53 protein-coding genes and 1 tRNA gene (2 of these 54 running past the window's edge) are annotated in these 55,420 nt (G+C 74.0%); 25 read left to right on the forward strand and 29 right to left on the reverse strand.

Annotation, left to right across the window (positions count from 1 at the left end):
- The 5 genes from F593_RS0116400 to F593_RS0116420 form a co-directional block, all read right to left on the reverse strand.
- Positions 1–596, reverse strand: the 5' portion of a protein-coding gene (locus F593_RS0116400; RefSeq protein WP_022929838.1) for an endo alpha-1,4 polygalactosaminidase. It extends 325 nt beyond the left edge of the window; 596 of the gene's 921 nt are visible here — the first part of the coding sequence; the start codon lies at positions 594–596; the stop codon falls past the left edge of the window.
- A 6-nt stretch (positions 597–602) separates the two neighbouring features.
- The gene (locus F593_RS0116405) at positions 603–968 is read right to left on the reverse strand and encodes a DUF1330 domain-containing protein (RefSeq protein ID WP_022929839.1); all 366 of its coding nucleotides are present in this window, start codon (positions 966–968) and stop codon (positions 603–605) included.
- A gap of 272 nt (positions 969–1,240) precedes the next feature.
- Positions 1,241–1,708: a hypothetical protein gene (locus F593_RS0116410; RefSeq protein ID WP_022929840.1), complete on the reverse strand. Its 468-nt coding sequence runs from the start codon at positions 1,706–1,708 to the stop codon at positions 1,241–1,243.
- A 53-nt stretch (positions 1,709–1,761) separates the two neighbouring features.
- The gene (locus F593_RS0116415) at positions 1,762–3,870 is read right to left on the reverse strand and encodes a helix-turn-helix transcriptional regulator (RefSeq protein WP_022929841.1); all 2,109 of its coding nucleotides are present in this window, start codon (positions 3,868–3,870) and stop codon (positions 1,762–1,764) included.
- Between the two features lie 124 nt (positions 3,871–3,994).
- Positions 3,995–5,308, reverse strand: coding sequence for a 3'-5' exoribonuclease YhaM family protein (locus tag F593_RS0116420; RefSeq protein ID WP_022929842.1), 1,314 nt, complete (start codon positions 5,306–5,308; stop codon positions 3,995–3,997).
- Positions 5,309–5,484: 176 nt separating this feature from the next.
- Here F593_RS0116420 and F593_RS0116425 point away from each other — a divergent pair, with 176 nt between their 5' ends.
- Together F593_RS0116425 and F593_RS30640 are read left to right on the forward strand one after the other, a co-directional pair.
- A complete protein-coding gene (locus tag F593_RS0116425) occupies positions 5,485–6,396 on the forward strand; it encodes an alpha/beta fold hydrolase (protein ID WP_022929843.1) in 912 nt (303 codons plus the stop codon).
- A gap of 126 nt (positions 6,397–6,522) precedes the next feature.
- Positions 6,523–7,602 carry a L,D-transpeptidase family protein gene (locus tag F593_RS30640; RefSeq protein ID WP_022929844.1) on the forward strand — a complete coding sequence of 360 codons (1,080 nt, stop codon included), beginning with the start codon at positions 6,523–6,525 and terminating at the stop codon, positions 7,600–7,602.
- 65 nt (positions 7,603–7,667) lie between these two features.
- Here F593_RS30640 and F593_RS0116435 read toward each other — a convergent pair whose 3' ends face one another.
- Positions 7,668–7,886, reverse strand: a complete 219-nt coding sequence (locus F593_RS0116435) for a hypothetical protein (RefSeq protein WP_022929845.1) — start codon at positions 7,884–7,886, stop codon at positions 7,668–7,670.
- Between the two features lie 236 nt (positions 7,887–8,122).
- On the opposite strand from F593_RS0116435, the gene arfB reads away from it, so the two are divergent.
- Positions 8,123–8,533, forward strand: coding sequence for an alternative ribosome rescue aminoacyl-tRNA hydrolase ArfB (gene arfB, locus F593_RS0116440; RefSeq protein ID WP_022929846.1), 411 nt, complete (start codon positions 8,123–8,125; stop codon positions 8,531–8,533).
- An 82-nt stretch (positions 8,534–8,615) separates the two neighbouring features.
- Here the strand turns inward: arfB and crcB (F593_RS0116445) are convergent, their stop codons facing one another.
- Complete coding sequence (gene crcB, locus F593_RS0116445) at positions 8,616–8,984, reverse strand: fluoride efflux transporter CrcB (protein WP_022929847.1); 369 nt, start codon at positions 8,982–8,984, stop codon at positions 8,616–8,618.
- The gene (crcB, locus tag F593_RS26020) at positions 8,981–9,499 is read right to left on the reverse strand and encodes a fluoride efflux transporter CrcB (protein WP_022929848.1); all 519 of its coding nucleotides are present in this window, start codon (positions 9,497–9,499) and stop codon (positions 8,981–8,983) included. The genes crcB (F593_RS0116445) and crcB (F593_RS26020) overlap by 4 nt, the downstream gene beginning before the upstream one ends.
- 88 nt (positions 9,500–9,587) lie before the next feature.
- Here crcB (F593_RS26020) and F593_RS28675 point away from each other — a divergent pair, with 88 nt between their 5' ends.
- Together F593_RS28675 and F593_RS26025 are read left to right on the forward strand one after the other, a co-directional pair.
- On the forward strand, positions 9,588–9,860 hold the full coding sequence (locus F593_RS28675) for a hypothetical protein (protein WP_022929849.1): 273 nt from the start codon (positions 9,588–9,590) through the stop codon (positions 9,858–9,860).
- 134 nt (positions 9,861–9,994) lie between these two features.
- Entirely contained in the window at positions 9,995–10,864 is an 870-nt protein-coding gene (locus tag F593_RS26025) for a hypothetical protein (protein WP_022929850.1), read from the forward strand.
- Positions 10,865–10,921: 57 nt separating this feature from the next.
- On the opposite strand, the gene F593_RS0116465 is transcribed toward F593_RS26025, so the two are convergent.
- From F593_RS0116465 to F593_RS0116500, 8 genes are all read right to left on the reverse strand, one after another.
- On the reverse strand, positions 10,922–15,928 hold the full coding sequence (locus F593_RS0116465; RefSeq protein ID WP_022929851.1) for a hypothetical protein: 5,007 nt from the start codon (positions 15,926–15,928) through the stop codon (positions 10,922–10,924).
- On the reverse strand, positions 15,925–17,880 hold the full coding sequence (ftsH, locus tag F593_RS26030) for an ATP-dependent zinc metalloprotease FtsH (RefSeq protein ID WP_022929852.1): 1,956 nt from the start codon (positions 17,878–17,880) through the stop codon (positions 15,925–15,927). The genes F593_RS0116465 and ftsH overlap by 4 nt, the downstream gene beginning before the upstream one ends.
- Positions 17,881–18,078: 198 nt before the next feature.
- Positions 18,079–18,151 (reverse strand) — tRNA-Phe (locus F593_RS0116475).
- Positions 18,152–18,252: 101 nt separating this feature from the next.
- Positions 18,253–19,287 carry a M23 family metallopeptidase gene (locus tag F593_RS28680; RefSeq protein WP_169449211.1) on the reverse strand — a complete coding sequence of 345 codons (1,035 nt, stop codon included), beginning with the start codon at positions 19,285–19,287 and terminating at the stop codon, positions 18,253–18,255.
- A 280-nt stretch (positions 19,288–19,567) separates the two neighbouring features.
- The gene (locus F593_RS0116485; RefSeq protein WP_022929854.1) at positions 19,568–20,059 is read right to left on the reverse strand and encodes a DUF4395 domain-containing protein; all 492 of its coding nucleotides are present in this window, start codon (positions 20,057–20,059) and stop codon (positions 19,568–19,570) included.
- Between the two features lie 9 nt (positions 20,060–20,068).
- Positions 20,069–23,062 (reverse strand): DEAD/DEAH box helicase, encoded by a 2,994-nt coding sequence (locus tag F593_RS30920; protein ID WP_022929855.1) that lies wholly within the window; start codon positions 23,060–23,062, stop codon positions 20,069–20,071.
- A 115-nt stretch (positions 23,063–23,177) separates the two neighbouring features.
- Positions 23,178–23,786: a putative glycolipid-binding domain-containing protein gene (locus F593_RS0116495; RefSeq protein ID WP_022929856.1), complete on the reverse strand. Its 609-nt coding sequence runs from the start codon at positions 23,784–23,786 to the stop codon at positions 23,178–23,180.
- Between the two features lie 56 nt (positions 23,787–23,842).
- Positions 23,843–24,313, reverse strand: coding sequence for a nuclear transport factor 2 family protein (locus F593_RS0116500; protein ID WP_022929857.1), 471 nt, complete (start codon positions 24,311–24,313; stop codon positions 23,843–23,845).
- A gap of 88 nt (positions 24,314–24,401) precedes the next feature.
- Between F593_RS0116500 and F593_RS0116505 the strand changes: the two genes are divergently transcribed.
- Positions 24,402–25,424, forward strand: a complete 1,023-nt coding sequence (locus tag F593_RS0116505; protein ID WP_022929858.1) for an ABC transporter ATP-binding protein — start codon at positions 24,402–24,404, stop codon at positions 25,422–25,424.
- Positions 25,425–25,483: 59 nt separating this feature from the next.
- Here the strand turns inward: F593_RS0116505 and F593_RS0116510 are convergent, their stop codons facing one another.
- Positions 25,484–27,277: a hypothetical protein gene (locus F593_RS0116510; protein WP_022929859.1), complete on the reverse strand. Its 1,794-nt coding sequence runs from the start codon at positions 27,275–27,277 to the stop codon at positions 25,484–25,486.
- Between the two features lie 102 nt (positions 27,278–27,379).
- Between F593_RS0116510 and F593_RS0116515 the strand changes: the two genes are divergently transcribed.
- Positions 27,380–28,183: an ABC transporter permease gene (locus F593_RS0116515; RefSeq protein ID WP_022929860.1), complete on the forward strand. Its 804-nt coding sequence runs from the start codon at positions 27,380–27,382 to the stop codon at positions 28,181–28,183.
- Positions 28,184–28,225: 42 nt separating this feature from the next.
- Here F593_RS0116515 and F593_RS0116520 read toward each other — a convergent pair whose 3' ends face one another.
- From F593_RS0116520 to F593_RS0116545, 6 genes are all read right to left on the reverse strand, one after another.
- On the reverse strand, positions 28,226–28,630 hold the full coding sequence (locus tag F593_RS0116520; RefSeq protein ID WP_022929861.1) for a nuclear transport factor 2 family protein: 405 nt from the start codon (positions 28,628–28,630) through the stop codon (positions 28,226–28,228).
- A gap of 58 nt (positions 28,631–28,688) precedes the next feature.
- Positions 28,689–29,552: an MBL fold metallo-hydrolase gene (locus F593_RS0116525; protein ID WP_022929862.1), complete on the reverse strand. Its 864-nt coding sequence runs from the start codon at positions 29,550–29,552 to the stop codon at positions 28,689–28,691.
- Between the two features lie 140 nt (positions 29,553–29,692).
- Positions 29,693–30,382, reverse strand: coding sequence for an HAD family hydrolase (locus tag F593_RS0116530; RefSeq protein ID WP_022929863.1), 690 nt, complete (start codon positions 30,380–30,382; stop codon positions 29,693–29,695).
- A 138-nt stretch (positions 30,383–30,520) separates the two neighbouring features.
- On the reverse strand, positions 30,521–31,006 hold the full coding sequence (locus tag F593_RS0116535; RefSeq protein ID WP_022929864.1) for an ABATE domain-containing protein: 486 nt from the start codon (positions 31,004–31,006) through the stop codon (positions 30,521–30,523).
- Between the two features lie 40 nt (positions 31,007–31,046).
- A complete protein-coding gene (locus F593_RS0116540; RefSeq protein WP_022929865.1) occupies positions 31,047–31,820 on the reverse strand; it encodes an ABC transporter permease in 774 nt (257 codons plus the stop codon).
- Positions 31,817–32,794 carry a daunorubicin resistance protein DrrA family ABC transporter ATP-binding protein gene (locus tag F593_RS0116545; protein WP_022929866.1) on the reverse strand — a complete coding sequence of 326 codons (978 nt, stop codon included), beginning with the start codon at positions 32,792–32,794 and terminating at the stop codon, positions 31,817–31,819. Before F593_RS0116545 ends, F593_RS0116540 begins: the two co-directional genes overlap by 4 nt.
- 515 nt (positions 32,795–33,309) lie before the next feature.
- On the opposite strand from F593_RS0116545, the gene sucC reads away from it, so the two are divergent.
- The 9 genes from sucC to F593_RS0116590 all read left to right on the forward strand — a co-directional run bounded on the left by sucC (position 33,310) and on the right by F593_RS0116590 (position 41,003).
- The gene (gene sucC / locus F593_RS0116550; RefSeq protein ID WP_022929867.1) at positions 33,310–34,458 is read left to right on the forward strand and encodes an ADP-forming succinate--CoA ligase subunit beta; all 1,149 of its coding nucleotides are present in this window, start codon (positions 33,310–33,312) and stop codon (positions 34,456–34,458) included.
- Positions 34,458–35,336: a succinate--CoA ligase subunit alpha gene (sucD, locus tag F593_RS0116555; RefSeq protein WP_022929868.1), complete on the forward strand. Its 879-nt coding sequence runs from the start codon at positions 34,458–34,460 to the stop codon at positions 35,334–35,336. The genes sucC and sucD overlap by 1 nt, the downstream gene beginning before the upstream one ends.
- A 347-nt stretch (positions 35,337–35,683) precedes the next feature.
- Positions 35,684–36,382, forward strand: a complete 699-nt coding sequence (locus F593_RS30005; RefSeq protein ID WP_022929869.1) for a sce7726 family protein — start codon at positions 35,684–35,686, stop codon at positions 36,380–36,382.
- Positions 36,379–37,338, forward strand: a complete 960-nt coding sequence (locus tag F593_RS0116565; RefSeq protein WP_022929870.1) for a sce7725 family protein — start codon at positions 36,379–36,381, stop codon at positions 37,336–37,338. The genes F593_RS30005 and F593_RS0116565 overlap by 4 nt, the downstream gene beginning before the upstream one ends.
- A gap of 2 nt (positions 37,339–37,340) precedes the next feature.
- Entirely contained in the window at positions 37,341–38,375 is a 1,035-nt protein-coding gene (locus tag F593_RS0116570) for an RES family NAD+ phosphorylase (protein WP_022929871.1), read from the forward strand.
- 42 nt (positions 38,376–38,417) lie between these two features.
- Positions 38,418–38,888 (forward strand): 6,7-dimethyl-8-ribityllumazine synthase, encoded by a 471-nt coding sequence (locus tag F593_RS0116575; protein ID WP_022929872.1) that lies wholly within the window; start codon positions 38,418–38,420, stop codon positions 38,886–38,888.
- 91 nt (positions 38,889–38,979) lie between these two features.
- Positions 38,980–39,177 carry a hypothetical protein gene (locus F593_RS0116580; protein ID WP_022929873.1) on the forward strand — a complete coding sequence of 66 codons (198 nt, stop codon included), beginning with the start codon at positions 38,980–38,982 and terminating at the stop codon, positions 39,175–39,177.
- A 59-nt stretch (positions 39,178–39,236) separates the two neighbouring features.
- The gene (locus tag F593_RS0116585) at positions 39,237–40,349 is read left to right on the forward strand and encodes an aminotransferase-like domain-containing protein (RefSeq protein ID WP_022929874.1); all 1,113 of its coding nucleotides are present in this window, start codon (positions 39,237–39,239) and stop codon (positions 40,347–40,349) included.
- 237 nt (positions 40,350–40,586) lie between these two features.
- Positions 40,587–41,003 (forward strand): DoxX family protein, encoded by a 417-nt coding sequence (locus F593_RS0116590; RefSeq protein ID WP_022929875.1) that lies wholly within the window; start codon positions 40,587–40,589, stop codon positions 41,001–41,003.
- 220 nt (positions 41,004–41,223) lie between these two features.
- Here the strand turns inward: F593_RS0116590 and F593_RS0116595 are convergent, their stop codons facing one another.
- The gene (locus F593_RS0116595; RefSeq protein ID WP_022929876.1) at positions 41,224–41,937 is read right to left on the reverse strand and encodes a GntR family transcriptional regulator; all 714 of its coding nucleotides are present in this window, start codon (positions 41,935–41,937) and stop codon (positions 41,224–41,226) included.
- A gap of 200 nt (positions 41,938–42,137) precedes the next feature.
- Between F593_RS0116595 and F593_RS0116600 the strand changes: the two genes are divergently transcribed.
- From F593_RS0116600 to F593_RS26055, 4 genes are all read left to right on the forward strand, one after another.
- Positions 42,138–43,304 carry an NRAMP family divalent metal transporter gene (locus tag F593_RS0116600; protein ID WP_051160568.1) on the forward strand — a complete coding sequence of 389 codons (1,167 nt, stop codon included), beginning with the start codon at positions 42,138–42,140 and terminating at the stop codon, positions 43,302–43,304.
- Positions 43,305–43,387: 83 nt separating this feature from the next.
- Positions 43,388–44,119, forward strand: a complete 732-nt coding sequence (gene pxpA / locus F593_RS0116605; RefSeq protein ID WP_022929878.1) for a 5-oxoprolinase subunit PxpA — start codon at positions 43,388–43,390, stop codon at positions 44,117–44,119.
- Entirely contained in the window at positions 44,116–44,724 is a 609-nt protein-coding gene (locus F593_RS0116610) for a 5-oxoprolinase subunit B family protein (RefSeq protein WP_033207944.1), read from the forward strand. The genes pxpA and F593_RS0116610 overlap by 4 nt, the downstream gene beginning before the upstream one ends.
- Positions 44,721–45,599: a 5-oxoprolinase subunit C family protein gene (locus F593_RS26055; RefSeq protein WP_022929879.1), complete on the forward strand. Its 879-nt coding sequence runs from the start codon at positions 44,721–44,723 to the stop codon at positions 45,597–45,599. The genes F593_RS0116610 and F593_RS26055 overlap by 4 nt, the downstream gene beginning before the upstream one ends.
- A 110-nt stretch (positions 45,600–45,709) precedes the next feature.
- On the opposite strand, the gene F593_RS0116620 is transcribed toward F593_RS26055, so the two are convergent.
- Positions 45,710–46,420, reverse strand: a complete 711-nt coding sequence (locus tag F593_RS0116620; RefSeq protein WP_022929880.1) for a metal-dependent transcriptional regulator — start codon at positions 46,418–46,420, stop codon at positions 45,710–45,712.
- 150 nt (positions 46,421–46,570) lie between these two features.
- Here F593_RS0116620 and F593_RS0116625 point away from each other — a divergent pair, with 150 nt between their 5' ends.
- The 3 genes from F593_RS0116625 (at position 46,571) to pyk (ending at position 49,523) form a co-directional block, all read left to right on the forward strand.
- Positions 46,571–46,795: a hypothetical protein gene (locus F593_RS0116625; protein WP_022929881.1), complete on the forward strand. Its 225-nt coding sequence runs from the start codon at positions 46,571–46,573 to the stop codon at positions 46,793–46,795.
- A 59-nt stretch (positions 46,796–46,854) separates the two neighbouring features.
- A complete protein-coding gene (locus F593_RS26060) occupies positions 46,855–48,009 on the forward strand; it encodes an NAD(P)H-dependent glycerol-3-phosphate dehydrogenase (protein ID WP_022929882.1) in 1,155 nt (384 codons plus the stop codon).
- A gap of 92 nt (positions 48,010–48,101) precedes the next feature.
- Complete coding sequence (gene pyk / locus F593_RS0116635) at positions 48,102–49,523, forward strand: pyruvate kinase (RefSeq protein WP_022929883.1); 1,422 nt, start codon at positions 48,102–48,104, stop codon at positions 49,521–49,523.
- Positions 49,524–49,562: 39 nt separating this feature from the next.
- On the opposite strand, the gene F593_RS26065 is transcribed toward pyk, so the two are convergent.
- From F593_RS26065 to F593_RS30645, 4 genes are all read right to left on the reverse strand, one after another.
- Positions 49,563–50,639: a VOC family protein gene (locus F593_RS26065; protein WP_022929884.1), complete on the reverse strand. Its 1,077-nt coding sequence runs from the start codon at positions 50,637–50,639 to the stop codon at positions 49,563–49,565.
- 212 nt (positions 50,640–50,851) lie between these two features.
- Complete coding sequence (locus F593_RS0116645; RefSeq protein ID WP_022929885.1) at positions 50,852–51,511, reverse strand: response regulator transcription factor; 660 nt, start codon at positions 51,509–51,511, stop codon at positions 50,852–50,854.
- Complete coding sequence (locus tag F593_RS0116650; RefSeq protein ID WP_022929886.1) at positions 51,508–52,935, reverse strand: sensor histidine kinase; 1,428 nt, start codon at positions 52,933–52,935, stop codon at positions 51,508–51,510. The genes F593_RS0116645 and F593_RS0116650 overlap by 4 nt, the downstream gene beginning before the upstream one ends.
- Positions 52,928–53,545, reverse strand: a complete 618-nt coding sequence (locus F593_RS30645; RefSeq protein ID WP_022929887.1) for a hypothetical protein — start codon at positions 53,543–53,545, stop codon at positions 52,928–52,930. Before F593_RS30645 ends, F593_RS0116650 begins: the two co-directional genes overlap by 8 nt.
- 155 nt (positions 53,546–53,700) lie before the next feature.
- Here F593_RS30645 and F593_RS30010 point away from each other — a divergent pair, with 155 nt between their 5' ends.
- Complete coding sequence (locus F593_RS30010; protein ID WP_022929888.1) at positions 53,701–53,838, forward strand: hypothetical protein; 138 nt, start codon at positions 53,701–53,703, stop codon at positions 53,836–53,838.
- Positions 53,839–53,916: 78 nt separating this feature from the next.
- Positions 53,917–55,420: the 5' portion of an ABC transporter ATP-binding protein gene (locus tag F593_RS26070; protein WP_022929889.1), read on the forward strand. Its footprint extends 356 nt past the window's final position; 1,504 of the gene's 1,860 nt are visible here — the first part of the coding sequence; the start codon lies at positions 53,917–53,919; its stop codon lies beyond the right edge, outside the window.

Consider the following 55,420-nt stretch of genomic DNA (forward strand, 5'->3'; position numbering starts at 1 on the left):
TTGTCGGCCCGCCGTAGGCCGCCCCGCGAGCGCGTCCAGCTGTCGAGGTTGTCGGGCTCGACCGCGTCGAACCCGGCGGTGGCGCAGCCGTCCATCCATCCGCCGACGATCGTGGCGATCGCCTCCCGCTTCGCGGCCGTCGCGGTGTCGAGGAGGAACTCGTCGGGCCAGTCCTCGTCCGCAACGGGCCGCCCGTCCCGGCGCAGCAGCAGGTCCGGGTGCTCGGCCTTCCACCACGAGGCCTCGTCCGGCTGGGTCTGGAAGGCGTTGACGTAACAGACGCCGTAGCGGCCGCGAACGGGCGCGGCCCCGCGGTCACGGACGACGATCCGCACGCCCGACGGAGGGCGGTACGCGCCCCCGAGCTGGTAGTCGAAGGGCGCGTTCGCGGGCGGCAGCACGACGCGGGGGCCGGCGACCGCCGTGGCCGTCCCGCGGGTGGCGACGGCCATCCGGCCGGTCGCCGCGGCCGACCCACCGGTCGCGGGTGCCGTCTCGCCGGCCGCCACCGCGGTCCCACCGGTCGCCGCCGCAAGCCCACCCGCGGCCACGGCCAGCGCGACCACGGCGGCCGCGAGCCGCCCGCGCAGCGACACCGGCGCCTACCGTCCCCAGGGCGTCGTCGCCTGCAGCACGGCCTCGTCGAGCCCGGCCGTCCGCAGGCCCGTGATGCCCTGGTACTCCGGGTCGGCCACCATCGCACTGAACGCCTCGCGGCTCGGGTAGCGGACGAGCAGCACGGCGTCCCACGCCCAGCCGTCCGGGGCGACGAGCGCCGTGTCGCAGTTCCCGACGTAGACGACCTCGCCGCCGACCCTCTCGAGGAAGGGTCCGATCTTGCGCGTGTACTCCTGGTACGACGCGACGCCGCCCTCGGCGTAGCGGAGCAGGTTCAGCATCACGACGGGGCCGCCCGGGTCCTCCTCGAGGTAGCGCTTGAGGTCCTGGCCGGTGGGGTCGACGCTCATGCGCCGACCCTAGCCGGGTGGTTGGTTCGGCCGTCGCGTAAGCACCGCGGCGCAGCGCTCTGCAAACCGTCGAGTCACGCTGCACTGACGGCCGCCGAACCAACGTCGCGTTCAGCCCGGCGCTGCGGCAACCGCGGGGCGGACCCACGGGCCTTCCGGTACGGCACCCGTCTGCTCATCCGAGCCTAGACCCGATTCACCACGGAAGCGGTCCCGGCGGGGTGGGGCTCCGACACCCTCGAATGAGTCCCCCCCCCGAAGAGGCAACGATGTCAGACGTCGCAGACCACGCCGAGAATGATGAGGCCAACGGTCGCTGCGTAGATGAGGAGTGCTGCTGCCCCTGGGGAGAGTCGATCGGTTACAGCGGCATGTATCAGCAGGAACGTGGTCGCGCCAAGAACGGCGATGATTCCAACGGTCCCGAAGAGAGAGCCGGGAAACCCGTGGCGTTGGACCTTGAGAATGTCCGAGTGGCCGATTGCGCCTAGCGCTCCCACAGCCAGCATGACGCTCGCCACGCTCAGCCAGGGGGCACCTTCGTCGCGATACAGCCGCTTTAGGAGGTCTGCCAGCATCGCCGCCGCCGCCAGCATCGTGAGCATCCCGCCCCACGCACGCCGGGCGTCTTCGCCGATGTCGAAAAAGAACAGGTAGGCCGCCCCCGCGAGCCCTGCGCACGCCAGGAGCGCTTTGCCGCTTTGCAGTGACCGCGACTCTGTCTCCATCGGATCGCCCATGAGCGCGGGCATCCTACGCACGCCCGGCGCCACGTGCCTGGCCTCACGGCCCGTCAGTGCTCGAGCAGCCCGACGGCGAGCGTGCGGACGGCCTCGCGGGCGTCGCCCGGCTCGAGCACGACGAGGTCGCCGATCTCCGTCAGCACCTCGCGCACGAGCCAGTCCACGCCGGCGAAGGCGATCTCGGTGACGAGCGCGCCGTCCTCGAGCTCCTCGGCGATCACGCGGCGCTCGCGCTCCCAGCGGGCGCGCTCCGGGCTGACCCAGACGCGGGCGCTGCGCGACGCGGGCAGCTCGCCCGTGCGCGGCCACCCCGCGACCTCGGCGGCCGGGTCGACCTCGGGACGACGCTCGAACGTCTCCTCGAGCACGTGCGCCTCGCGGATGCGGTCGAGGCGGAAGTGGCGGACGTCGTCGCGGGCGGGGTCGAACGCGGCGAGGTACCAGCCCTCGCGGCCGTTGATGAGCGCGTACGGCTCGACCTTGCGGTGCGAGAACTGGTCCTCGTTGGGCTTGTAGTAGTCGAGCTCGATCATCCGGCGGTCGTGCGCCGCGCGGGAGATCAGGCGGGACAGGTCGCGGTCGTCGCCGCCGCCGTGCGCGACCTGCAGGCCGTGCTCGAGCGGGTCCTCGCCCAGCGCGTCGACGACCTTGCGGCGCACCTCGCCCAGCGTGCCGTCGGGGAAGTGGTCGCCGATCAGGTCGATGGCCGCCACGAGCGCCTTGGCCTCGACCGGCAGCAGCCGGGCGGGACGCGCGAAGTGGTCCGAGTACGGCTCGGGGTCGACGTCGACGTAGCCGTCGCTGGCGATCTCGGCGTAGAGGACGTAGCTGCCGCCGCCGAAGTTCACGACGTTCAGCACGTTGATGTCGTCGCGCAGCTCGGCCTCGGAGAGGTTCAGCCGGCCGAGCAGCTCCTGCAGCTCGAGCCGCTCCGTCGCGCGGCCCGCGTGGATGAGGATGGAGGCGAGGGTGACCAGGCGGGCGAACCGCTCGGGCCGGATGATCCCGTCGCGGGTCGGCGGCGCGTCGGCGTCGGGGTCGTCGACGGCCTCGAAGCGGCTGCCCGGGGCCGGAGCGAACGGGCCGGTGTGGCGGTCGCGCACGAGCTCGAGGCAGCGGCGGTACTCGTCGCGCAGCTCGGCCGGCTCGAGGATCTCGGCGTGCTCGCCGATCCGCATGATCCAGCCGAGCAGGGCGCGCGGCACCCCGTACTCCGTGGTGAAGACGACGTCGGCCGGGGCGGTCGCGGCCTGGCCGGTCCGCGGTCCCTGGGGAGCCGCAGCGGGGTCCGGGGCGTCCGGCGCCTCGAGCGTCTCGAACGTGCCCTGGCGGCCGTGGGCGCGCTGCACCTGCCAGGCGATGCGCCCCGCGATGCGGATCCGGGCGGTGCCGACCGTCTCGGACATCTGCCAATCGGCCCGGTCGCCGTAGGGGCGCGGGTCGAAGCCCTCCGGGCGGCGGAAGTCGTGCTCGGCCTTCGTGGCGTAGGCCACCTTGTCGCGGATCCGCGAGAGCCGGAAGACGCGCAGCTCGTCGCGGTCGTGGTCGCGGCCGAGCAGGTAGAACTGGCCGCCGCGGAAGAGCAGGTGGTACGGGTCGACCTTGCGCGGCTCGACCACGTCGCGGTGCAGCGAGTGGTACTCGAAGACGATCGTCTTGTTGCGGAAGATCGCCGACTCGACCTTCGCCAGCCGCTGCGAGGGGTCGCGGCCGGCGACGCCCGCGGTGATGCCGAGGCCGACGAGCCGGGCGGCCGGCTCCTCGAGCGGGCTCGGGCGGCCCCAGGAGAGCTGCTGCAGCGCCAGGCGCAGCGGCTCCGCGTAGGCGAACTCGCCGTCCAGCAGGCTCAGCGCGAGCTGCAGGCTCGCGAGCTCCTCGTCCGAGAACGCGATCGGCGGCAGGTGGAAGTTCTCGCTGCGCAGCGAGTAGTGCTCCTGCTCCGCGCTGCCGTCGCCGGGACGCTCGATCGTGAGCTGGATCCCGAGGGACTCGAGCTCCGCGCGGTCGGCGTAGAAGCGACGCGCGAAGGCGTCCTCGTTCATCCCGCTGTACCCCTCGACGTCGCGGCGGATCTCCAGCGCCGTGACCGGGCGGCGCTCCGCCATGAGGTACGAGATCAGCGAGAGCTGCCTGATCAGCTTCTCGGTGTCCTTCGCCATCGCCGAAGGACTGTACGGCCCGCGGGGGCTCGGCGCGGGCCCGACGGGGTTTGCGCTCCCCGCACCGGATGGGCGATCGGGTCGGCCGCCGACCGGACGGGCGACGGCCCGACGGCCGCCGGACTCAGGCGGCGTGCAGCCCGAGGCCCGAGGGCGCGTGGTCGATGAGCGACGTCTGGGCCGGCGGCTCCGGCGCGCGCGACGGGGCCTCGTCCGCCGGCGCCGGCTCGGCGTCGGGCTCGCGGGCGAGGGGCGCCGCCTCGGGCGCGGGCGCGTCGGGCACGGGCGCGTCGACCGCAGGCGCGTCCGCCACGGGCGCGTCGATCGGCGGCTCCCACTCCTCGACGGGACCGCCGGCCTCGGCGGACGCCGGCAGCGAGAGGTCCTCGGGGGCGTCGACGCCGCCCGCGAGCTCGGCCCCGACCGGCGGAGGCACGGGCGGGCCGGCCACGGGATCCGTCTCCGCGTGGCCGGGCGCCCCGGCGCCGCGGGCCGGGCCGAAGTAGGCCGGGCCCGAGAGCGCGCGGTCGTAGCCGCTCCACTCGTCGCCAGGCCCGAGGCCACGCTCGAGGCGGTCGAGGCTGCCCATCCGCGCGGCCAGGTCGTCGACGTGGTGGACGAGCACCGCCTCGCGGGTGGCGGGCACCACGGGGCTGCCGTAGTCGAGCTTGCCGTGGTGGCTCAGCACGATGTGGCGCAGGGAGCGCGCGGTCTCGGGCGGGAAGCCCGGCAGGTCGCCCACGACCCGGCGGACGATCTCGTACCCGATGACGATGTGGCCCTCGAGCCGCCCCAGGTCCGTCAGCTCGGGCGAGACCGGGTCCGTCGTGTAGGTGTGGGCCTTGCCGATGTCGTGCAGCAGGGCGCCGCAGACCGCGACGTCGCGGTCGACCGGGGCGAACAGCGGGGCCATCGCCTCGACGCCCTCGGCCACGCGGAGCGTGTGGTCCAGCAGCCCGTGCGGGTAGGCCTCGTGGAAGTGCTTCGCGGCCGGGGCCATCCGGAACCGCGGCCAGAACGCGCCGTCGCGGGCGAAGACCCGCTCCAGCAGGCGGCGGAGCCACACGTCCTGCGTGCGCTGCACCAGCGCGAAGAACCGCGCCTCGAGCGTAGCCACGGGCTCGGACGGGCCCTCCACGAGGGTCGAGAGGTCGACCTCGTCCTGCGGGATCGCCGTGAGGCGGTCGAGCTGGATCTGCCGGCCGAAGCGGTCGTGGACCTCGAACCGGCCCGTGACGCGGACCGCCTGGCCCTTCACCGCGACCTGCTCGACGCTCTCGCAGTCGTCCCACACCATCGCGACGACGCTGCCCGTGCGGTCAGCGAGCTCGAGGCGGAGGAAGACGTCGTCGCTGCCCTTGCGCGTCCGGCGGTCGGCGCCGCGCACGAGGAGCACGTGGTCCACGGCCGATCCGTGCTCGAGCTCGCGGAGTTCCATACGGGCAAAGGTACGGCCGTTCCCGGACGGAGACGGGGGCTCGCGCGCCGGGGCGCCCGGGGCGCCGGTCGTCCACCGGTCCACGCAGCACCCCGAAAGGGAGGCATGTGTGACGAGCGGCCGAATAGGGAAGGTATGAGTCCCATGTGGGCGATACGCATCCGTAGGGTCGGGGCATGAGCGCGCCCGAGCGGATCAGCGCGCGCACGATCGAGGTCGCGGGATTCCGCACTCGGCTGCTCGAGTCCGTCGCCCCGGCGGAGCACGACTCCGGCGCGCCGATCCTGCTGCTGCACGGGTACTCCGACTCCGCCGACACCTGGTGGCGGGTGCTCGAGCTGCTCGCCCACCGCGGCCACCGCGCCGCCGCGATCGACCTGCCGGGCTTCGGCGAGGCCGACCGCCTGCGGCCCGACGAGCCCATGTACGTCCAGTACCGCGAGGTCGTTGCAGCGACCTGCGAGCTGTTGTGGGGCGACGAGGCGCCGATCATCGCCGGCAACTCCATGGGCGGCGCGCTCGCCTTCCTCTGCGCGGAGGGTCGCCCCTCGCCCGCCGGGATCGTCCCCATCGGTCCCGCGGGGTTCGACCACCCGGGGTGGTTCCGCGTCATCGAGCAGCAGCCGCTGCTGCGGTGGGCGCTGAACGACGCGCTGCCCGTCCCGACGCCCGTCCTGCGCAGCATCACCTCACGCGTGTTCCGGCAGCTGGCCTACGGCGACGTGAGCCGCGCGCACCCCGAAGACCTCGAGCGCTACGCCCGCCACGTCTCGAGCGCCCGTGACGTCCGCCGCCTGCTGGCCACGGGCCGCCGGCTCATGGGCGAGCTCGTCGACCCCTTCGCGCTGGCCCAGGTCGACTGCCCCGTCCTGCTCGTGTGGGGCGAGCGCGACCGCATGGTGTCCTGCCGCGGCGCCCGTCACGTGCTCGCGGCGCTCCCCGACGCCCGCTTCGAGCGGCTCGCCGGCGTGGGCCACTGCCCCCAGCTCGAGGTCCCCGAGCTCGTCTGCGACCTGCTCGGCGGGTTCCGCTGGGCGCTGCGCAGCCAGGACTGGGACGCGATGGACGGGCTCTCCGCCGCCGCCTAGGACCGGCCGGGCACCGCCCCGTCGCCCGGGGACCTCGGGCGACCACAGCCTCCCGTTCCGACGCGGCGGGGCGCACCGTCCCTTGCAGCCGGCTCGCCGGGATCGGGGCCGTCCTACGATGGGTCGATGCCGTCGTTCCCCCACCGCGTGGCCCCGGCCGTGCGCACCGTCCTGTTGGGCGCGGCGTTCGCCGCCGTCCTCCCTGCTTCATCCCTCGCCGCGCCGCGCCAGGCGCCGGCCCCCGCTCCCGCCCCGGCGCCCGCGCCGGCACCGGCTCCGGCCCCCGCGCCGACCGACCCCCGCAAGGCCGTCATCGCCGCGGGCGTCAAGTTCGGCGACATCGACCTGTCGGGCAAGACGAAGAACCAGGCGAAGTCGATCCTGCGTGGCGCGCTCCAGGCCCAGCGGCCGTCGAGCGAGAGCGTCGTCGTGAAGATCGCCGGTCGCCCGCACCGGCTGAAGATGTCGACGATCACCTACCGCTTCGACCTCGAGAAGATCGCCAAGAACGCGGCGTCGGCGCCGCCCAACACCACGCTGCGCCCGGTCGCGACGTGGAGCACGCCCAAGCTCGACGGCTGGTTCCGTTCGATCTCGTCCATGACGAAGTCGACGCGCAACGCGACGATCCGCATCGGCATCACCAAGCAGCGCGTCACGGGCTCCCGCAACGGCTGGAGGGTCGACCGCAAGACGCTCGAAAAGGCCGTCCTGCCCGTCCTGAAGGACACGTCGAAGGAGCGCGACCTGCGCGTCGGCGTCGTCCGCACGAAGCCCGCCGTCACCGCCGCGAGCCTCGCCCGGCAGTACTCCACGATCGTCACGGTCGACCGCCAGACGTTCCGGCTGCGGCTGTTCAAGAGCCTCAAGCTCTCCAAGAGCTACAAGATCGCCGTCGGCGCGGCCGGCCACGGCACGCCCGCCGGCATGTACTCCGTGACCTCGAAGCAGGTCAACCCGGCCTGGCACGTGCCCAACTCGGACTGGGCGGGCGACCTCGCCGGCCAGGTCATCCCGGGCGGCGCGCCGAACAACCCGCTCAAGGCCCGCTGGCTCGGCCTGCGCGACGGCATCGGCATCCACGGCACGTCCGAGACCTGGTCGCTCGGATCCCGCGCCTCGCACGGCTGCATCCGCATGCACCCCAGCGACGTCATCGACCTCTTCGGCCGCGTGCCGATGGGGACGACCGTCAAGGTCCGCTAGGACCAGCACGTCCCGGCCGGCGATCGGCCGGCCGGGGACAGGGGCGCGCCGGCCCCGCCTGAGCCCTACGGGTTCAGCGTGTTGCGCAGCATCCAGGCCGAGAGTGCCGAGAGGACGATCGCGAGGAACGGGATCCCGAAGCTCATGATCCCCACGACCGCGAGCACCAGGGTCACGACGCCGACGACGCCGAAGCCCCCGGTCGCGAGGGTGAGGCGGTAGGCGCGGGTCTCCCGCTGCTTGCGCGTGAGACGGGTGCCGGATCGGCGCTGCAGATCGCTCATCGTCCCCCCATGGTGGCAGAGGCGCGGGCCGCGACACGCCATTCGCGTCCACGGACGACGGCGGGATGCGATCCGCCCATGGCGAAGACGGCTGGGGCTCGTGCACCCGGCAGGACGACGGCGGGGCACGGTCCGCCCGGGAAGGGGTCCGGGCCCCGGCCCGTGCTTCTCGGGTCGTACCGCGTCGGACGACGGCCGGGCACGGTCCACCCGCATGGACGTAGCCTCCCGTGCCCATGGAGTCGCTGCGCATCAACGGCGGGACCCGGATCCCGCTGAGCGACGTGGTGATCCGCGCCAGTCGCTCGTCCGGCCCCGGCGGTCAGCACGCGAACATGACCTCGTCCCGCATCGAGGTCGCGTTCGACGTGCGCGCGAGCCGAGCGCTCAGCCCCGGCCAGCAGGAGCTCGTGATCGAGCGGCTCGGCCCCGTCGTGCGTGCCGTCTCGCAGGACGCCCGCAGCCAGAGCCGCAACCGCGACCTCGCCCTCGAGCGCCTGGCCGACCGCATCCGCGACGCCCTCCACGTCCAGGCCAAGCGCCGCGCGACGGGCCCGTCCCGCAACGCGAAGCGCAAGCGCGTGGAGTCGAAGGTCAAGCGCGGCCAGGTCAAGAAGGAACGCCGCCGGCCCAACAGCGACTGGTAGCGCGCCCCGGCGGGGCGGACGGCGCCCGGCCCACGACCCGGCGCGAGCGGGCCGACGTGCCCCGGACCGAACGTGCCCGTCCTCAGAGCGCCGCGCCGACCGCCCGTCCGACCACCGCGGCGGCGAGGCCGAGCGCCAGGCTCAGGCCGACATTCAGCGCCGCGACGGCGAGCAGACCGCGCGACGCCGCGGCGACCGTGTCGAGCATCCACGTCGAGAAGGTCGTGTAGGCGCCCACGAGCGCGATCCCGACGACGAGGTACGCGTCGTCGCCCAGGGCGAGGCCCGACAGCAGCCCGAGCACGAGCGCCCCGGACACGTTGACCACCAGGATCCCCGCCGGAAACGCCCCGCGGGCGCGTGCACGCACCGCCTCGTCGACGAGGAACCGCAGGACCGCGCCGCAGCCGCCCGCGAGGACGACGCCGGCCCAGAGGAGCACGTCGCTCATCGGGGTGCCCCTCCGCCGCGCAGGACTCCGCCGCCCCGCGGGGCGGCGCCGGGTCCCCCGTCGCGTTCATCGTCTTCTGGCGCGTCGGCGCCGCGGCGCGCCGCGGCCCGCCCGGCCAGCACGGCCGCGAGGCCCAGCACGACCGACGCCGTGGCGTACGCCACGGCCAGGCCGGGCGCGCCGTCGCGCAGCAGGTCGACGAGCTCGAGCTGGAGCGTCGAGAACGTCGTCAGGCCACCGCAGACGCCGGTGGCCAGGAACGGCCGGGCGCGGGGGTCCGCGGCGGGCGGCCGCAGCAGGCGCGTCGCCCACCAGCCCAGGAGGAACGCGCCGAGCAGGTTGACCGCGAACGTAGACCACGGCCAGGCGCCGGGGTCGTGCGGGAGGCCCCGTGTCAGTGCGGCGCGGACGAGCGTGCCGAGCGCCCCGCCGGCGAAGACCGCGAGGAGGGTCTGCCCGCGGCTGGCGGCGACGGTGGGCGGCGAGTCGGCCACGGTGGGAGGCAGGTCGGCCACGGACCCGACCAGGGTACGGCCCTACGGACGGGCGGACGTCGCTCGGCGCGGTGGTCCGGCCACCCCCGCGCGGCGCTACCCTGCGCCCATGACCGCCGTGCGCGTCCGTGCCGCCCTCGACGACACCCAGCTCGAGCAGGTCCTCGCGGGGCTGCGCGGGCAGCCCGACGTCGCCGCCGTGACGACGACGGGCGACGGCTTCGAGGTCGAGCTCGCCGGCTACGCGCTCGACGCCGCGGAGGCCCGCACCGTCGAGCTGCTGCGGATGATCGAACCCGAGGCCGGCGTGGAGCGCGGCGCGCTGCGCACGGAGAGCCACCCGGACGCCAGCCCGGGCGGCATCAACGACGAGACCGCCTAGCGGGCAGACGGTCCGGGACGCCCCGGACCGCCAGCGCGCCCCGCGACGAGCGCCGACGCGCCACCGCCGCGCGTCGCCCCGGCGGCCCGGCCGCCGGTCGGTCGTCGCGCGGCGAGCCGGTACCTTCCGGGGAGATGCTCCTCGCCGCCTTCCCCGCGGACCTGTGGCGGGACTACGTCGTGGAGCCCGGCCGGCAGGGCATCTTCCTCGTCCTCGCCGCGTTCCTCGGCTCGTTCCTGTTCATCCGCACGAGCGCCCGCATGGCGCGCTCGGACCGGTTCCCGTGGTGGCCCGGCAGCGTGATCACGGGCGGCGTGCACCTGCACCACCTCGTGTGGGGCATCGTCCTGATGATGGCGGGCGGCTCCGTCGGTTTCGCACTGAACGGGCAGCAGCCGTGGTTCGAGGTCTCCGCGGTCGTCTTCGGCATCGGCGTAGGCCTGGCGTTCGACGAGTTCGCGCTGTGGGTCCACCTGCGCGACGTCTACTGGGCGCGCGAGGGACGGACCTCGATCGACGCCGTCGCGGTCACCGCAGCCTTCATGGGCCTCGTCTTCCTCGGCATCAACCCGCTGCAGGTGACGGGCGACGACGTGCTCGCCACGCTCGTCTCGCTCGGCTACACGATCGGTGCGCTGATCGTGACGGGCATCTGCTTCGCCAAGTCGCGGTTCTTCCACGGCTTCGGCGCGCTCGTGTTCCCGCCGATCGGCCTGTGGGCGCTGGTGCGCCTGGGCAAGCCGAGCTCGCCGTGGGCGCACTGGCGCTACGGGGAGCGCGACCCCGAGCGGCAACGGCGGGCCGAGGCGCGGTTCGGCCCGCACCGCCGGGTCACCCGCATCGTCGAGCAGCTGCGGGTCGCCGTCGGCGGGTTCCCGGCCGAGCCGCACGACCCGCGGGAGCGCGAGGCCGCCGCGGCGCTCGAGGCGGCGCACGAGCTGCAGGCCCGGGCGCACGCCGAGGCCGAGGCCGAGGCGCACCGCCAGCGCCACGCGCCGCACTGAGCGGGGCGTCCCGCCGCACTGAGCGGCGGCGTCGCGCCGCGTTGAGCGGCGGCCGCCTCAGCGCCGGTGGCGCTCGTACGCCGGGGCGGCCCCGCGCCGCAGACGGCCGGCCGCCACGCCGCCGCCGGCGACGAGCAGCAGGACGGCGACGGCCCCGCCGATCTCCCACGGCAGCGGCGACGCCGGCCGGCCGTAGGCCGCGGCGGCGTGGTCCCCCTCGAAGGCCTCTTCCCGCCGGTCCTGCTCCGCGGCGCGGACGGCCGGCTGGAGCTGCCCCTGGACCTGCGTCTGCACCTGGCCCTGGGCCTGCGGCGCCGACCCCGTCTGCGGCACCTGGGCGTGGCCCGTGGGCGGCGGGGGCGCGGGCGGGCTCGGGGCCTTGGCGGCCGGCGAGACCGGCGGGGCGGTGGGGTCGGCCGCCGGACCCGGCACGACGGGCGCGAGGGCCGGGGGCGGCGTGACCGTGGGCGGGGTGGAGGGGGCCGGCGTGGGGGCCGGTGCCGGCGGGGAAGCCACGACCGGCGCCCCGGGGGCGGGCAGCAGGGGCGTCTTGACGAGCCCCGGCGAGGAGGGCCCCGACGGGACTCCCGGTGCCTGCGGCTCGACGGGCGCCGCGTCGCCGTCCGGGCTCGGCACCGTCGGTGGGGTCCCGTATCGCGTGCCGAACCCGCACGTGCCGCGGGGCGGTGGCTTGGCGTCCGGCTCGCTGTCCGGAAGCCCCGGGGTGTCCAGCGGCACCACGGTGATCGTGTGGCGGACCTCGCGGCCCATCGTCCGCAGCGTCACGGTGGTCGTGCCGAGGCCGACGGGGCAGAAGACCCCGAGCTGCGGGTTGTCGACGGGCCGGCCGGCGTCGTCGGTCACGATGGTCGGACCGGCCTCCTCGAAACGGGCCACCGCTACGAACCGGCCCACCGACTCGTCGGACGAGCTGAAGCGCGTCGCGTCGCGCACATTGGTGTCGCAGTCCTCCGTCCACATCCCGCACGAGTTCGAGGGCAGGAAGCCCATCCGCAGAGCCGTCGCGACCCGGGGGCGATCGCCCGGCGCCGGGACCAGGTGACGGTGCTGGGCGGGGTCCGTGGCGTTGGCCCCGATCGGGGTCGCCGAGCCCAGCGTGACCCGCTCCTCCGCGCCGAAGAGCACGGGTCCGAGCAGCGGCTCGGTCCGCGGCTCGACCGGGGCGACGTTCGTCGTCGGGTCCCGGAGCGAGACGTCGACGTCGAGGGTGAGGAGGGCCGCGGCCCTCTGGCGCAGGTAGTCGGGCCCGCTCAACTCGCCGTCCTCCCCGAAGTACGCGGCGAACGTGACGCCGTAGCCCAGCGTCGACGACTGCAGCACGGGCAGTTCCTCTCCCGAGCCCGGGTCGCGCACGACCGTGCGGGCGGTCTCGCCGCCGAACCGACGGGGTTCCGGGTCGTCGCTGCCGGCCGTCGCGACGTACGCCGACGCCCGCCCGGCCAGGAGGGCCACCTCGAACGCGGCGTCGTCGGCCAGAGCCGCAACGGTGCCCTGGACCAACGACGCGCTGCCTACTGCCACGACCGGAACCGCCCCTGCGCGCGCGTCGTCGAGGACGCGCCTGATCCACGCCGCCTGGGGCCCGTCCGGGCCGCCCTCCAGCCGTCCCGCCGCGTTGTCGATGGCGAGCACACGCACCCGGCCGGCGCTCGCGGAGACGTCGAACGTGAACCGGGTCGGGGCGCCCCCCGGGCCCGGCGGCGGGGCCAGGGCGGGGTCGACGGTGATGCCGTCCTGCGGAGCGCCCGTGCCGACCGGGGCCGCGGCGGTCGCGAACGCCGCGGAGAACGCCTGCGGTCCGCCGCCCTGCAGGTCTCCGGGCCCGGGGAGCGCGAAGGTCGGCGTGCCGTCCCCCGCGAGCAGCTCGCGGTAGCGGCGCGCTCCGGCCTCGTCGAGCGGCTCGCCACCGACCGACGCGCGGCCGCCGCCGACCACCAGCGCGGCCGGGCCCGCCCCGGAGCGCCGCATCTCGGACACCCGCCTCACAGCCTGCTCCAGGTGCACGTCGGGCGTCACGCCCTGGCGGGCGCCACCCGTGCAACGGTCGAGGCAGGCGGGATGCCCCCCGATCGCCAGTCGCACGATGCCCGCCGCCACCGGCACCTCGGCGTCCGGACCCGAGGCGGGCTGCTCCTCGCCCTCCTCGGGCGGGGCGGGCGCCGGCAGTCCCCGGACGAGCCGCTCGAACGACGTCGTCGTCATGACCACCCGCTTGCGCGGGTCCTCGTCGGGCTCGTCGCCCGCGACGCCGCCGAGCGCCCAGCCCGTGCCGGCCGCGTCCACCGCCAGCACGCGGGTGCCGACCGTCGTCGCCGGCAGGTCGCGGCCCCCGGAGGGCTGGTAGCTCGCGCGGTCGACGTCGACCCAGCCGTCCGCCGTCTCCCGCAACGTCACCGGGTCCACCGGCGAGGGGTCGGTCGGGACCGGCGTCGATTCCTCGTCGTCCGCGGAGTTCTCGCTCTCCCCGGACCCCGCGTCCGGGTCCTCGTCGCCCGGCTCGTCGCCCCCGGCCTCGCCCCCGCCGCCGGGGGCGCCCGAGCCCCCGTCGTCGGAGCCCGGCGCGGGGACGGGGCTGGGCGGGAAGGGCGTCGGCAGCGGGGTGCGCGCGGGCGTGCCGGTGACGAGCGTCCGCACGCGGCCGTCGGGATCCCGCACGGCCGCGATGGCGACCGGGTGGGTCTCGAGCGGCGCGCTCGTGGGTCGCCACGGGGCCGTGGGGGCGTCGCGCACCCACAGGCCGTCGACCACGGTGCCGCCGCCGGGCTCGGTGGCGACCACGTCCACGCCGGGCTCCTGTCCGGCCGCGGCCATCCGTGCGCCCAGGTCCTCGTCGCGCACCCACTGGCCGTCCCCGGCGTGCCGGAACAGGCCGGCGCTCGTGGCGACCACGGCGACGCGGCCGTCGTAGGCGACCCCCGTGATCTCGGCGTCCGCGGCCGCCCCGGGCAGGCGGTCCGTCGCCCAGACCTCCGCGTCACCCCGGAGCAGCAGGCCCGCACGCCCGCCCGTCACGCACTCGAGGTCGCCGTCCCGCGTGCACGCGATGTCCAGGGGCGTCGCCTCCCGGGGCAGCCTCTCGGCGTGCACGGCCGCGCCCGGGCCGTCGGCGAGCCGGGACTGCGTACGGGGATCGATGTGGCCCGTCGTCAGAATCCCGCCGCTGCCGATGGCGATCAGCAGGTCGGCCCGCGGCCAGACGACGGCGCGCACGGGCGGCAGCTCGTCCGACAACGGGTCGGAGTTGTCGCGGGTCGAGCGGAGGTCGTCGACCCGGCGGTTGGGCGACCGCCAGCCCTTGCCGGGCTCGTGCAACGCGGACTCGCCGCTGCGGGTGAACGCCAGCAGGGTCCCGTCGCCGTCCGGCGACGGCGCGGCGGTCACGACGGGCTGGGTGTGCAGCCCCGGGCGGCGCTCCCGATCCTCCTCCGCGGACGTCTCGGGCGCCGCCACGCCGACCGCCATGGTGCCCCCGGTGAAGCCCCGGCCGTCGGCGGAGAACGCGATCGCCTGCGTGGTGCTCGTGCCGTCCTCGCCGATGCCGTCACGCAGGGCGAAGCGCTCGCCGGTCAGCTGGGCGTAGCCGCCCTGGCGCTGCGCGTCGCGGCGGGGCGCCTCGTCGGGCACGCCCGTGTCGACGGGCGACGAGACGATCCGGCCGCCGAAGGGGGCGTCCGGGCCCGCTGGGAACGCGAGGGAGCGGTAGCCCCGCTCGCCGCGGGGGAGCTCCAGGCCGAGACGGCGGTCGCACCGGGCGGCGGGCACGTCGCACCAGCTGCCGTCCACCGCGACCTCGTCGGGTGCCGACGCGCCGCCGGCGCCGGGCTCCACCCGCAGGTGCAGCGTGGCGTCGGACCGACGGCCCGCGGCCGTCACGCCCAGGTCGATCCAGAGGCCGTCCGTCGTCGCCGTGAGCGGGTCGGCCGGCGGGGCGGACACCGTGACCGCCGAGACGCCGTCGGGACGGCCCTCGCCGCCGAGCAGGGGGTGCGGTGCGACGTCCGCCGGCACCCAGTGCATGCGGCGCTCGCCGGCGGGCGGGTCCGTGGGGTCGTCCGGGTCGGGGTCCGGCGCGGGGGTCGGGGCGGTCGTCGTGCCCGTGCCCGTCGGGTCGTCCGGATCGGCGGGGTCGGCCGGGTTCGGCGGGGGCGTCGGCGTGGTGTCCGTGTCGGTGCCCGGCGGCGGCGTCGGCGCGGTGGTCGTGTCCGTGCCCGGCGGGGGCGTCGGCGCCGTCGTGGTGTCGGTGCCCGGCGGGGGCGTGGGCGCCGTGGTCGTGCCGGTGCCGCCGCCGGGCGCGGGAACGGGGCGGCGCTGGAGCAGCACGAGGTCGTCGCCGGAACGGGCCAGGAGCCACGCCTGCTTCCCCGACGCCGCCGCCAGGCCGACGGGCCGCAGCGGGCCGGTCGTCACGTCCGGCGCGTCGATCGGCTCGCGGGTCCAGCCGTCGGCGCCCAGACGCAGGACGGCGGTGCCCGTGCCGTCGCCGTCGGTGGGGGCGATCAGCGTGCCGGCGTCCGGGTCGTCGCCGCCGAGTACCGCGAGCAGGGCGCGCGCGGTCGGCCGGGTGGCGTCGGGCACGAGTCGCTCGCCGCCCTGCAGCGCCGCGCCGGGAACGGGGGCCGCCACGAACGCCCCTCCCGGATCGCGCGTCAGCAGCGTGGCGTCGGCCGCGGGATCGGCGTCGGACAGCAGCACGGCGGCGCGGCCGTCCGGGGCCGTCTCGCCCGCGTGCTGCGGCGCACCCACGCCGACGGGCGGGCTGCCGACGGGCGGGCCGCCGCCGGGAAGCCGGTCGGCCGTCCACCCGCCGCCGGGCGCGCGCCGCAGCACGACGGTCTTCCCGCCGGCCTGGCCGAGCGCCCAGGCGCGCGCCCCGTCCGCCGTGGCCTCGACGCCGAAGGGCACGAGCGTGGTCGCGACACCGGGGACCTCGGGCCGCGTGCGCCAGGTCTGCGGGGCCTCGGGCGCGGGGTCCTGCGCGAGGGCGAACGTCGCCCCGCCCGCCACGGCCGTCAGAGCGACGGCGATGAGGGCCCGGCGGGTCATCGCCCGGTGCCCGGCCCGTCGTCCCGGGGCCCAGTGGTCCCGTCGCGGTACGAGGCGGACCCGGCCTCGCCCTCGATCGTCACGCGTTCGAGGTGCGCCGCGAGGGCGTCGTCGCCGAGCGTCTCGTGCTCCACGAGGTCGTCGGCGACCGCGCGGACGACGTCCCAGTTGGCCTCGAGCGTCCGGCGGGCCCGCTCCTGCGCCGTCTCGACGATCGCGCGGGTCTCCGTGTCGATGCGCTCCAGCGTGCCCGGCCCCACGCTGCCGAGCTCCTGCAGCCCGCCACCGAGGAAGACCTGCGCGCTGCGCTCGCCGATCGTCACGGGCCCGAGCGGCGACATGCCGAAGGACGTGACCATGGACCGCGCGAGCTGGGTGGCGGTGTGGAGGTCGTCGTTGACGGCCGTGGAGAGCTCGCCGAACGCGTAGAGCTCGGCCGCCGCGCCGGCCATCGCGACGGTCAGCCGGCGGTCCAGGTCGCTCTGGCGGAGCACCCGCCGGTCGCCGTCCGCGTGGACCGTGGTGCGTCCCAGCCGCCGGCCGCGCGCGACGATCGACAGGCCGTGGATCGCGTCGGCGTCGCCGTGCGCGGCGGCCACGACGGCGTGGGCGGCCTCGTGGACGGCGATCGTCTCGAGCTCGTCCTCCGAGAGCACGTGGCTCGTGTTGCGCGGCCCGCCGACGACCCGCTGGATCGCCTCGTCGAAGTCGTCCACGCCGATGTGGTCCTGGCCCGCGCGGGCGCTGAGCAACGCCGCCTCGTTGACCACGTTCTCGAGCTCCGCGCCCGTGAACCCGGGACAGCGGCGGGCGATCGCCGCGGCGTCGACGTCGTCGTCGATCGGGCGGCCGCGCAGGTAGAGCCCGAGGATCGCCGTGCGGCCCATGACGTCGGGGGCGTCGACGGTGACCTGGCGGTCGAAGCGGCCGGGACGCACGAGCGCGGGGTCGAGCACGTCGGGACGGTTCGTCGCCGCGAGGACGATGAGCCCGCCCCCGGCGTCGAAACCGTCCATCTCGACGAGCAGCTGGTTCAGCGTCTGCTCGCGCTCGTCGTTGCCCTGCCCGACCCCGGCGCCGCGCTTGCGGCCCACGGCGTCGAGCTCGTCGATGAAGACGATGGCGGGCGCCGCGGCGCGGGCCTGCGCGAAGAGGTCCCGGATGCGCGCGGCGCCGACGCCGACGAGCGACTCGACGAACTCGGCGCCGGAGACGGAGAAGAACGCCGCGTCGGCCTCGCCCGCCGTGGCCCGCGCCAGCAGCGTCTTGCCCGTGCCGGGCGGGCCGACGAGCAGGGCGCCCTTCGGCGCGCGCGCCCCCAGCGCCGCGTAGCGCTCGGGGTTCTTGAGCAGGTCGCACAGCTCGCGCAGCTCCGCCACGGCCGTCCCCGCCCCGGCGACGTCGCCGAAGGACGGCCCGCGCGGCCGGTCCTTCCCCGAAGCCGTCCCCTTCCCACGCCAGCGCGAGAACCCGCCGACGCCGCCGGACGCATCCGCCTGCTGGCTCAGGCGCATGAAGAGCGAGAACAGCGCGACGAGGATGAGGATCGGCAGCAGCACCTGCACGACGAGCCGCCGTGCCTGCTTGCCGCCCTGGTTGTCGACGGAGACGACGGCGCCCTTCTCCCCGGCCCGCACGAGCAGCCGGTCGCCGAGGGTCCCCGCCGCGGGGTAGCCCGTCCACCCGCGCCGGCCGTCGCGCAGCGTCACGAGCAGGCGGTGGTCGTAGTCGAGCTGCCGCACCCGCGTGACCTGCCCCTGCTCCACGAGCTTCGAGAGCCCGGAGTAGGAGAGCTTCGCCCCGGAGCTACCCGGCTGCGTCGAGCCCAGCAGCGCCAGGAACACGATCAGCAGGACGACGGCCAGCCCGCCGAAGAGCGCGGCCAGCGGGTCGACCTGCGGGCGGGGGAACCGGGGCGAGCCCGCGCGCGGCGGCCGGGCGGTCCTGCTCATCGCCGGGAAGCGGCGGTCGCCGGGCGGAAGAGGGCAGGGGTGTCGGCAGCGCGCGTACGGGTGACGCGACGCATGGCCCGGGACGGCGCACGCATGGAGGCCCACGGTAGTGCACGGGGGCGGGGATGACGAGCGCGTCGCAGGATCGACACAGCCCCCGGAAAGACCGAAGGCCCCGCGATGCGGGGCCTTCGAGGATGGCGAGACCCGGACTCGAACCGGGGACACCACGATTTTCAGTCGTGTGCTCTACCAACTGAGCTATCCCGCCAGGGCAGGCAGGTCAGAGTACCGAATGGCCCCCCTCGCGCGCCGTGCCGTCAGGTGTCCGCCGCCCCTCCCGGACGACGGACACCTCACGGCACGGCCGGTTCAGCCGGTGCAGCCGTTGGGCAGACGGGAGAGGAGGGGGAGCGGGTCGACGGCGTCGTCCCGGTGGGCGTCCCACGGGATCGGCCGCATCTCGAAGTGCAGGTGCGGCTCGTAGTCGCCGCCCGTATTGCCCGCGTTGGCGACCGTCTGGCCCGCGGCGACGCGCTCGCCCGGCTGCACGAGGATCGAGCCGGTCTTCAGGTGCAGGTAGCCGTAGGCGGTGCCGTCGTCACCGTCGAAGACGATCGTCCAGCCGCCGCCGCTGCCGTCGAACCAGACCCGGCTGACCGTGCCGCTCGTGACCGCGACGACGGGCGGGAAGCCGTCGAACGTGCCGATGTCGTGCCCGTTGTGGGCGCGGCCCCCGCCGCGGCCGGCGTGGAAGCGCTGGCCGTGGCTCGAGCGGAAGTTGCAGGCGCCCAGGACGGGGAAGACGTAGCCGCCGGCGCCCTGGGGGACCGGAGCCGGGGCGGCCGGGCGGGGCGCCGCGGGGGCCTCGACCTTCAGGGTCCGCGCGGTCGCGGAGGACTTGCGCCCGGTCTGGTCGCGGACCAGGACTCGCAGGCGGTACGAGCCGGGCTTGCCGGCGAGGCGCGGGGTGACCTGCTGGGAGACCTCGGCGCCGGAGCGGACGACCCCGAAGGACTGGCGCAGGACGACGCGACTCGTCGCTCGGTCCTCGACGCGCACCTGCACGCGGGCGGCGGTGACCTGCGGCGCGTCGATGCGGATGGCGATCTTCGGCGCGGCGGTCCCCGTCGTCCAGGTCGGGGCGCTGAGGGCGAAGCGCCCGACGACGGCGCGGACCCGGGCCGGTGCGTCGGGGACGACGGGCGGGACGGTGGGGGTGCCCTCCGGGTTCGCCGTCCGCGGCAGGCTGGCCGTCCGGGCGGTGAGACCGCCGGTCGGGGCGGCGGAGGGAGCGGAGGACTGCGTCGTCGGCGTCGGTGTCTCGGCCCCGAGGGCTGGAGAGGCACCGACGCCGGCGGCGCACGACAGGGTCACGGCGGCAAGAAGGACCGCTGTCGTCTTCACGGACCGGGTGCTGGGCACTGCGGTCTGTGGCTGGGTTGCCCGCGACATGGCCCGGAGGACTGTGGCGGCTGAAGCCCGGCGGATTCCCCGTCTGGAGGTTCGGTGCAGCTTTGGCACGGCCCGGGGGCCGCGAACCTGCAGGTTCGGTGCAGGTTCCCCCGTTACTGCACGCGATCCACCGCCGCGGCGGCGCCTGGGCCGTTCGGCGGAGGCGCCGGAATGCCGTCGACGGACCGCTCCGCCCGCCGCGCGGGGCCGGGAATCCCCAGCCCCGTCCGCCTCAGGCCGCGGCGCGAGGCCGCGACCAGATGTCGTTGCAGGCCTCGCAGGTCTCCGGCGGGATCACGCCCGCGCGCATGAGGACCGCGAACACCTTGCAGCCGACGCAGAGGCCGAGGACGGACTCCAGGGTGGCGAAGAGGACCATCACGCCGAGCAGGACCTGCGCGAAGAGGTCCCAGCCCAGCGCGAGCCCGCCGATCGCCGCCGCGGTGGTGACGACGGCGCCGATGGCCTGGGCGAACCGCTTCGGCGGCCCGGGCGTGGGGCGCTTCTCGCCCAGCCGGGGCGCCACGACGTTCATGGCGACCCACCCGAGCGGGCTGAACCGTGGCCCGGCCAGGGCGCGGGCGATGAATCCGTAGGCCAGGGGCACGAGCAGCCAGTGCCAGCCCGTCAAGAGCGCCACGAGGCAGGTGATCGCGACGACCGCGGCCACCGTGCGGGCGGCCTTCTCGTTCACCGGGTTCGGGAAGGCCGGGAGACGCGCCATGGGCCGATCCTACGCGGGCCCGTCCGCGGGCCCGGCGGGCTGCAGGCGCTCCAGCAGCTCGAGCGCCGCGGCCTTGTGGAGCGGCTCGTTGAGGTTGCCGCACTTCGGCGACTGGACGCAGGAGGGGCAGCCCGACTCGCACGGGCACTCCTCGATCATGCGGCGCGCGTCGGCCGCCCACGCCTCGAAGCGGTCGTAGGCCTGGCGGGCGATCCCGACGCCGCCGACGTGGCCCTCGTAGACGATGATCGTCGGCCCGGCCGTCTGCGGGTGGAGGTTCGTCGACAGCCCGCCGACGTCCCAGCGGTCGCACATCGCCAACAGCGGCAGCACGGCGATCTGCGCGTGCTCCGCGGCGTGCAGCGCGCCCAGCACGTGCTCCGTGGGGAACGGCGCCAGCTCGCCGACGCCCGGGCCAGGGCCGACGCCGCTCGCGCCCATGCCGGGGCCGACCGTGCCGGGCCCGTTCTCGTCCACCGTCGTGCCGCGGGCCGTGCCGCCCGCACCGACCGGCGCCGTCCCCGCCCCGAGCGCCCCCGCGGCGGCCGCGGCCAGCGGCGATCCGGGCACGCCGCCGCCGTGGATGAGGTCGCCCGGCTCGTACCAGACGGCCTCGGTCTGGAAGTTCACCGACGGCAGGTCGACGGTGCGCAGGTCGATGACCTCGCCCGAGCCCTGCTTGCGCCGCTGGTAGCCCAGCACGGTGTCCGTCACCGTCACGCGGCCGTAGGACAGCCGCATCGGCCCGCCGGCGGTCTCCACCTCGCGCCGGTCGAGCAGCCGCTCGAAGAGCACCTCGATCTCGCGCTTGGGCTCCGTCCACCAGTTGCCGGCGAACGGCTCCACCACGGCGTAGCCCGACTCCAGGTCGAGCCCCTGGACCTCGTACTTCTGCCCCTGGTGCAGGTAGACGGCACCCTCGTGGACGGTCGCGGGCGCCTTGTCCTCCTCGACGTGGCCGATCTCCTCGCCCGTGGTGCCGTCGACGATCACGACGCGCTGCCCCGACGCGGAGCGCAGCCCGATCTCGCCCGCCGGGAACCCGTGGCCCTCGACGGGCCGGAACGCGCCGCGCCGCTCGCGCAGGTCGCCGCGGGCGACGAGCTCCTCGGCGTGCGCCCGCCAGTTCGGCCCGAACGCTCGCTCGTCGCGCGCGTCGATCGGCGCCTCGTACGCCGCGCAGAGCAGGTGGGGCAGGTGGATCGACGGGTTCTCGTGATGCAGGATCGCCGCCTCGACGGGGCGGTCGAGGAACTCGTCGGGGTGGCGGCAGAAGTACTGGTCCAGCGCGTCCTCGCCCGCGATGTAGACCGCGAGGCCCTTCCCGCGCCGGCCGGCGCGGCCCCACATCTGCCGCAGCGACGCGACCGTGCCGGGGAACGTCACGACGACGCACGCGTCCAGTGCGCCGATGTCGATGCCGAGCTCGAGCGCCGTGGTCGTGACGACGCCGCGGACCTGCCCGTTCACGAGCCGGGCCTCGAGCTCGTGGCGCTGCCCCGACGTGTACCCGGCGCGGTAGCCGATGACCGTGCGCGCCAGGTCCTTGCGCCCCCGCTCCTCCAGCAGGTCCTGCGCGATCTGGGCGACGACCTCGACCCCCTTGCGCGAGCGGATGAACACGATCGTCCGCACCTCGGCCTCGACGAGGTCGGCGAGCATCTCGCCCGCCTCGGTGAGCGCCGACTTGCGCACCCGGCCGGCGATGAGCTCGGACGCGTCGAGCAGCTCGACGTCGGGGTTCGAGCCGGGCGAGTCGAGGTCGACGGTGCCGCCGGCGGCCTGGAGGGCGTCGGCGGCCGACCGGTCGCCACCGGCCCCGCCGTCCGCCGCCCCGGACCCGGCGCCCGGCCCCGCGGGCACCGGCTGCCCGAAGTCGTCGAACCACACCTCGTCGTCCGGGAGCCCCTCGGCCGTCGCGTAGGCCGCGAGGTCGCGGTCGGCCTCGTCGTCCGTGTCCGACGCGTCGCCCGCGGGGTGGACGGTGGGCAGCGGGCCGTCGTGGTTCAGGTCGGCCGGCCCGGCCCGGTCGACGCCGTCGAGGCCGGTCCGGTCGTCGTCGGCGCGGTCGACGTCCGCCCGGTCGAGGTCGGCGAGCGGCGCCGCCCCGCGGCCGTCCGGCGCCCCCAGCAGCGGCAGCGACGCGTTCTCCGACCGCACCCGCGCGGCCGTCGCGTGCTGGTCGTCGTCCTCGTCGAACATGGGCGGGTTCCACATCGCGATCTGGCGCGCCGTCCCGGGGGAGCCGTCCTCGTCGATCAGCGCGACGTCGTCCAGGCCCGTCAGCGCGCGGACGTGTTCGACGGGGTTGGCGATCGTCGCCGTGGCGGCCATGAAGCGCACGGGGTCGATCCGGCCCTCCTGGTGGCGCTCCGCCAGCCGCCGCAGGCGCCGCAGGACGTTCGAGACGTGCGAGCCGAAGACGCCGCGGTAGACGTGCGCCTCGTCGACGACCACGACCCGCAGCCGCGAGAGGAAGTCGGCCCACAGGTCCGGCCGCGGCAGGATCCCGACATGGAGCATGTCGGGGTTCGTCAGCAGGACGTTCGTGCGCGAGCGGACGTCCTTACGGGCCTCGCGCGGCGTGTCCCCGTCGTAGATCGCCACGCGCAGCTCGCGCGGGAGCCCGAAGCTGGACAGGGACCGCGCCTGGTCCTGGGCCAGCGCCTTCGTGGGGTAGAGGAACAGCGCGCGGGAGCGCGGTTCGCGCAGCAGCGCCTCGATCGCCGGCAGCTGGAACGCGAGCGACTTGCCCGATGCCGTCCCGGTGGTGACGACGAACGGCTGGGTCGGCGGCAGCGCGACGGCCGCGGCCTGGTGGGCGTAGAGCCCGTCGATCCCGCGGTGGGCCAGTGCGTCGAGCAGCCGCGGGTGCAGCGTTTCGGGGACGGCCGAGATCCGCGGCGCGCGGGCGCCCTCGTACGCCTCGCGCACCAGCCGATCGTCCTCGCGGCCCGCGTCGAGCACCGGGCGCCACGGGTCGTAGGAGGTGCGGCGCGCCATCCCTGGATTGTACGAACACGTGTTCCCGGGGCGCGTGGGGCGGCCCCAGCGACGCACGCAGCCGCGCGACGCCCGCCCGCCCGCGGCAACCGCCTGCCGCGGCGACTCGCCCCGCTCAGTCCCCCACGCGCGCCGCGAGCCCCGGGTAGCGGCGGACGAGCCCGTCGCGGTCCAGCTGCAGGTCGGCCGAGAAGCCGCCGTGGTCCCGGGTCGAGAAGCGCACGACGGTGCCGTCCTCGCCGCGCGAGCGGTGCTCGTAGCGCTGCCACGAGGGCACGAGCTGGAGTGAGGGGACGTCGACCCACGCCATGAGCAGGTCGTGCTCGCCTTCGTGAACGTGCAGCGCGTGGCGGCGCACGGGCATGAGGTTCGTGAGCGGCGAGCCGCCGAGGTCGCAGTCGATCGCGCCGCGCACCGCCGCCACGTCCCCGCCGGGCTCCGGGAAGGGGGCCTTCCCCGTCTCGCCCGCGTCGCACGTCCAGCCCCCGGCTCCGTCGTGGCGCAGGTCGAGCGAGCGCGACCACCCGGCGCCCGTGGACCGCAGTCGCAGGCGCTGCGTCTCCCAGTTCGCGCCCGTCTCCAGCTCGTACTGCAGCCGGTAGGGCACCGGGTCGACGCCGAGCTGCGTGCCCGTCGCCCGCACCCGGTCCGCCTCGAGCCGTACGACGGCCACCTCGGCGCGCCACGCGTCGAGCCCTTCCCACACGATCGCGCGTTCGGCCATCGACCGAGGCTAGCGGGGTAGGTGTCTCGTCCCTGTAAGCGGGCTTGCGCGGCGCGCTAGAGCCCCAGATCGCTCAGTCCCGGGTGGTCGGCCGGCCGCGCGGCCGAGAGCTCCCAGCGGAACAACCGCTCGGACTCCTCGATCGCGACGTCGTTGATGCTCGCGTGGCGGTGCGACATCAGGCCGTCGGCGTCGAACGCCCAGTTCTCGTTGCCGTGCGCCCGGAACCACTGGCCGGCGTCCGAGCGCCACTCGTAGGCGAACCGCACGGCGATCCGGTCGTCCCCGAACGCCCACAGCTCCTTGATCAGCCGGTAGTCGTGCTCGCGCTCCCACTTCGCGGTGAGGAACGCCACGATCTCGTCGCGTCCGGTCAGGAACGTCGACCGGTTCCGCCACCGGCTGTCGGGCGTGTACGCGCCGGCGCAGCGCTCGGCGTCGCGCGAGTTCCACGCGTCCTCGGCGGCCCGGACCTTCTGGATCGCGGACTCCTGGGTGAAGGGGGGCAGCGGGGGGCGGGTGGCCATGGCGGGGATCTTCCTCCCCCGGGAGGTCGGCCCCGTCGCGCCGGGCGGGTCACCCCGGCCCGATCCCCACGCCGCCTAGGCTGTCCCCGTGGCGACCGCGACCTCGAACCCCTCCCCGTACGGCCCGCCGGCCCCCGCCACGGCCGACGCGATCGTCGTTGAGGGGCTGCGCAAGCGCTACGGCAAGGGCGACGGCCCCGAGGCCGTGAAGGGCATCGACTTCCGCGTGGCGCAGGGCGAGATCTTCGGCCTGCTCGGCCCGAACGGCGCGGGCAAGACGACGACGATCGGCGTCATCACGACGCGCGTGCGGCCGACCGGCGGTCGGGTCCTCGTGGACGGACTCGACGTGACGGAGGAGCAGGTCGCGGTGAAGCTGCGCCTCGCGGTCGTCCCCCAGCGGTCCAACCTCGACCGCAGCCTCTCCGCCCTGGAGAACCTGTCCTTCCACGCCGCGTACTTCGGGTTCTCCCGCCGGGCACGGAAGGAGCGGGCGCTCGAGCTGATGGAGCGGGTGGGCCTGAAGGGCCGCGAGGACGACCGCGTCGACCAGTACTCCGGCGGCATGGCGCAGCGGCTGATGATCGCCCGCGCGCTCATGCACCGGCCGCAGATCCTGATCCTCGACGAGCCGACGACGGGCCTGGACCCGCAGTCGCGCCTGTTCCTCTGGGACACGATGCGCGAGCTGCGGGAGCAGGGCACCACCCTGATCCTCACGACGCACGACATGGCCGAGGCCGATCAGCTCTGCGACCGCATCGCGATCGTCGACCACGGCGAGGTCATCGCGCTCGACACCCCGCGCGGCCTGCGGCGCCTGCTGCCGTCCGAGCAGGGCAGCGAGCTGGTGGTGGCCTCCCGGGACGGCGCCGATGCTCCCGCGGGCGACGAGCTGGCGCACCTGTTCGCCGACGTCCCGGGCGTGGAGCGCACCGACCCGACGGGCACGGCCGAGGACCGCACGACCGTCCGCGTCTACGGCACCGCCGACGCCGCCGACCTGGTGGGCCGCGTCACGGCCGCCGACCTCGACCTCGTGGAGCTCCGCCGCCTGGAGGGCTCGCTCGAGGACGTCTTCGTGCACCTGACGGGGCGCGAGCTGCGGTAGGGGGCGGATCGCGCACCGTCAGTGGGGCGCGAGCTGCGGTAGGGGCGGACCCCGCCCCGTCAGTCCTCGACCGGGTCGCGCACGCGGCGGGCGGCGCGCCAGAGCACCACCGCCGCGGCCAGCGGCCACAGCGTCAGGCAGAGGTCCATCGCCAGCCCCGGGTCCGCCTCGGAGCCGCCCGTCACCACCTGCACGAGCAGGATCAGCCCGAAGACGCCCAGGAGGACCCCCGCCGCCCACGCCAGGGGCTCGCGGCCCAGGGCCGCGGCCCGGCGGCGCTCCGCCGCACGTCCCAACGCCGTGTTGATCCGCTGCACCGTCCCGGCGTCCTGCTCGCCGCGCCGCGTCACGAAGCCCGCGTCGTCCGCGATCGCCCACAGCTCCTGGACGACCTCGCGCGGCTCCTCCACGTCGTCCGGGGTCAGCACCCTCCAGGCGAGCGTGCGGACCTGCAGCCGCCCCTTCCCGTCGTCCGGGGCGGCGCGCGCGTGCACGAGCTCGAGGCGGTCGCGTCCCTCGTGGGTGCCGTGCAGGACGAGCACGCGGCCGCCGGGGCCGGGGACGCCGCGCTCGAGGGCGCGGCCGGGGACGCGGGCCGCGTCGAGCACGCTCCGGCGCAGCCGCTGGCCCGGAGCCCGCCGCTCGCGCCAGCGCAGGCCGAGGATCAGCGCCACGGCCAGGGCGACGGCGGGGTAGCCGATGATGCGGTTCGTGGCGGGCACGTCGGCCCGGCTGATGCCGCCGAAGACCACCATGGCGACGAAGAGCGCGAACCACGCCGTGCCGAGCCGGCGGCGGCGCACGCCCTTGGGGATCGCCGGCGCCAGCGGCGCCCGGCGCTCCGCCTCGGCGGGCCACTGCGGGGGCCGGTGGCCGCGCGGGTCGCGGGGGTCGACGGCGACGCGCTCCAGCGCAGCCGGGTTCCAGAGGAGCGGGCGGGCGCGGACGAGCCGTGCGGCCAGCTCGGCGTGACCGGCGTCGGTCAGCGGCTCGGGATCCCAGCCCGGACCGACGGGCTCGCGCGGATCCACGGCGGGCAGGTCCGCGCGCGCGGCGGCCACGAGCGCCCGGTCGTCGCGGCGTGCGTCCCGGGCGGTCGCCGGACCCGCGGGCCGTCCGTCGTCCCGCGGCCACGCCACCGTCCGGCCGGCGTCGGCGCGCAACGCCACCTCCGCCAGACGACCGACCACGTCCTCGGCGCGACCGGGGTCGTCGTCGGGGACCCGCTCCTCCTCGAGGCTGCGCACCTCGAGGAGCGCGGCGTCCTCGGCGTGCCCGCGAGCCCACAGGAGCGAGACCCGCAGCGCGCCGGGCTCCCGCACCACGGCGACCGTCGCGCGCGCCTCCGGATCGTCGGCGGCCGGCGCCGCCGTGCCCGCGGTCGCGCGTCGGCGCACCATCACGCCCCGGCGGACCCGGCGCACGGCGAACCGCTCGGCGGCGATCCCGGCCGCGCCGGCGAACCCGAAGATCGCCCCGAGTCCGGCTCCGGACTCCAGGCCCCGATCGACCGTCTCCCGGAGGACCTCCTCGCCGAACAGCTCGCCGAACAGCGGATCGAGCAGCGCCGCCGCGGCCATGGCGAGCAGCAGCGTCCCGATCACGGCGCCCACGACGACGAGCAGCCGCCCGCCGACGGCGGAGGGCACGCCCCGCAGCCCCACGGGCGCGAACGTCACGCCGAGCTCGTACAGCTCCCGCGACGACAGGCCGACGTGCCCGTCCAGCTCCGCGCGCGGCACGGGCCGCGGGGGCGCCTGCTCGATCCGCCGGCGCAGCTCGGCGGCGCCCCCGTCCGTGAGGGGGTCGAACGCCGGGCTGGTGCCCGCGGCGGAGGGATCGGGCTCCGGCATCGCGCCGACCCTAGTCGGCGGCGCCCGGCGGCGCGGTGGCGCCCGCCGCGCGCAGCATCCGACGCCGGGGCCCGGGGGTCCCCTCCCGTAGCCTCCCCGTGGATGTCCTCCGTCCCCGTGCCCGCCGCGAAGGGCACCCGCCGCCGCGCGTTCCTCGCGATCCTCTCCCGCGACCTGTGGGTCACGCTCCGGCGCGAGCCGGGCGGGTTCCTGGCCCAGGCGCTGCTCCAGCCGATCTTCTTCCTCTTCATCTTCGGCCGGGTGCTGCCGGAGATCGGCCAGGCGCAGGGCAGCTACGGCAGCCTGCTGCTCCCCGGCGTCATGGCGCTGACGGCGATCACCGTCTCGCTGCAGAACGTGGCCCTTCCCCTCGTCATCGACTTCTCGTTCACGAAGGAGATCGAGGACCGGCTGCTGGCCCCGCTCCCCGCGTGGGCGGTCGGCGTGGAGAAGATCATCCACGCGGCGCTGCGCGGCGTCTTCTCCGCGTTCGTCCTGCTGCCGATCGCGGCGTTCGTGCTGCCCGACGGTCTGCAGCTCGGGAACGCGTCGTGGCCCGCGCTGATCGGCGTCATCGTCGGCGGCTCGCTCGCCGGCGGCTGCCTCGGCCTCGTGATGGGCACCGCCGTGCCGGCCAACCGCATCAACATCGTCTTCGCGGTCGTCCTCACCCCGCTCCTCTTCACGGGCGCGACGTTCTACCCGTGGTCCGCCCTGGACTCGCTGCGCTGGTTCCAGATCGTCACCTTGCTCAACCCGCTGACCTACGTCAGCGAGGGCGCGCGGGCCGCGATCGGCACCGGCGACCACCTCGCCACCTGGGCGATCCCCACGGGCATCGTCGGCAGCATCCTGCTCTTCGGCGCGATCGGCCTGATCGGCTTCCGCCGCCGCGCGGTGGACTGAGCGTCAGGAGCGCGTCGGGGCCGCCCCGGGGTGGGGCCCCGTTCAGGCGTACAGCACCGACGCGCGGTCGGTGTCGAAGTACTCGCGCACGTCGGTGATCAGGCCCTCGCGGACCGTGAACCGTGCGATGTACGCGTTCGCGTAGTCGTGGCCGCCCACGGTGCGCGCGGTCGTCGACCACTCGAGGACGGCGGTCTCGTCCTCGGCGGTGAGGCTCAGCAGCTCCATCTGGACCGACTCGGCCACCAGCCGCGACCGCGCCTGGGTCAGGAACTCGTCGACGATCGCCTCGGGCCCACGCCAGGTCCCGGAGTACGGCAGCGCGCCGGCGACCCACCACGTCGCCTCGGGTGCGAAGCACGCGCGCAACGCGTCGTCGTCGCCCGTCATGGCCGCTTCCACGTAGCTCTGGATACGGGTCTTCGCGGACATCGGGTCGGAACTCATGGCGCGAGTATACGAACAGACGTTCGTACCATGTGGGCGCTGTCCGCGCGATGCCCTGTCAGTCCCCCGACGCCGCCTGGTTCTTCGCGTGCAGCGCCTTCTGCGTCGCGCCGGAGCGGGCGAGCGGCATCGCGTAGTTCGCGACGTAGGCGACGTCCTCGCGCCAGATCGCCGCGGCGCGCTGGCCGTCGATCGGGCCGCCGTGGCCCGGGATGACCCAGTCCGCCTGGTCGACGAGCGGCTTGAGCACGTCGAGGGTCGCGCGGTACTGGCTGCGGGAGCCCTCGTGGTCGTGCCAGGTGGGGATCTCGACGGGCGAGAGGTAGTCGCCGCAGATCAGCGTGCGCGCCCACGGGACCCAGATCGCCATGCCGTCGGCCGTGTGCCCCGGCGTCGGGTGCAGCTCGAGCTCGTGCTCCTTCGGCGCGCCGCCCTCCGGGTTGTCGCCGCCGCCCAGCGCGATCTTCCCCGGCACCGGCAGGGCCTGCAGCTCGCCGAGCTTCAGCGTCGACGGACCGGGGCCGCCGGAGCGGTCGACGTAGTGCTCCGCGTCGAACTCACGCAGCGCGCGCACCGCCTCGCCCGAGTGGCCCGACAGCCGCGCGGCCGTCGTCTCCGCCACGCCGAGCGCGGCCTCGGGGAACGCGAACCGGCCGAGCACGTGGTCCCAGTCGCCGTGGGTGGCGAGCAGTCCCGCGACGGCGAACCCGGCCTGACCGGCGACCTGGGCGGTCAGCTCGAGCTCGTCGGGGTAGACCGGCGAGTCGATCAGGAACGCCTCCCGCGGCGCCGGCCCGGCGCTCCCCCCGCCCGCGGCGGACGGCGCGTCGGTGTCCGCAGGGGCGCGGACGATCGCCGCCGCCGTCTGCCACACGCGGGAGACGACGACGAGGACATCGGGATGGACGGCGAGGGCACGCATCCCTCCGAGGATCGCACTCCGCCGGACGCACCGGCGTGTGGACGGGGGACGCGCACCCCGGGCCGGGCGACGGCGGGTCGCCCGCCCGGGACCGCGAAGTCTCGCCGCGCGGCGCCGGGCCGCGCGACCGCCCCGACGGGCTACTTCAGGCCGAGCTCGCGCACGGCGTCGAGCAGCGTCTTGACCTCGACCGTGGGGGCCTTCGTCTTCGGCTCGAGCTGCTCGCCGTGGCGGTTGATCCAGATGACCGGCACCTTCGCCTTCAGGCACGGCGCCACGTCGGAGTAGTAGCCCGACGCGATGTGGACCCAGTTCTTCTTCGAGCCGTAGCGGCGCGCGATCTCGGTGAAGTGCGCGGTGTCGGGCTTGTAGGAGCGGACCTGCTGCGCCGTCACGACGAGGTCGAACTCGTGACGGATGTGGCGACGGGTGACGCCGAGCAGCTTGTCATCGATGTTCGAGACGAGGCCCGTCTTGAACTCCTTGCCGAGCTTGCGCAGCTGCGGCATGGTCTCGCGGAACGGACGCCAGCGCTCGACGGAGTCCGGGAGGAAGTTGGCGCGCGCCGGCTCGAGGCGGAGGTCGTCCCAGCCGAGCTCGGCGGCGACCTCGCGGGCGGTGCGGCGGAGGACCTCGGCGTAGAGCTCGTACGAGCCCGCCGCGATCTCGCGGTGCTTCTCGTGGAAGAGGTTCAGCAGGCGGTCCTTCTCGAAGGTGAAGCCGTCCTTGCCGGCCTCCTTCGTGAACGCCTCCACGATCCCCGCTTCCCAGTCGATCAGCGTGCCGTACACGTCCATCGTGACGAAATCGATCTGCTTGGGAAGCGGCATCCCTTCGATTATGACTGGTCGACGCCGTCAGCGGCCGCCCGCCTGCGTTTCGGCGCATTGCCGCTTGCGCCCAGGGGGGCTCGCGGGACGCATCCGCCACCTCGCGGACACCCGTGCCCGGCCCCGTGGGGTGCGGCCTCAGCGCGCGGCGGGCTGCGGCGAACGCAGCACCAGGCGGGCCCGGGCGCCCTCGCCCTCCGTGCCCAGGCGCTCGCCGTGATCCACCACGAGGTCGACGACGTCGGCGGCGATCGTCGCCGCGGCGCGGTCGAGCGGATCACCGCCGGTCGACCGCCATCCGCGGGTGACGCTGCCGTCGTCGTCCCACACGCCGATCGTCGTGCCCGGCGCCGCGAGCGCCGCGGCGTCGATGACCCGCACGGCCGAGGAGTCGGGCGCCCGACCCTCGACCCGCGCGTGCAGCACGCCGCGCACGGCGTCGCGCAGCATCCGGAACCGGGCGAGCTCGGCGCGGGTGACCTCGCCGTCGCCGTCGAGCAGCCCGTGCTGCTGCAGCCAGGCGGTGAGCTGCCCGGCCGCGTCGGCGGCGTCGCGCGAGGGCTCGCCGCTGTTCGCGAAGGCGAGCGAGACGGTGCTGCGCTCATCGAGGCAGGGGCCGGTCATGGGCACACGCTACCCGCTGCCGACCCCATGCCCCGGCATCTCAGCCCGTGAGCGAGCGGTAGCGCCGCAGGCTCAGGAACGCCGCCACGACCGTGATGCCGACGATCCAGAGGACCGAGACCCACACGTCGCTGTTGGCCGGCGCACCGAGGAACAGGTGGCGCGTCGCGTCCACCAGCGTCGTGAACGGGTTCGCCTCGGCGAACTGGCGCAGCCCGTCCGGCATCGTCGACGGGGGCACGAACGCACCCGACGCGAACGTCAGCGGGAAGATGACCGTGAAGCCGATCGCGTTCGACGTCTCCGCCGACCCGGCGGACAGCCCGATGAGGCAGAACACCCAGGAGAACGCGAAGCCCAGGCCGAGCAGCAGCACGATCCCGAGCAGGACGCGCAGGATGTCCGTCGCGAACGAGAAGCCGACGAGCAGGCCGACGGCGATCAACACCGCGAGCTGCAGGGCGTTCAGCGCCAGGTCGGCGAACGCGCGGCCCGACAGCACCGCGATCCGCGACATCGGCAGCGACCGGAAGCGGTCGATCAGCCCCTTCTTCATGTCGTCCGAGATCGCCAGGGCGGTCACGAACCCGCCGAAGGCGATGGACTGCACGATGATCCCCGGCATCAGGAAGTCGGCGTAGTTGTCGAACCCCGGCGTCTGGATCGCGCCGCCGAAGACGTACCGGAACAGCAGCACGAACATGACGGGCTGGATCGTGTAGCCGATCAGCAGGTCGGGCTGCCGCGGGATCCGCCGCAGCTGCCGGAGGGCGAGCACGCCCGTGTCCGAGATCGTCCAGCGCAGGCTGCTCATGCGGGGACCTCCGCGTCGTCGGTCGCATCCTCGGCGGGACGCCCCGTCAGGGTCAGGAAGGCGTCGTCCAGCGTCGGGCGCCGGACCGTGACGTCGGAGACGGCGACGCCGGCGTCGTCCAGGCGCCGCACGGCGGCGACCACGCCACCCGCGTCGGAGCGCAGGGGCACGGACAGGCGGGAGCCGTCCACGCCGACGTCGGCACCGGCCTCCGCCAGCGGGCCCAGCGCGGCGCGCGCCGCCTCGGCCTGGGTCGGGTCCTCGAGCGCGACCTCGAGCCGCGAGCCACCGACCCGTGCCTTCAGGTCGTCCGAGGTGCCCTCGGCGATGACCTCGCCGTGGTCGATGACCGCGATCCGGTCCGCCAGGCGGTCGGCCTCGTCGAGGTACTGGGTCGTCAGGAGCACGGTCGTGCCCTCGGACACCCGCTCCTCGATGGTCTCCCACAGCGCGTTGCGGCTGCGGGGGTCCAGGCCGGTGGTCGGCTCGTCGAGGAACAGCACGGGCGGGCGCACCACGAGCGCGGCCGCGAGGTCGAGCCGGCGGCGCATGCCCCCGGAGTACGTCGAGGCGACGCGGCCGCCGGCGTCCACGAGGTCGAACTCGGCCAGGAGCTCGTCGGCGCGCGTGCGCGACTGGCTCGGGCTCAGGTGGTAGAGCCGGCCGACCATGGCCAGGTTCTCCCGGCCCGTGAGGTACTCGTCGACCGCGGCGTACTGGCCCGCCAGGCCGATCCGGGAGCGCAGCTCCTGCGCGTCCTTCGTGACGTCGAGGCCGGCGACGCGCGCGGTGCCCGCGTCGGGCTGCAGCAGGGTGGTGAGGATGCGCACGGCGGTCGTCTTGCCGGCGCCGTTCGGGCCCAGGACGCCGAGGACGGACCCCGTCGGCGCGACGAGATCCACCCCCCGCAGGGCGTGGACGTCGCCGAAGGAGCGACGGAGGCCGTGGGCCTCGATGGCGGGTTCGGAGCTCATCGGGTGTGCACCATATATGGCGCGTCGGCGCTCGCCTGGAGCGGCACCGGCGGGCGGTGGACGGGTCGGAGGGGGACGGTCATGGACGCATCCTGGACGGCATCGCGGACCGTTGCGGTCCGCATGGGCGGGCGGTGGCGCGTCGGGGCCGCGCGGGCGGTGGTGGGGCGTTGCGGCATCGGGAATCCGGCGCAGGGGACGGCGGGCCGGGCGGCCGCACCTGGCCCCTACGACCCGCGCCCCGCCGCGAACTCATCGGCCGCGGTGGTCCGGCGTCGCTCCGTCGCCCGATCCGACCCCGGGTAGGTCCGTCCGCGCCCCGTCGGCCACGGTCCCGGGCGGTGACCACGAGACGGACACGCGCTCTCCCGAGCGGAGGACTAATGTCCCCGCAAGGTCGTCGCCGGGGGCTCTACACCCTCGTCCGGCGTCAACGAAAGTGCGACGCGTACGACGCGCACCCATCCGGGTCCGTCACCCGTCGTGCGCTTCCCAAACGACTCAGGAACCGCCACATGGACCTGCTCGAGTACCAAGGCAAGCAGCTGTTCGGTAAGCACGGCCTCGAGGTCTCGGACGGCAAGGCCGTCACGACCGTCGAGGATGCCGTCGCCGCAGCCAACGAGATCGGCTACCCCGTCGTCGTCAAGGCCCAGGTCTTGATGGGCGGCCGCGGCAAGGCCGGCGGCGTGAAGCTCGCGTCGAACGAGGACGAGGCTCGCGAGCACGCGACGAACATCCTCGGCCTCGACATCAAGGGCCACATCACGCGGACCCTGTGGATCGAGCACGCCTCGGACATCGAGACGGAGTACTACGCCTCCGTCCTCCTGGACCGCTCGGCGAAGAAGCCGCTCGTGATGTTCTCCACGGAGGGCGGCATCGAGATCGAGACCGTCGCCGAGGAGACGCCGGAGAAGCTCATCAAGCAGCACGTCGACCCGCTCGTCGGCCTGTCGAAGGAGCAGGCGCTCGACATCGCCACGCAGGGCAACGCGGACGAGGACGTCCGGGAGGGCGTCGCCGACGCGCTCGTCGCCCTCTACACGGTGTGGATCGAGGAGGACGCCTCGCTCGCCGAGATCAACCCCCTCATCGTCACGCCGGACCGCCAGGTCAAGGCGCTCGACGCCAAGGTCTCGCTCGACGACAACGCGTCGTTCCGGCACCCGGACCACGCCGAGCTGGGCGACAAGGCCAACCTCGACCCGATCGAGGTCAAGGCGGCCGAGCAGGACGTCGTCTACGTCAAGCTCGACGGCAACATCGGCATCCTCGGCAACGGCGCCGGGCTCGTGATGTCGACCCTCGACGTCGTGGCGCAGGCCGGCGGCGAGCCGGCCAACTTCCTGGACGCCGGCGGAGGATCCGACGCGGCCAAGGTGACGCAGGCCGTGGAGATCATCCTCTCCAACGAGAACGTCAAGGCCGTCCTCTTCAACATCTTCGGCGGCATCACCCGCTGCGACGAGGTCGCCAACGGCCTCATCGCCGCGTTCAAGAGCCTGAAGCCGACGGTCCCGTTCGTCGTCCGCCTGGACGGCACGAACGACGTCGAGGGTCGCCGGATCCTCGAGGAGGCCAACCTGCCCAACGTGCAGGCGGCGAAGACGATGAACGAGGCCGCCGAGATGGTCGTCGCGGCGGCGAAGGGGAACAGCTGATGTCGATCCTGGTCACCGAGAACACCAAGCTCGCCGTCGCCGGCATCACCGGCCGCGAGGGTCGCTTCCACACGCTGAACAACAAGAAGTACGGGACGAACGTCGTCGGTGGCGTGAACCCGAAGAAGGCCGGCGAGAACGTCGAGGGCATCCCCGTCTTCGGCGACTGGGAGACGACGGTCAAGGAGTCCGGCGCCAACACGGCGATGATCTTCGTGCCGCCGCCCTTCGCGGCGCAGTCGGCCCTCGAGGCCGCCGCGGCCGGGTGCGAGCTCGTGATCATCATCACCGAGGGCATCCCGGCCCACGACGAGCTCAAGCTCTACAACACGGTCAAGCGCGACTACCCGAACACCACGGTCGTCGGCCCGAACTGCCCGGGCATCCTGTCCCCGGGCAAGGCGAACGTCGGCATCATCCCGGCGTCCTTCTTCAAGCCGGGCAACGTCGGCGTGGTCTCGCGCTCCGGCACGCTGACCTACCAGATCGGCAACGAGCTGGCCCAGGCGGGATTCGGGAACTCCAGCATTGTCGGCATCGGCGGCGACCCGGTCCCGGGCTCGTCCTTCGTCGACATCATCGAGCGGTTCCAGAACGACGACGAGACCGAGCTCATCGTGCTCTCCGGCGAGATCGGCGGGTCCGCCGAGGAGGAGGCCGCCGAGTACATCGCCGAGCACGTGACGAAGCCCGTCGTCGGCTACATCGCCGGCTTCACGGCCCCCGAGGGCAAGCAGATGGGCCACGCCGGCGCCATCGTCTCCGGCTCCGCCGGCACCGCGGCCGCCAAGGCCGAGGCGCTGGAGTCCAAGGGCGTGCGCGTCGGTCGCACCCCCACCCAGGTCGCCGAGATCGCGATCGAGATCCTCAACGGCTGAGGACACCCTGCGGGGAGGCACCACGGAGGCGCCTCCCCGCCGCGCCTAGCAAGCGGGCTGCCCCTGTTGCCGGAGCAACCCCTCCGCGATAACGTCGTACGCAACCCGGGTCCGCCGTGCTTCCTCCATCTTCAACAACGGGCCGACACTTCAGTCCACGCAGTTCCTCGTCTGGGTCGTCCCAGCATCAGGGGGACCCTCGCCTGGCGACAAGCTTGTTCGCTCGTTCGGCAATAGCAGAGGCCTGCCGGGGCAGTTCAACGGGCGTCGCCGCGCAAGGGCTTCGCTCGCTGGCCGAAAGAGGGACCATCCCTGGGGACGCGTCCCGTGCCGAAGCGCTTGACTCGGTGGCCGCATGGCTGTCCAAGAACTACCGCGACGAATCGATCTACAAGAACGCGGTCGCGAACAACATCCTTTTCGGCCGGCACAGCCCTAGAACCACGGCGATGCTCCAAGAGTTCCGAGTGCGCCGGTCCAAAGCCGACTGCGTGATCGTCAACGGCTCGGTCCACGCCTACGAAATCAAGACGGAGCTCGACTCGCCCGCCCGTCTGGCGAAGCAGCTTGCGGATTACCGCACGGTGTTCCCGAAAATCTCGGTAATCACCGACGAGCGCCTCGCACGGCGATACGTTGACCTACTTGACGGGTCGCCCGTCGGCGTCGTAGCACTCTCCCGCGGTCGGGCGCGGCTGAGCGTCAAGCGAGCAGCGACATGGGACGGAGCAGGCCTGAGCGTCGAGGCGTTGATGCGCTCCCTCACCAAGCCGGAGTACACGGATCTCGTCACGACAGCCACCGGTGTTGCGCCCGACGCCCCGAGCGGTGTTTTTTTCTCGCGGTGCCTGAGTGCCGTGCGCGACCTCGGACCCGTCGAAATTCATGAGCTCTGGGCCGATCAACTGCGGCGACGGAAACTCCGCGAACCACGAGCGCTGGGTGCTGATTGCATGCGGCCCATCCGGCACGTGTGCGTAGATATCAACCCTGACGCCCCGCAGGCCCGGAACTTGCGTCAGTGGCTTGAGGAGCCCGCCGCATGAGCACGTATTTCCCGATTTTCCGCGGTAAGCAATTCGAGCTCATCGCCATCCGGGAGTTTGCGCGCGCGCGACCTGGCGGGACAATCGTGCATCCCATCATCGAGCCCGTCCGTGACCCCAGCGGCAACACGGGCTTGGCTCGGACCATCACCAGTCTCGAGGAGCACGGTTTTCGCTACACGGTGATCGTGAACCCCGCCAAGGGAGACCTCGCGGATCGCGGGGACGCGCCCGCCGTGATCGTCGAGAGCATCGACGCGTCCGACGCCACGATCGAGCACCTCTGCTTCGGCGTCTCGCTTCGCGCGGGAGGCAACAGCGACGATGCAATCGACGCCATCAGGGGTTCCTCACTCTCCGACGCACCGCTCAATCTCATCTATGACAAGCCGACGGCCGGGCCGAGAGACCTCGGTGAGTTGCGGCAGCAGGGCATCTGGCTTCACGTCGCGGAAGCGAAAAGCGACGTTCGGAGCCTCAACGCCTTCCCACGGAGCTTTTCCTGCGTACAACTGGACCGGACATTCAAGCGCCTACCACGCAATACGGCATACGTCGATAAGGCACCATCGGTCTTCTGCAACGCACACCTCTACTTCGAGGAAGACGGGTTCGTCGGCATCTCGGACTTTTTGACGATCGGGGACGATTATTCCGAGGGCGGCGGACTGCCGTTGGCCCTCGTGATCCACCTCACGTACCAGGATCCCGCCGATCAGCTCATCTACATTCGGCACTTCTGTTCCACGAGCAACGAGGACCAGTCCGACCCCGGCGGGAAGTTCCTAGAGGCAGTATCGAAGCTGGTTGCGTTCATCGACGATGAGGGTCTCGACAACCCCGCACTTGAGCAGTTCCGCGCGTATCACCGCGAACAGCGGTTTCCGGGCCTTGGAGTCGTTAAGAAGCTCTCCATGCAGAACCACCTGTACGTGATGGACGACGCGCTGAGCTAGCAATGGATTGCTGCCGGAAGTGCTTCCAGGGCCATGCCAATCCGCTGGCGGCGCAGACGGATGAGACGGCCGATATCGGCAACTGCGACCTCTGCGGCATCCCGAATACGAACGTCTGGGACGCCGAGGTCCTCCTTGACCAGTTCTCGGCATTGCTATCGCACTATGAGACGTCCGACGAGGGAGCGGCGCCCTCACTCGCGGAAGCACTACAGGGCGATTGGCGGCTCTTCGCGCACCGCGCCACCCCTCAGGCGACAGCTTTCCTTCGCGCGGTATTTGCGGATGAGCCCGTTCCACTCCCGCTCGATCGACCGGCAAGGCTCCGCCGCGAGAACGCTGCCGCGACTGATCACTCAAACGCGTGGGCACGGTTCACAGAAGACCTGATGCACCGCAGCCGGTACTTCCCGGCCGCAGCATCGAACCTCGAGTTTTTCGAGCAAATCGTCACCTCCCGAGCCCGTCGGGTCAAGCCAGGAGTCACGTTCTTTCGCGCGCGGGTATGCGAGACGCCCGACGGGCTTCCACCTAGCCAGATGTCGATGCCGCCCGCCCCGTTGGCGACCGCGGGACGCGCTAATCCGATCGGGATACCTCACCTCTATCTCGCCCGCGAACCCGAGACGTCAATTCGCGAGTGTCGTGCGGTACAACATCACTTCGTCACCGTTGCCGAGTTCAAGACGACGGCCCCGATCAGAGTGCTCGGTCTTGACGATTTCTCGCCGTTGGACCCGTTCGAGATCGAGAACGACGCGGCGTCTCGACTCGACGCGGCACGCACGATCGAACGACTCGGTCGAGAACTGCAGCGACCGGTCCGGCCAACCGACAACGAGGTCGAGTACGTGCCGACGCAATGGCTTGCCAGCCTCGTGCAACACCTTGGGTTGGACGGCATCCTCTACTCGAGTTCGCTCCATCCTTCAGGCACGAACGCAGTTCTCTTCGACGATGGGCTCGTTGCCGTTGACCCGAACCCTAAGACGTACGAGATCACGGCAATGACGCTCGACCGTAGGCTCGTTTCCTAGCCTTCCCACCGTCGTCCCTGTGCGCCGGTACCGTCCCGCACCATGAGCACCCCCGCGTCCCCGGTCACCGCCGACAAGCAGATCGCCTTCGTCCAGGCCTCCTGGCACAAGGAGATCGTCGATCGCGCGCGGCTGTCCTACATCGACGAGATCGCGCAGCACGGCTACGCCGTCTCGCAGATCGACGTCTACGACGTGCCGGGCGCGTTCGAGATCCCGCTGCACGCCAAGCGGCTCGCCGAGACGGGGCGCTACGCCGCGATCGTCGCCGCGGCCCTCGTGGTCGACGGCGGCATCTACCGCCACGAGTTCGTCGCCACCGCGGTGATCGACGGGCTGATGCGCGTCGGCCTCGACACCGGCGTGCCGGTCATCTCCAGCGTCCTCACCCCGCACCACTTCCACGAGCACGAGGAGCACCTCCGCTACTTCGGCGAGCACTTCGTGACGAAGGGCGCCGAGGCCGCGCGCGCGACGGTGCGGACGATCGCCTCGCTCGACCAGATCTCGTAGGCGTCGGGGAAGGAGTCCGCCGACCGGCGTCGAATCCCGGTCGGTCGACCGCCGTCCGTGTATCCGCCGGTGCCGTGCGTACAGTGGGCGTGTGCCCGGCTCGCTGGACTTCAACGGGGTGCTCTCCGCCCTCGGGGCCGGCGCCAAGCGCTCCGTGCCGGTGCACCCCCTCGACGACCTCGCCTCGGCGGCCGCCATCGCGCGCCGCCAGCTGCGGTCGTTCGACCCCGCCGCGCCCGAGGACCCGGCGCCGCCCGTGGCTCCGCGGGTTCGTCGCCCCGGCCGCTGACCGCTCGCCCGGCCCCTCGGGGCTACGGCGTTCACGGGCGGCCCACTAGGCTTGCGCGCATGGCCGACTCCATCTCCTTCTCCCGTGGCGCGCCGTCCGCCGACATCGTCGACGTCGAAGGCCTGAAGCAGGCCGCCGTGCGGGCGTTCGAGAACGATCCGGCCGGCGTCACGGGCTACGGAACCGCCATCGGCTACGTGCCCCTGCGCCGCCTGATCGCGGACAAGCACGGGGTGCCCGAGGACCACGTCCTCGTGACGAACGGCTCCATGCAGGCCGACGCGTTCCTCTTCGACGAGGTCGTCGGGAAGGGCGACGCCGTCGTCACGGAGCGCCCGACGTACGACCGCACCCTGCTCGGCCTGCGTGAGCGCGGCGCGGACGTCCACCTGGTCGGCCTGCAGGAGGACGGCATCGACATCGACGAGCTGCGCGGCCTGCTCGAGGGCGGCCTGCGCCCGACGCTCGCGCACGTCATCCCGAACTTCCAGAACCCGGGCGGCTCGACGCTGTCCCTGGAGAAGCGCCGCGCGCTGCTCGCGCTGGCCGAGCAGTACGGGTTCCTCATCTTCGAGGACGACCCGTACGTCGACGTGCGGTTCACCGGCGAGTCGCTCCCGCGGATGCTCGAGCTCGACGCGCCCGAGGGCTCCACGACGCCGAAGAACGTCGTCTACGCCTGCAGCTTCTCCAAGACCGTCTGCCCCGGCGTGCGCGTCGGCTACCTCGTCGGCAACCCCGAGCTGATCGCGAAGATCCAGCGCCGGGCGACGAACACCTACATCTCGCCGAGCCAGGTCTCGCAGGCCATCGTCTACGAGTTCGTGTCCTCCGACCGGTTCCCCGCCGCGCTGCAGAACGTCAAGGACGCGCTCGCCGAGCGCGCCGGCACACTGGGCACCGCGCTGCGCGAGCACCTGCCCGAGGCGACCTTCGTGCAGCCCGAGGGCGGCTACTTCCTCTGGGTCTCCCTGCCCGAGGGCAAGGGCCACGACTGCGCCAAGATCGCGAAGGAGGCCGCGGACCGCGGCGTCCAGATCGTCAAGGGCACGGACTTCCTGATCGAAGGCGGAGAGAACGCCTTCCGCCTGGCCTACTCCGCCGTCAAGGCCGAGCAGATCGACGAGGGCGTCCGCCGCCTCGCCGAGGCCGTGCACGCCGCGAAGGGCTGACCGCCCGGGCGGCCCTGGCCGCCGTCCCGCCGTCGCCGACCGGCGGCGCAGCAGCCGTACCGGAGGCCCCGCACCGCGGGGCCTTCGTCGTTGAGAGGAAGCCCGGACGACGCGCCACATGCGCGCGCCCCACCCACGTCTGCAAGCCCCGCTCCCGAACGAACCGGACCGTAGTCCGCTTTGGTGCTATGGTGCTTCGCAGGAAGTTTCAACCGCAACCATCAGGACCGAATCACCATGGACATCGTCTTTCTCGTCGGCCGCGTACTGCTCGCCGTCATCTTTCTTCTCTCCGCCGTCGGACACATCACCCAGCGCAAGGGCATGGCGCAGTACGCCGCGTCCAAGGGCATTCCCGCGGCCGAGGCCGGCGTCGTCCTGAGCGGCCTCGTCTTCGCCCTCGGCGGTCTGTCGATCCTCCTCGGGATCTGGACCGACCTCGGCGCCCTGCTGATCGCGCTGACGCTCATCCCCGTCACGCTGATGATGCACGCGCACTGGAAGGAGACGGATGCCCAGGCCAAGCAGGGCGAGCAGATCCACTTCAACAAGAACCTCGCCCTCATCGGCGGCCTGCTGATCCTCTTCTACTTCGTCAACCAGACGCAGGACATCCCGGCCGGCATCACGGGCCCGCTCTTCGGCAAGTGGTAAGGGGTGCGGGCCCCGCCCCGAGCTTCTCGGGGCGGGGCGCGTAGGACTGCGGCAGGGCTCGGGGCACCCGCAGGGGTGCGGGCCCCGCCCCGAGCTTCTCGGGGCGGGGCGCGTAGGACTGCGGCGAGGCTCGGGGCGCCCGCAGGGGCGTCTCCCCGCCGAACGATGAAAGCCGCCCCACGGGCGGCCTTCGTCATGCGGGTCGTGCCTTGCCCCCCCCTCAGCGGCCGCCGGACTCCACGTCGAAGTCGTAGGCCGCGAGCAGCTGGCGCTGCGCGTCCTCGAGGTAGGCGGACAGCTCGGCCTGGGCTTCGGGGATCGCGCCCGAGCGGATGAACTCGAGGATCACCCGGTTGCGGGGCAGGTACGCCTCGTGCAGCCGGCGGGGCTCCGTGATGACCGAGAAGACGAGTCGCAGTTCGGCGAGAACGCCGCGCATCACCTCGACGGCGCGGGTGCTCCCCGACAACGCGACGAGCGCGAGGTGGAACGCGAGGTCGCCGCTGCCCACCGCCGCCCAGTCACCGGCCTCGGCGGCCCGCTCGGCGGCGAGCAAGGGGGCCTCGACGTCGGTGAGGTCCGGGTCCGGGCCCAGACCGTCGATCGCCGCGGTCTCCAACAGGCGGCGGAGCGTGTAGAGATCGCCGACCTCCTCGCGGGGCAGCGACCGGACGAAGACCCCGCGGTTGAGCTCGTGCTCGAGCAGGCGCTGGTGGCTGAGCAGCCGGAACGCCTCGCGCAGGGTGTTGCGCGAGATCCCGAGGCCCTTGGAGATCGCGTCCTCGGCCATCCGCGTCCCGGGCGGCAGGGCGCCATCGATGATGCGGTCGCGCAGGTACTCCGCCGCGCGCTCCGCGGTTCCGGTGCGGGCGATCGTGCTGCGGCCGGCCCGCAACAGGCCCTCGTAGTCCGGGCCCACCACGTCGTGCTCCATCCGACGATTCAATCACCCAAAGCGGGGAAGAGCCATGTGTGAGATTGACGCATTGTTCAACAATCGTTATACCTCTCGCAGCAGGAAGCACTCACCCCTACTGGAGCTGTCCCGTGTCCGAGGTCGATCAAGCACCCCCAGCCGACCGTCCGCCCGCATCCGGCGGGCGCGTCCCCAAGGTGGTCTCCCACCGGCTCGCCATGACCGGGGCCGTCTTCCTGATGGCGATGTCGGCCGTCGGGCCGGGGTTCCTCACGCAGACCGCGAAGTTCACCGAGACCTACGGGGCCTCCTTCGCGGCGGTGATCGTGCTCAGCGTGGTGATCGACCTCGCCGTCCAGCTCAACGTGTGGCGCGTGATCGGCCTGTCCGGGCTGCGTGCCCAGGACCTCTCGAACGTCGTGCTGCCGGGCTCGGGCTACCTGCTGGCCGGGTTGATCGTGTTGGGCGGGATCGTCTTCACCATCGCGAACATCGCCGGCGTCGCGCTCGGGCTGCACAACCTCGCCGGCATCGACCTGCGCATCGGGGCGGTCATCGGCGCTGCCCTCGCCATCCTCGTCTTCTCCTACAAGGCGTTCGAGGGGACCATCGACAAGGTCGCGATCGCGCTCGGCGCGGTCAAGATCGGACTGATCGCCTACGTCGCCATCGCTACGAGCCCGCCCGTCCTGGAGGCTGCCCAGCGCACCGTCGACCCGCACGGCCTGGACTTCCTGCCGGTCCTGACCCTGATCGGGGGCACGGTCGGCGGCTACATCACGTACGCCGGGCCGCACCGTCTCATCGAGTCCGGCACGATCGGCCCCGACCACCTGCGGCGGATCAGCTGGGGTTCGGTCAACAGCATCCTCATCACCGGCGTGCTGCGCCTGCTGCTGTTCCTGGGCGTCCTCGGCGCGGTCGTCGCCGGTGCCAAGCTGAACGAGGCCGATCCCGCCGGATCCGTGTTCCGGTTCGCGGGCGGCGAGACCGGCGCTCGCCTGTTCGGCCTCGTGCTCTTCGTCTCTGGCCTGCTCAGCACGGTGGGGGCGTCGTTCACCTCGGCGTCGTTCGTGAAGACGCTCGTTCCGACGGTGGCGCGGCGCTTCAACCTCTCGATCAGCCTCTTCATCACCGTCGCCACGGTGGCGTACCTGATCCTGGGCGAGACCCCCACCGAGCTGCTCGTGTTCGCCGGAGCGTTCAACGGCCTGATCCTCCCCTTCGGCCTGGCCGTGGTGATCTGGGTCGCCTGGCGCCGGCGGGACCTCCTCGGCGGGGCGCGTTACCCGCCCGTGCTGCTGATCGTGGGTGCCGCCGCCTGGCTGTTCACGGTCTACGCCGGCTGGGAGTCCCTCAGGCTGCTCCCCACCATCTTCTCGTGAGCCCGAGCTCCGAACGCGATAGGGGAACCGGAGTACTGTCGAGCGATGGTGCAGCGTCGGGCGTGGGCCGTGAGGCGCCTTCGGTGATCGATCTCAACGCCGATCTGGGTGAGGGCGCCGCCGACGACGAGCAGCTCCTCGGCGTCGTCACCAGTGCGAACGTCGCCTGCGGCTTCCACGCGGGCGACGACCGCATCATGCGCCGGAGCTGCGCTGCTGCGGTCGAGCGCTCGGTGCGCATCGGGGCACACGTCTCGTATCTCGACCGCGAAGGCTTCGGGCGTCGTCCGCAGAGCCCTGCGCCCGGCGTGCTGCTGGGCCACCTGCTCGCGCAGCTCGAAGCGCTCGACGGCCACGCCGGTGCCGAAGGCGCGCGTGTGGGGTACGTCAAGCCCCACGGGGCCCTGTACAACCGGTGCGCGACCGACGTCGAGCAGTCCACGGTCGTCGTCGACGCGATCCTCCAGCACGATCCGACGCTCGCCGTGCTCGCCATGCCCGGAACGGTCCTCGCCCGGGTCGCCGCGGAGGCCGCGGTGACGGTCGTCGCCGAGGCCTACGTCGACCGGCGGTACCGCTCGGCGACGGAGCTCGTCCCGCGGAGCACGGGCCGCGGGTCCCTGAGCGCCGACGAGGCGCTGTCCCAGGCCCGGCGGCTCGCCGCGCGGCAGCCCATCGAGGCCGAGGCCGGGTGGGTCGAGGTCGCGGCCCGGTCGCTCTGCGTCCACGGCGATGCTCCCGGGGCCGCGGAGCTCGCCGCGCTCGTCCGCCAGAACCTGCTGCGCGACGGCGTCGAGCTCCGAGCGTTCGCATGAGCCGCCTGACCGCGCACCCCGTGGGCGACCGCGCCCTCCTGGTCGAGGTCGCGGACAACGCCGCGGCCCAACGACTGTTTCGCTTCGCCCACCGCACCCTCGATCTGGAGGACGTGATCCCGGGCCACCAGACGGTGCTGATGGTCGGGCGGGACCGCGCGCCGCGTCTCGAGGACCTCGGGTCCTGGGAGAGCGACGAGGAGCCGGCCCGTGCGGACGCGTTTCCCGTCGTGCTGTCGGTGACCTACGGAGGCCCCGACCTCGACACGGTGGCCGAGCGGTGCCGCATGAGCACGGAGGAGCTCGTCCGTCGCCACCTGGCGGCCGAGTACACGGTGGCGTTCATCGGCTTCGCCCCGGGCTTCCCGTACCTGATCGGCGGGGACCCGCTGATCCAGCCGCCCCGTCGCACCGAGCCGCGCACGCGGGTGCCCGCCGGAGCGCTCGCGATCGCCGGGGAGTACACGTCGATCTACTCCAAGGCGGGGCCCGGCGGCTGGCAGATCGTCGGGTCGTCCGACGCCCTGCTCTTCGACCCGACCCGCGAGTCCCCCGCGCTGCTGCAGCCGGGCGACACCGTCCGCCTCGTCGAGGGCCCCGCGTGATCGAGATCGAGCATCCCGGCGCCTTCACCACCGTCCAGGACCTCGGGCGGGCGGGCTACGGCCACCTCGGCGTCAGCCGTTCCGGCGCCGCCGATCGGGACTCCCTCAAGCTGGCCAACCGCCTCGTCGGCAACCCCGAGGCGGACGCCGGCCTGGAGTGCACCCTCGACGGCCCGCGGGTGCGCCTGCACCGCGACTGCACCGTGGCGATCACCGGTGCCCCCGTCGACATCGCCGCCCTCGACGGCATCGAAGTGTCGATGAACTGCGCGTTCCCCGCGCCCGCCGGGTCGGTCCTGCAGATCGGCCGGGCGGTCGCCGGGGTGCGGTCGTACGTCGCGTTCTCCGGCGGCATCGCCGCGGCGCCGATCCTCGGGAGTCGGTCCTGGGACATGCGGGGCGAGATCGGTCCCCCGCCCGTGGCCGCCGGAGCGTGGCTGGCGCTGGGCGACCCGACGTCACCGCCGCCGGCGGTCGACGCCGTGCCCGTCCCGTCGATCGAGCGCGCGGTCACCGTGACCGTGAGCGCGGGCCCGCGCGCCTCGTGGTTCACCGCCGAGGCTCGCCGCGGCCTGCGGACGGAGCGGTTCGTCGCCACCGGCGACGCCAACCGCATCGGCGTCAAGCTCCGCGGTCCGGCGCTCACCCGCCAACGCCCGGACGAGCTCCGCTCGGAGGGCATGGTGCCGGGCGCGGTGCAGGTCCCGCCGTCGGGTCAGCCGATCGTCCTGCTCGCCGACGTCCCGACGACCGGCGGGTACCCGGTCATCGCGGTCGTCGCCGAATGCGATCTGGGCAAGATCGCGCAGCTCCGGCCCGGGGACGAGATCCGCTTCGCCTTCGACGGCACCTGGGGCCGCGAGGTCGCCGCCTAGGATCCGGCGCGCAACGGCCGGCTAGGACGCGGCCCGCACGCCGCCGCCTCGGGCGTCCCCGCGAACGCCGCCTCGGGCGTCCCCGCGAACGGCCGCCTCGGGCTTGCCCGCTACCGCCCGAAGGCGGCCTGGTCGAGCACGACCGCGGCCGGCAGCCCGACGCGCGCGGGCGGCGAGGGGTCGGCCTTCACGGAGACCGTCTCGGCGGCGGAGCTCGTCAGGCGGTGGGCCACGCCCTCCGCGTCCTCGAACGTGACGTGCTCGTCGTCGTGCTCGGTGACGGTGCCCTTCAGGCCCGGCTGGACGCCGGCGCCGTAGAGGTAGTGGAGGACCTGCTCGGCCTCGTTCTCGAACCGCAGCACCTGGATCGTGGCGCCGACCTCGACGTCCGCCAGGGGCGCGCCCGGGATGCGCTGGCCGACGGCGATCGGGTGGCCGTGCGGGCACGTCGTCGCGGTGCCGATGGCCAGGCGCATGCCCTCCTCGATCGCCGGGCTCATGGCGTGCTCCATGCGCTCGGCCTCCTCGTGCACCTCGTGCCACGGGATGCCGAGCACGTCCGTGAGGAACCGCTCGACGAGCCGGTGGCGCGAGACGACGTTCTCCGCGACGGACAGCCCGCGGTCGGTGAACGAGATCCGCTTGCGCTCGTCGCGGCTGATCAGGCCGTCGGCCTCGAGGCGCTTGACCATCTCGTGCACCGTGGGCGCCGAGAGCAGCATCGCGCGGGCCACGTTCGCCGCGGTCAGCGGCAGCTCGACCTCGTGGAGCCAGTAGAGGGTCTCGAGGTATTCCTCTTCGCCGGCGGTCGGGTGAGCCATGGGGCCATCGTAGCCGTCGGGGCCGCGAGCGACGGGACGTCCTGACGCCGACGCGCCACGACGGCTGCGGTCCGGCCGTCGGCGCGGAGCCCGAGCGCTCCCGGAACAGGACCGCCCCGCCCCCGGCTCGGCGCCGGTACCGTAGGGCGTATGAACTCGCGGCACTCCTCCTCCAACGACGGCGGCCTGACCGCGCTGGACGCCGTCAAGATCGTCGCGATCATCGTCGCCGTGCTCGTGGTGATCCGGGTCGCCGCGTCCGTCGTGGGCGCGGTCGTCAGCCTGATCTGGACGGTCCTGATCGGCGTCGCCGTGATCGCCGCGCTGTGGATCGCCTGGGGCGTCTTCTCCCGCGGGCGCGGAAGCCGCTCCTGAAGCCGCTCCGCGTGCCCGGAGTACCCGCCGCGGCGGGCCCGGGTACTACACCTATCGAGATGTCCGAGCGCCCACGCCCGACCGCCGCGCCCATGCGCGGCGTCAACCTGCCCAACCCCCTGGGACGCCGCGCCGTGGTCATCGGCGCGGGCTCCTTCGGCACCGCCGTGGCGGTCCTCCTGGCCCGCGGCGGGTTCCGCACCACGCTGCAGACCCGCACGCCCGAGCAGGCGGAGGAGCTGCGCGAGGAGCACGAGAACCGCCGCTACCTCGAGGGCGTCGAGCTGCCCGCGAACCTGCGCATCGACTCCATCGAGGCGGGCCCCGGACGCGCGGAGTTCGTCTTCCTCGGCGTCCCCTCCGCGCAACTCGGCGAGGCGGTCGACCGCCTCGAGTCGCAGGGCCTCGACCGCCGCTCCAAGGTGATCTCGCTCGCGAAGGGCCTCGTGCCGCCGCTCGGGATCCCGCCGACGGTGCTGCTCGCCGAGCGGTTCGGCCCGGAGCGCGTCGCCTGCGTCGGCGGCCCCGCCCACGCCCGCGAGATGGTCACCCACGGCGCGGGGCTCGTCGCGTCGTCCGCTGACCAGGAGCTGGCCGCAACGATCGCCGCGGTGTTCCTCCGCGCCGGCGTCGTGTGCGAGCACACGGACGACCCCGTCGGCGTGGAGCTGGCCGGTGCCGCGAAGAACGCCGCCGCGCTCGCCGCCGGTGCCACGGAGGGCCAGGGCCTGAACGCCGCCGGCGCCGCCGCCGGCCACATCTTCGCCGAGGTCTGGCGCCTGGCTGAGAAGCTCGGCGCGCAGCCCGCCACCTTCATCGGCCTGGCGGGCACGGGCGACCTCGTCGCCACCGCGCTGGCCCCCCAGAGCCGCAACCGCCGCGCCGGCGAGCTGCTCGCCGCCGGCGTGGCGAGCGACGAGATCCCGGACCGCGTCGGCCAGGCGGTCGAGGCGTTCGAGTCCGTCCCGCTCCTCGCCGCGGCCCTCGAGCGCAACGGCATCGCCGCCCCCGTGACCGCCGGGCTCGTCGGTCTGATCCAGGGTTCGATCCCGCTCGACGACTGGGTCGCGCTCGTCCGCACGACGGTCCCGCCGCCGGCGAACTGGCGTGCGGGTGGCCAGCCCGGGCCGATCCGCCGCTGGTGGCAGCGCGTGTGGGCGCGGCTCTTCGGGCCGGCCGAGCCGGCGCCGATGCTCGTCTCGGGCGACGAGTAGCGCCCGTGCCCGGGCCGCGCCGGCGTGCCCGATCGTCCGGTTTGGTCACCAGCCGGACACGCGCGCCGTCGCGGGCCGCCTAGAGTAAGGCTGTGTCGCAGCTCCCTCGCCGTACGAAGATCGTCGCCACCATCGGGCCGGCCAGCCTGGATCCGGAGGTGTTGGTGCGGATGATCGACGCGGGCATGGACGTCGCCCGCCTGAACTTCAGCCACGGCACGCACGAGAGCCACGCCGAGACGGTGAACCTCGTCCGCGCCGCGGCCGACCGTGCCGGGCGCCCCGTCGCGATCCTGCAGGACCTCCCGGGCCCGAAGATCCGCCTGGGTCAGGTGGCCAACGAGCCGATCGAGCTGAAGGAGGGTCACCGCATGACCCTCGTCGCCGGCTCGGTCGAGGACGTCGGCGACGCCGACCGGCTCGTCGTCGCGTGGGACCGCTTCGCGGAGGCCGTCGAGGTCGGCGAAGAGGTCCACCTGGCCGACGGCACCGTCCGCCTGAAGGTGCTCGCCGTCCGCAAGGGCGAGGGCGAGGCGGACTGCGTCGTCGAGCTCGGCGGCCCGGTCTCGTCCCGCAAGGGCGTCAACCTCTCCGGCCCCGCCGACCTGCTGCCGGCCGTGCCGGAGGAGGACCTGCTCCACCTCGCCGCCGGCAAGGCGATGGGCGTCGACATGGTCGCCGTCTCCTTCGTGCGCCGCGCAGAGGACCTCGAGGCCCTGCGCTCCCGCACCCGCTGCCCGCTGATCGCGAAGTTCGAGAAGCCCCAGGCGATCGCGAACGCCGAGTCGATCGTCGCGGCCTCGGACTGCATCATGGTCGCGCGTGGCGACCTCGGCATCGAGCTGCCGATCGCCCAGGTCCCGCGCGTGCAGAAGCAGCTCATCGCGCTCGCCGGCGCCTACGCCCGCCCGGCGATCACCGCGACGCAGATGCTCGAGTCGATGGTCTCCTCCTCGCGCCCGACACGCGCCGAGGTCACCGACGTCGCCAACGCGATCCTCGACGGCACGGACGCCGTGATGCTCTCCCAGGAGAGCGCCATCGGCATGTATCCCGTCGAGGCGATCCGCACACTGGCCGACGTGGCCCGCGAGACGGAGACGATCGCCCCGTTCTTCGACTGGAACGAGCGGCGCGTCAAGCGCGACTCGACCGACCCGGGCTGGGCCGTCGCCCGCTCCGCCGTCCAGACGGCCCAGGAGCTCGACGCCGCCGCGATCGTCGTCCCGACCCTGTCCGGTCGCTCGGCCCGCCTCGTCTCGGCGCACCGCCCGAACCGCCCGGTCATCGCCCTCTCCCCGAGCCGCGAGACCGTCGCCCGCTGCAACCTCATGTGGGGCGTCGACGCGGCCCTCATGCACCACCACGCGGTGACGGAGGAGCTCATCAAGGACTCCGCCACCAAGGTCCGCGAGCTCGACTGGCTCAAGCCGGGCGACCGCGTCGTCATCACCGCCGGCCTGCCGAGCGGCCAGCCGGGGACGACGAGCCTGCTGCAGGTCCAGACGGTCTAGAGGGGCGGCAGCGGCGGTCCTGGCCGGGCCGCCGCCGTCCTACGCGGCCGGCCCCGACACGCTCGGCGTCTCGCTCGCCTCGCGCTCGTCCCAGTCCTCCCGGGGGTCCGGGATGGGCTGGAGGCTGGCCTCGATCGCCGCGCGGTGCTCCTCGAGCCACGGGGGAAGGATCGTCTTGACGCCCCAGTCCTCGCGCGGATTCCGTGCCTCGAAGCCCGGCAGGTCGGTCGCCAGCTCGTAGAGCACGCCGCCCGGCTCGCGGAAGTAGATCGAGCGGAAGTAGAAGCGGTCGACGAGACCCGAGGTGCGTAGGCCCTTGCCCTCGACCTGCGGCAGCCACGCCTCGTAGTCGTCGTTCCGGATGCCGAAGGCCACGTGGTGGACCGTGCCGGCGCCCTGCAGCGGCCGGACGTCGGGCGCGCGGTCGATCGTCACGAGCCCGCCCCGGCGATCCGAGCGCAGCTCGTACCGGGCGAGGACCTCGTCCGTCGCCGCGCCGTTCCCGATCGCGGGTCCGTCCGCACCGGACCCGCCGACGCCGCCGCCCGTGTCCGCGGCATCGGTCGCCCCGTCCAGCGGCGTCGGGCCCGCGACCTCGGTCGCGCCCAGCACGCTCGCGAGCGCCCCGGCGGAGAGCTCGGGGTGGCGCGAGTGCATGCGCACGCCGTCGAAGCCGCGGAACGCGACCTCCTCCGGAATCTGCGGGTGACGGGCGCGCAGGGGCGGGTCGCCCGAGTCGTCGACGACGAGCTCGAACGTCAGGCCCTCCGGGTCCGCGAAGACGAGCGTGCCCGCCTGGCGGCGGTGCGCGACGCCGTAGCGGGCGAAGCGCTCCTCCCAGAAGTCCAGCGCCGCGGGGCTGGCGACGCGCATGCCGATGCGGTGGACCTGGCCGGCGCCCGCGCGGCCCTGCGGCAGGCCGCGGGACTCGAACATCGTCAGGTCGGACCCGGAGCTCGCGTCCTCGTCCGTGAAGAACAGGTGGTACATGTCCGGCGAGTCCTGGTTGACCGTCTTCGCGGCCAGGCGCAGGCCGAGGACGCCCGTGACGAACTCCGTCGCCTGGCGACCGTCGCCGGTCATGGTGGAGATGTGGTGGATGCCGTCGATCTGCATGGTGTCCCGTCCTTCCGGACGTGCTCGGGGTGAGATGCCGGCCAACCGGACCCTGGTCCGTTTGGTTGCACTGACAACCATACGCCGATCGGCGCCGAGGTCAAGGGGGCCTCGGCGCCGGGCCGGGACACGCTCCCCGGGCGTAGGCCGGGCCCACCGCGCGATGCGCCGGGCCGCGCCGCGCCGGGCCGCGCCGCGCCGCGCCGCGCCGCTCAGCCCGCCAGCGCGTACCCCATGCCGCGGACCGTCGAGATGCGCTCCTTGCCGAGCTTGCGCCGCAGGTAGCCGACGTAGACGTCGACGACGTTCGAGCCCGGGTCGTGCTGGTAGCCCCAGACCCGGGAGAGCAGCTGCTCCCGGCTCAGCACCTGCCCGGGGTGGCGTAGGAAGACCTCCAGCATCACGAACTCGCGGGCGCTGAGCTCGACGCTGCGGCCGCCGACCTCGGCCCGGCGCGAGCGCAGGTCGAGGACGAGGTCGCCCGCCCGCAGCACCGTCGCCTCCGGCGTCCCCCCGGAGCGCATCCGCACGCGGATCCGGGCCAGGAGCTCCTCGAACCGGAACGGCTTCGTCACGTAGTCGTCCGCGCCGAGCTCGAGGCCCGCGACCTTCACGTCGGTGTCGTCCCGGGCGCTGAGCACGAGGATGGGCAGGCGTCGCCCCTGCGCGCGGAGCGTGCGCAGCACCTCGAGGCCGTCGAGCCGGGGCAGCCCCAGGTCGAGGACGAGCAGGTCGAAGTCCTCGTCCCGCGCGAGCGCCACGGCGGAGGGGCCGTCCGCCACGACGGTCGTCGCGAAGCCGGCCGCCCGCAGGCCCTTCTCGAGGAACGCGCTCAGGCGCTCCTCGTCCTCGGCGATCAGGATGCGGCTCACGCGGCGGGCTCCTCGGGGGTCTGGGGGTTCGGGAGGACGATGGTGAAGGTCGAGCCGCGGCCGGGCGCCGAGTTGAGCTCGACGCGGCCCCCGTGGGCGTCGACGATGGCGGAGACGATCGCCAGGCCCAGGCCGGAGCCCTCGGTGCGCCGGCGGCCGCCGGCACGGGCGAAGCGCTCGAACACGCGGGCGTGGTCGCGGGGGTGGATCCCGACGCCCTCGTCGCGCACCCACAGGCGCGCCTCGTCGCCCGTCAGCGCGCTGCCGATGCCGATCGTCGCCCCGGGGTCGGTGTGGGCGACGGCGTTCTGGGCGAGGTTGACCATCGCCTGCGTCAGGCGCTGGCGGTCGGCCCGCACGGTGCCCGTCGCCATCCCGTCGACCCGCCAGTCGCGGTCGCCGAGGGCGGAGGCCTTCGTGACGAGCTCCTCGGTCAGGAGGTCCAGGTCGACGGGCTCGGGACGCAGGAAGTCGCTCCGCTCGGCCTTCGCGAGCAGCAGGAGGTCCTCGACCAGGCGGCTCATCCGGTCGAGCTCGTCGTCGACGAGCTCCATCGTCTCGGCCCGCTCGCGGGGGTCGTCGCCGAGCAGGTCGAGGTGGCCGCGGACGATGGTGATCGGCGTGCGCAGCTCGTGGCCGGCGTCCGAGACGAACGCGCGCTGCGACGCGAACGCCGCGTCGAGCCGGTCGAGCATCGCGTTGAACGTCGTGGCCAGGCGGGCGATCTCGTCGTCGCCCGTCACCTCGATCCGGCGCGTCAGGTCGTCCTCCGTGATGGCGCGGGCCGTCTCCGTCAGCCCCCGCAGCGGCGCCAGGATCCGGCCGATCACGAGGAACGCGACGGCGGAGGCGAGGGCCAGGACGAGCAGCGAGACCCCGGCGGCGACCTGGACGGCCTGATCGACCTCGTCCCGCTCCGCCCCCAGGTCGGACACCGCGACGAACACCCCGCGGGTGCGGCCGTCGACCCGAATCGGGACGGCGAGGTAGACCGTCTCGGAGTCCCGCAGGGCGATCCGCCCGCGTCGGGTCGTGGCGGTGCGGCCGAGTCGGCCGACCTCGCGCGCCAGCGCCGCGTCGCGGGCGGACGGCGCGGTCGCCCGGTAGGGCCGCCCGTCGACGAAGGTGAACCACGCCTCCTGCCGGTCGGGCACGTTGCGGGCGAGGTAGACGTCGAACGTCGTGCGGACGTCCTGCCCGAGCGGGCGCCCGGAGCGCGGGTCGACGCCGAGCCGCGCAAGGGTGCGGAACTCGTCGACCTCCTGCACCAGCGAGGCGTCCACGCGGTCCTCGACCCGGGCGGTGAGGATCTCGCGCAACAGCAGGGTCGACACCAGGGTCGAGGCGGCGAGCAGGCCCACCACGGCGACGAGGATCCGGGCGCGGGCCCCGCGCAGCGGGCGCCAGCGGCGACGCTCAGTCATCGTCGCCGTCGTCGTCCGCGTCGTTGCTCTCGCCTGCGTCGTCGTCGTCGCCGTCGTCGTCGTCGTCCGGCGGGGCGGGTGCGGGCGCGGGCGCGGGGGGTGGAGCCGGGGCCGGCTGCGGGGCGGGGCGGCTCGGGGCCGGACGGGCCGGACGGCTGGGGGCCGGACGGGCGGGACGGCTCGGCGCGGGACGGCCGGGGGTGGCGGGCGGCGCGTCGCGGGCGGGCGTGGGGGCCCGGGGCCCGGGGCGGACGCCGGCGCCCGCCCCGCCGTCGTCGCCGGCGCCCCCGTCGTCGTCGCCCGACGGGCGCTCCGGCGCGGCCGACGCTCCGTCGCGGCGGCTTCGGGACTCGCGCCGCCGCTCGGCCCGGCGCGCCGCGCGCCGCGCCGCCTCGCGGGCCTCGCGGCGCTCGCGGGCGCGCTCGGCTGCCGCCCGGCGCTGGGCCTGCAGGGCGGCTGCCCGAGCGGCCATCTCGTCCGTCGGCTCGCGCAGCTCGATCGGGGACACGGCGCGGGGCGACTCGCGACCGATCAGCGCGACCACCACGACGGCCAGCGCGCCCGCGCCGAGCGCGAGGCAGACCCCGAGGAGGACGAGCCGACGACTCACCCCACCACCCTCTCGCGCGCCCGTGGAACCGACATGAGAGGGGGATGAGAGCACGCTCATGCGCATGAGGACGCTCTCACCGCCGGCTCACCGCGGTCTCAGACGGCGGCGGGAGGCTGCTTCTCGTACCGCATCCCCCCACCGAAGGAGCAGTCATGCGACTCAGCACGATCACCCCCGCCGTCCGCGTCCGCGGCGCCGGCACGAACTCGAACACCGACACGGACAAGCCGCGGCGCCGCCGCAAGAAGCGCCGCACGCGCCGCCGCTCGCGCCGCTCCTCCAACACCTGAGCCCCACGGACGGCCGCGACCCCCGTCGCGGCCGTCCGGCGCTCCGGCCCCGGCCACCCCCTTCCCCCTCCCGCTCCCGTGCGCCTCTCCCGCCTCCTCCGCCCCGCCGACCACGACACCCCCCTCGTCGAGCAGGCGCCGCCCGTCGCGGCCCGGGCGATCGTCCGGCGGTTCTGGCCCTTCGCGCGCCCCTACCGGCCCGCGATCGCGCTCGGGCTCCTGCTGCTGATCCTCGTCCCGCTCGTCGAGGCCGTCGGCATCGCACTCTTCGGCCGGGTCGTCGACGACGTGCTCGTGCCGCAGGACCTCGGCGCGCTGGTGCCGATCGCCCTGGCGTACCTCGGCCTCGTCCTGCTGGGCGCGGCCCTCTCCTTCGGCGACGACTACGTCGCCACGTGGGTGGGCGAGCGGTTCCTCATCGACCTGCGGGCCCACCTGCACCGGCATCTGCTCGCGCTCTCCCCGGGACAGGTCGCGCGGCGGCCCGTCGGCGACCTGCTCTCGCGCGTGACCTCGGACGTCGCCGCGATCGAGCGGTTCCTGCTCTCCGCGCTCGGCGAGGCGATCTCCGCGCTCGCCCGGCTCGTGTTCTTCACGGGCGCGATGCTCCTCATCTCGTGGCGGCTCGCGCTCGTCGCCTTCGTCGTGGGGCCGATCTTCTACCTCGCGTCCCGCCGCTTCGCGTCCCTCGCCCGGCACGCGGCGCGCGAGAAGCGGCGCCGCAGCGGCTCGCTGGCGGCCGTCGCGGAGGAGTCGCTCTCCACCGTCGCCGTCGTCCAGTCGCTCGGGCGCGAGGACGACGAGGCCCGGCGCTTCGCCGACGGCGGCCGCGGGATCATGGACGCCGAGCTCGCGGCCGTGCGGATCGCGGGCGCCTACGGCCCCGTGGTCGGCCTGCTCGAGATGACGGGCGCGCTGCTCGTCCTCGCCGCCGGCGTGTGGGCGCTGGGCAGCGGCGGCCTGACCCTGGGGGCTCTCCTCGTCTTCATCACGTACCTCGCCCAGGCGTACCGGCCGATCCGCTCCCTGGGCCAGCTCACGAGCGACGTCCTGGCGGCGGCCGCCGGCGCCGAGCGCGTGATCGAGCTGCTCGACGAGCGGCCGACGGTGACGGACGCTCCCGACGCACGCCCCCTGCCCCGGCCCGTGCGTGGGCACGTCGAGCTGCGCGGGGTGCGCGTCCGCCACCCCGGCGCGGACCGCGACGCGCTGCACGGCGTGTCCCTCGTCGTCCGCCCGGGCGAGACCGTCGCCCTGACCGGACGCAGCGGCGCGGGCAAGTCGACGCTGACGTCGCTGCTCCTGCGGTTCGTCGACCCCGACGAGGGCGCGGTGCTCCTCGACGGCCACGACGTGCGCGAGGTCCCGCTGACCGACCTGCGCGCCCACGTGGGGCTGCTGCTGCAGGACACGGTGCTCCCCGACGTGACCGCGCGCGAGGCGATCGCCCACGGCCGGCCGGGCGCGACGGAGCAGCAGATCGAGGCCGCCGCCCGGGCCGCCGGGATCCACGAGGTCCTGACCGCGCTGCCGGACGGGTACGACGAGCGGATCGGCCGCGGCGGCGGCCGGCTCTCCGGCG

The sequence above is a fragment of the Patulibacter americanus DSM 16676 genome (assembly GCF_000420025.1).
GTDB classification, from domain to species: Bacteria; Actinomycetota; Thermoleophilia; order Solirubrobacterales; family Solirubrobacteraceae; genus Patulibacter; species Patulibacter americanus.

Excerpts from the sequence above, each read along its gene's own strand:
- F593_RS30010 (WP_022929888.1), top strand. The coding sequence starts at position 53,701 with ATGCGACTCAGCACGATCACCCCCGCCGTCCGCGTCCGCGGCGCCGGC.
- F593_RS0116565 (WP_022929870.1), top strand. The coding sequence starts at position 36,379 with ATGAGCACGTATTTCCCGATTTTCCGCGGTAAGCAATTCGAGCTCATC.
- F593_RS0116525 (WP_022929862.1), bottom strand. The coding sequence starts at position 29,552 with ATGCGTGCCCTCGCCGTCCATCCCGATGTCCTCGTCGTCGTCTCCCGC.
- F593_RS0116435 (WP_022929845.1), bottom strand. The coding sequence starts at position 7,886 with ATGAGCGATCTGCAGCGCCGATCCGGCACCCGTCTCACGCGCAAGCAG.
- F593_RS0116650 (WP_022929886.1), bottom strand. The coding sequence starts at position 52,935 with ATGACTGAGCGTCGCCGCTGGCGCCCGCTGCGCGGGGCCCGCGCCCGG.
- F593_RS0116420 (WP_022929842.1), bottom strand. The coding sequence starts at position 5,308 with ATGGAACTCCGCGAGCTCGAGCACGGATCGGCCGTGGACCACGTGCTC.
- F593_RS0116405 (WP_022929839.1), bottom strand. The coding sequence starts at position 968 with ATGAGCGTCGACCCCACCGGCCAGGACCTCAAGCGCTACCTCGAGGAG.
- F593_RS0116590 (WP_022929875.1), top strand. The coding sequence starts at position 40,587 with ATGGACATCGTCTTTCTCGTCGGCCGCGTACTGCTCGCCGTCATCTTT.
- F593_RS0116610 (WP_033207944.1), top strand. The coding sequence starts at position 44,116 with ATGAGCCGCCTGACCGCGCACCCCGTGGGCGACCGCGCCCTCCTGGTC.
- F593_RS0116515 (WP_022929860.1), top strand. The coding sequence starts at position 27,380 with ATGTCCTCCGTCCCCGTGCCCGCCGCGAAGGGCACCCGCCGCCGCGCG.
- F593_RS0116410 (WP_022929840.1), bottom strand. The coding sequence starts at position 1,708 with ATGGGCGATCCGATGGAGACAGAGTCGCGGTCACTGCAAAGCGGCAAA.
- ftsH (WP_022929852.1), bottom strand. The coding sequence starts at position 17,880 with ATGAGCAGGACCGCCCGGCCGCCGCGCGCGGGCTCGCCCCGGTTCCCC.
- F593_RS0116465 (WP_022929851.1), bottom strand. The coding sequence starts at position 15,928 with ATGACCCGCCGGGCCCTCATCGCCGTCGCTCTGACGGCCGTGGCGGGC.
- F593_RS26025 (WP_022929850.1), top strand. The coding sequence starts at position 9,995 with ATGCTCCTCGCCGCCTTCCCCGCGGACCTGTGGCGGGACTACGTCGTG.
- F593_RS30920 (WP_022929855.1), bottom strand. The coding sequence starts at position 23,062 with ATGGCGCGCCGCACCTCCTACGACCCGTGGCGCCCGGTGCTCGACGCG.
- F593_RS0116520 (WP_022929861.1), bottom strand. The coding sequence starts at position 28,630 with ATGAGTTCCGACCCGATGTCCGCGAAGACCCGTATCCAGAGCTACGTG.
- F593_RS0116495 (WP_022929856.1), bottom strand. The coding sequence starts at position 23,786 with ATGGCCGAACGCGCGATCGTGTGGGAAGGGCTCGACGCGTGGCGCGCC.
- F593_RS0116570 (WP_022929871.1), top strand. The coding sequence starts at position 37,341 with ATGGATTGCTGCCGGAAGTGCTTCCAGGGCCATGCCAATCCGCTGGCG.
- F593_RS26060 (WP_022929882.1), top strand. The coding sequence starts at position 46,855 with ATGTCCGAGCGCCCACGCCCGACCGCCGCGCCCATGCGCGGCGTCAAC.
- F593_RS0116595 (WP_022929876.1), bottom strand. The coding sequence starts at position 41,937 with ATGGAGCACGACGTGGTGGGCCCGGACTACGAGGGCCTGTTGCGGGCC.
- F593_RS0116540 (WP_022929865.1), bottom strand. The coding sequence starts at position 31,820 with ATGAGCAGCCTGCGCTGGACGATCTCGGACACGGGCGTGCTCGCCCTC.
- F593_RS0116500 (WP_022929857.1), bottom strand. The coding sequence starts at position 24,313 with ATGGCCACCCGCCCCCCGCTGCCCCCCTTCACCCAGGAGTCCGCGATC.
- F593_RS0116545 (WP_022929866.1), bottom strand. The coding sequence starts at position 32,794 with ATGAGCTCCGAACCCGCCATCGAGGCCCACGGCCTCCGTCGCTCCTTC.
- F593_RS0116600 (WP_051160568.1), top strand. The coding sequence starts at position 42,138 with ATGACCGGGGCCGTCTTCCTGATGGCGATGTCGGCCGTCGGGCCGGGG.
- F593_RS0116575 (WP_022929872.1), top strand. The coding sequence starts at position 38,418 with ATGAGCACCCCCGCGTCCCCGGTCACCGCCGACAAGCAGATCGCCTTC.
- F593_RS0116535 (WP_022929864.1), bottom strand. The coding sequence starts at position 31,006 with ATGACCGGCCCCTGCCTCGATGAGCGCAGCACCGTCTCGCTCGCCTTC.
- F593_RS0116530 (WP_022929863.1), bottom strand. The coding sequence starts at position 30,382 with ATGCCGCTTCCCAAGCAGATCGATTTCGTCACGATGGACGTGTACGGC.
- crcB (WP_022929847.1), bottom strand. The coding sequence starts at position 8,984 with ATGAGCGACGTGCTCCTCTGGGCCGGCGTCGTCCTCGCGGGCGGCTGC.
- F593_RS0116625 (WP_022929881.1), top strand. The coding sequence starts at position 46,571 with ATGAACTCGCGGCACTCCTCCTCCAACGACGGCGGCCTGACCGCGCTG.
- F593_RS0116620 (WP_022929880.1), bottom strand. The coding sequence starts at position 46,420 with ATGGCTCACCCGACCGCCGGCGAAGAGGAATACCTCGAGACCCTCTAC.
- F593_RS26065 (WP_022929884.1), bottom strand. The coding sequence starts at position 50,639 with ATGCAGATCGACGGCATCCACCACATCTCCACCATGACCGGCGACGGT.
- F593_RS0116510 (WP_022929859.1), bottom strand. The coding sequence starts at position 27,277 with ATGCCGGAGCCCGATCCCTCCGCCGCGGGCACCAGCCCGGCGTTCGAC.
- F593_RS28675 (WP_022929849.1), top strand. The coding sequence starts at position 9,588 with ATGACCGCCGTGCGCGTCCGTGCCGCCCTCGACGACACCCAGCTCGAG.
- F593_RS0116415 (WP_022929841.1), bottom strand. The coding sequence starts at position 3,870 with ATGGCGAAGGACACCGAGAAGCTGATCAGGCAGCTCTCGCTGATCTCG.
- sucC (WP_022929867.1), top strand. The coding sequence starts at position 33,310 with ATGGACCTGCTCGAGTACCAAGGCAAGCAGCTGTTCGGTAAGCACGGC.
- F593_RS0116585 (WP_022929874.1), top strand. The coding sequence starts at position 39,237 with ATGGCCGACTCCATCTCCTTCTCCCGTGGCGCGCCGTCCGCCGACATC.
- sucD (WP_022929868.1), top strand. The coding sequence starts at position 34,458 with ATGTCGATCCTGGTCACCGAGAACACCAAGCTCGCCGTCGCCGGCATC.
- F593_RS0116425 (WP_022929843.1), top strand. The coding sequence starts at position 5,485 with ATGAGCGCGCCCGAGCGGATCAGCGCGCGCACGATCGAGGTCGCGGGA.
- arfB (WP_022929846.1), top strand. The coding sequence starts at position 8,123 with ATGGAGTCGCTGCGCATCAACGGCGGGACCCGGATCCCGCTGAGCGAC.
- F593_RS0116485 (WP_022929854.1), bottom strand. The coding sequence starts at position 20,059 with ATGGCGCGTCTCCCGGCCTTCCCGAACCCGGTGAACGAGAAGGCCGCC.
- F593_RS30640 (WP_022929844.1), top strand. The coding sequence starts at position 6,523 with ATGCCGTCGTTCCCCCACCGCGTGGCCCCGGCCGTGCGCACCGTCCTG.